The 40547-nt window shown below is 71.1% G+C and carries 40 protein-coding genes and 4 pseudogenes; 20 read left to right on the top strand and 24 right to left on the bottom strand.

Annotated features, from left to right (window positions below):
* Positions 1–199: 199 nt before the first annotated feature.
* Positions 200–2371, top strand: coding sequence for an RNA polymerase recycling motor ATPase HelR (gene helR, locus L942_RS06325; protein WP_200862717.1), 2172 nt, complete (start codon positions 200–202; stop codon positions 2369–2371).
* 3 nt (positions 2372–2374) lie between these two features.
* On the opposite strand, the gene L942_RS06320 is transcribed toward helR, so the two are convergent.
* Positions 2375–3340 carry an Lrp/AsnC family transcriptional regulator gene (locus tag L942_RS06320; RefSeq protein WP_037356044.1) on the bottom strand — a complete coding sequence of 322 codons (966 nt, stop codon included), beginning with the start codon at positions 3338–3340 and terminating at the stop codon, positions 2375–2377.
* Positions 3341–3451: 111 nt separating this feature from the next.
* On the opposite strand from L942_RS06320, the gene L942_RS06315 reads away from it, so the two are divergent.
* Positions 3452–4864 carry an amidase gene (locus tag L942_RS06315; protein WP_037356041.1) on the top strand — a complete coding sequence of 471 codons (1413 nt, stop codon included), beginning with the start codon at positions 3452–3454 and terminating at the stop codon, positions 4862–4864.
* Here the strand turns inward: L942_RS06315 and L942_RS06310 are convergent.
* Positions 4793–7951 (bottom strand): BTAD domain-containing putative transcriptional regulator, encoded by a 3159-nt coding sequence (locus L942_RS06310; RefSeq protein WP_037356037.1) that lies wholly within the window; start codon positions 7949–7951, stop codon positions 4793–4795. The genes L942_RS06315 and L942_RS06310 overlap by 72 nt on opposite strands.
* Positions 7952–8046: 95 nt before the next feature.
* Between L942_RS06310 and L942_RS06305 the strand changes: the two genes are divergently transcribed.
* Entirely contained in the window at positions 8047–8913 is an 867-nt protein-coding gene (locus L942_RS06305) for an NAD(P)-dependent oxidoreductase (protein ID WP_037356034.1), read from the top strand.
* A 22-nt stretch (positions 8914–8935) separates the two neighbouring features.
* Positions 8936–9784 (top strand): NAD(P)-binding domain-containing protein, encoded by an 849-nt coding sequence (locus L942_RS06300; protein ID WP_037356032.1) that lies wholly within the window; start codon positions 8936–8938, stop codon positions 9782–9784.
* A 98-nt stretch (positions 9785–9882) separates the two neighbouring features.
* On the opposite strand, the gene L942_RS06295 is transcribed toward L942_RS06300, so the two are convergent.
* The gene (locus L942_RS06295) at positions 9883–10479 is read right to left on the bottom strand and encodes a gamma carbonic anhydrase family protein (RefSeq protein WP_037356030.1); all 597 of its coding nucleotides are present in this window, start codon (positions 10477–10479) and stop codon (positions 9883–9885) included.
* A 79-nt stretch (positions 10480–10558) separates the two neighbouring features.
* On the opposite strand from L942_RS06295, the gene L942_RS06290 reads away from it, so the two are divergent.
* Together L942_RS06290 and L942_RS06285 are read left to right on the top strand one after the other, a co-directional pair.
* The gene (locus L942_RS06290) at positions 10559–11209 is read left to right on the top strand and encodes a dienelactone hydrolase family protein (protein ID WP_037356028.1); all 651 of its coding nucleotides are present in this window, start codon (positions 10559–10561) and stop codon (positions 11207–11209) included.
* A gap of 31 nt (positions 11210–11240) precedes the next feature.
* Positions 11241–11647 (top strand): annotated as a pseudogene (locus L942_RS06285) (DUF2267 domain-containing protein).
* 29 nt (positions 11648–11676) lie between these two features.
* Here L942_RS06285 and L942_RS06280 read toward each other — a convergent pair.
* The 14 genes from L942_RS06280 to L942_RS06215 all read right to left on the bottom strand — a co-directional run bounded on the left by L942_RS06280 (position 11677) and on the right by L942_RS06215 (position 21993).
* The gene (locus L942_RS06280) at positions 11677–13770 is read right to left on the bottom strand and encodes a xanthine dehydrogenase family protein molybdopterin-binding subunit (protein WP_037356026.1); all 2094 of its coding nucleotides are present in this window, start codon (positions 13768–13770) and stop codon (positions 11677–11679) included.
* A complete protein-coding gene (locus tag L942_RS06275) occupies positions 13767–14771 on the bottom strand; it encodes an FAD binding domain-containing protein (RefSeq protein ID WP_037356024.1) in 1005 nt (334 codons plus the stop codon). The genes L942_RS06280 and L942_RS06275 overlap by 4 nt, the downstream gene beginning before the upstream one ends.
* Positions 14768–15319: a (2Fe-2S)-binding protein gene (locus L942_RS06270; RefSeq protein WP_051165758.1), complete on the bottom strand. Its 552-nt coding sequence runs from the start codon at positions 15317–15319 to the stop codon at positions 14768–14770. Before L942_RS06270 ends, L942_RS06275 begins: the two co-directional genes overlap by 4 nt.
* Positions 15320–15941: 622 nt before the next feature.
* Positions 15942–16250, bottom strand: a complete 309-nt coding sequence (locus L942_RS06265) for a gas vesicle protein K (protein ID WP_051165757.1) — start codon at positions 16248–16250, stop codon at positions 15942–15944.
* Positions 16251–16261: 11 nt separating this feature from the next.
* Positions 16262–16444, bottom strand: coding sequence for a gas vesicle protein GvpJ (gene gvpJ / locus L942_RS06260; RefSeq protein ID WP_037356022.1), 183 nt, complete (start codon positions 16442–16444; stop codon positions 16262–16264).
* Positions 16441–17187: a GvpL/GvpF family gas vesicle protein gene (locus L942_RS06255; RefSeq protein ID WP_037356021.1), complete on the bottom strand. Its 747-nt coding sequence runs from the start codon at positions 17185–17187 to the stop codon at positions 16441–16443. Before L942_RS06255 ends, gvpJ begins: the two co-directional genes overlap by 4 nt.
* Positions 17184–17522 carry a gas vesicle protein gene (locus L942_RS06250; protein WP_051165755.1) on the bottom strand — a complete coding sequence of 113 codons (339 nt, stop codon included), beginning with the start codon at positions 17520–17522 and terminating at the stop codon, positions 17184–17186. Before L942_RS06250 ends, L942_RS06255 begins: the two co-directional genes overlap by 4 nt.
* A gap of 15 nt (positions 17523–17537) precedes the next feature.
* Positions 17538–18557, bottom strand: a complete 1020-nt coding sequence (locus L942_RS06245; protein WP_037356019.1) for an SRPBCC family protein — start codon at positions 18555–18557, stop codon at positions 17538–17540.
* Positions 18550–19128: a hypothetical protein gene (locus tag L942_RS06240; RefSeq protein WP_037356017.1), complete on the bottom strand. Its 579-nt coding sequence runs from the start codon at positions 19126–19128 to the stop codon at positions 18550–18552. The genes L942_RS06245 and L942_RS06240 overlap by 8 nt, the downstream gene beginning before the upstream one ends.
* A gap of 13 nt (positions 19129–19141) precedes the next feature.
* Positions 19142–19378 carry a gas vesicle protein GvpG gene (locus L942_RS06235; protein WP_037356015.1) on the bottom strand — a complete coding sequence of 79 codons (237 nt, stop codon included), beginning with the start codon at positions 19376–19378 and terminating at the stop codon, positions 19142–19144.
* Positions 19378–20106, bottom strand: a complete 729-nt coding sequence (locus tag L942_RS06230) for a GvpL/GvpF family gas vesicle protein (RefSeq protein ID WP_081654956.1) — start codon at positions 20104–20106, stop codon at positions 19378–19380. The genes L942_RS06235 and L942_RS06230 overlap by 1 nt, the downstream gene beginning before the upstream one ends.
* Complete coding sequence (locus L942_RS06225) at positions 20103–20540, bottom strand: gas vesicle structural protein GvpA (protein ID WP_051165753.1); 438 nt, start codon at positions 20538–20540, stop codon at positions 20103–20105. Before L942_RS06225 ends, L942_RS06230 begins: the two co-directional genes overlap by 4 nt.
* A gap of 19 nt (positions 20541–20559) precedes the next feature.
* Entirely contained in the window at positions 20560–20826 is a 267-nt protein-coding gene (locus tag L942_RS06220; RefSeq protein ID WP_037356062.1) for a gas vesicle protein, read from the bottom strand.
* Between the two features lie 252 nt (positions 20827–21078).
* Complete coding sequence (locus tag L942_RS06215; protein ID WP_037356013.1) at positions 21079–21993, bottom strand: hypothetical protein; 915 nt, start codon at positions 21991–21993, stop codon at positions 21079–21081.
* Between the two features lie 187 nt (positions 21994–22180).
* Here L942_RS06215 and L942_RS06210 point away from each other — a divergent pair, with 187 nt between their 5' ends.
* Positions 22181–22924, top strand: a complete 744-nt coding sequence (locus L942_RS06210; protein WP_037356011.1) for a S1 family peptidase — start codon at positions 22181–22183, stop codon at positions 22922–22924.
* A 200-nt stretch (positions 22925–23124) separates the two neighbouring features.
* On the opposite strand, the gene ligD (L942_RS06205) is transcribed toward L942_RS06210, so the two are convergent.
* From ligD (L942_RS06205) to L942_RS06195, 3 genes are read right to left on the bottom strand one after another with little or no spacing between them, the layout of a single operon-like run.
* Complete coding sequence (ligD, locus tag L942_RS06205) at positions 23125–23988, bottom strand: non-homologous end-joining DNA ligase (protein WP_037356009.1); 864 nt, start codon at positions 23986–23988, stop codon at positions 23125–23127.
* On the bottom strand, positions 23985–24929 hold the full coding sequence (gene ligD, locus L942_RS06200; RefSeq protein WP_037356007.1) for a non-homologous end-joining DNA ligase: 945 nt from the start codon (positions 24927–24929) through the stop codon (positions 23985–23987). The genes ligD (L942_RS06205) and ligD (L942_RS06200) overlap by 4 nt, the downstream gene beginning before the upstream one ends.
* Positions 24926–25486: a DNA polymerase ligase N-terminal domain-containing protein gene (locus L942_RS06195; RefSeq protein ID WP_037356005.1), complete on the bottom strand. Its 561-nt coding sequence runs from the start codon at positions 25484–25486 to the stop codon at positions 24926–24928. The genes ligD (L942_RS06200) and L942_RS06195 overlap by 4 nt, the downstream gene beginning before the upstream one ends.
* 107 nt (positions 25487–25593) lie before the next feature.
* On the opposite strand from L942_RS06195, the gene L942_RS06190 reads away from it, so the two are divergent.
* The 4 genes and pseudogenes from L942_RS06190 to L942_RS45825 all read left to right on the top strand — a co-directional run.
* The gene (locus tag L942_RS06190) at positions 25594–25992 is read left to right on the top strand and encodes a hypothetical protein (protein WP_051165752.1); all 399 of its coding nucleotides are present in this window, start codon (positions 25594–25596) and stop codon (positions 25990–25992) included.
* Between the two features lie 215 nt (positions 25993–26207).
* Positions 26208–28701: pseudogene (locus L942_RS06185) on the top strand (ATP-dependent Clp protease ATP-binding subunit).
* Positions 28625–29062: pseudogene (locus L942_RS45830) on the top strand (hypothetical protein); the annotation flags it as partial. The pseudogenes L942_RS06185 and L942_RS45830, both read left to right, overlap by 77 nt.
* 164 nt (positions 29063–29226) lie before the next feature.
* A pseudogene (locus L942_RS45825) lies at positions 29227–29841 on the top strand (cation:proton antiporter domain-containing protein); the annotation flags it as partial.
* 614 nt (positions 29842–30455) lie between these two features.
* Here L942_RS45825 and L942_RS42715 read toward each other — a convergent pair.
* On the bottom strand, positions 30456–31052 hold the full coding sequence (locus L942_RS42715) for a bifunctional DNA primase/polymerase (RefSeq protein ID WP_235078918.1): 597 nt from the start codon (positions 31050–31052) through the stop codon (positions 30456–30458).
* Positions 31053–31431: 379 nt separating this feature from the next.
* A complete protein-coding gene (locus tag L942_RS06175; RefSeq protein ID WP_235078916.1) occupies positions 31432–32037 on the bottom strand; it encodes a DUF3558 domain-containing protein in 606 nt (201 codons plus the stop codon).
* A 142-nt stretch (positions 32038–32179) separates the two neighbouring features.
* On the opposite strand from L942_RS06175, the gene L942_RS06170 reads away from it, so the two are divergent.
* Positions 32180–32680 (top strand): ATP-binding protein, encoded by a 501-nt coding sequence (locus L942_RS06170; RefSeq protein WP_235078915.1) that lies wholly within the window; start codon positions 32180–32182, stop codon positions 32678–32680.
* Between the two features lie 18 nt (positions 32681–32698).
* Here the strand turns inward: L942_RS06170 and L942_RS06165 are convergent, their stop codons facing one another.
* Positions 32699–33889: a PP2C family protein-serine/threonine phosphatase gene (locus L942_RS06165; protein ID WP_037356002.1), complete on the bottom strand. Its 1191-nt coding sequence runs from the start codon at positions 33887–33889 to the stop codon at positions 32699–32701.
* A gap of 218 nt (positions 33890–34107) precedes the next feature.
* On the opposite strand from L942_RS06165, the gene L942_RS06160 reads away from it, so the two are divergent.
* From L942_RS06160 to L942_RS06130, 7 genes are all read left to right on the top strand, one after another.
* Positions 34108–34488, top strand: a complete 381-nt coding sequence (locus L942_RS06160) for a MarR family transcriptional regulator (RefSeq protein ID WP_051165751.1) — start codon at positions 34108–34110, stop codon at positions 34486–34488.
* A gap of 89 nt (positions 34489–34577) precedes the next feature.
* Positions 34578–35447 (top strand): STAS domain-containing protein, encoded by an 870-nt coding sequence (locus L942_RS06155; RefSeq protein WP_037355999.1) that lies wholly within the window; start codon positions 34578–34580, stop codon positions 35445–35447.
* Positions 35444–35836, top strand: coding sequence for an STAS domain-containing protein (locus tag L942_RS06150; RefSeq protein ID WP_037355996.1), 393 nt, complete (start codon positions 35444–35446; stop codon positions 35834–35836). The genes L942_RS06155 and L942_RS06150 overlap by 4 nt, the downstream gene beginning before the upstream one ends.
* Complete coding sequence (locus L942_RS06145) at positions 35826–36263, top strand: anti-sigma regulatory factor (RefSeq protein ID WP_037355993.1); 438 nt, start codon at positions 35826–35828, stop codon at positions 36261–36263. The genes L942_RS06150 and L942_RS06145 overlap by 11 nt, the downstream gene beginning before the upstream one ends.
* Positions 36260–37279, top strand: a complete 1020-nt coding sequence (locus L942_RS06140; protein WP_037355990.1) for a SpoIIE family protein phosphatase — start codon at positions 36260–36262, stop codon at positions 37277–37279. The genes L942_RS06145 and L942_RS06140 overlap by 4 nt, the downstream gene beginning before the upstream one ends.
* Positions 37279–38469, top strand: a complete 1191-nt coding sequence (locus L942_RS06135) for a PP2C family protein-serine/threonine phosphatase (protein WP_037355987.1) — start codon at positions 37279–37281, stop codon at positions 38467–38469. Before L942_RS06140 ends, L942_RS06135 begins: the two co-directional genes overlap by 1 nt.
* A gap of 66 nt (positions 38470–38535) precedes the next feature.
* Complete coding sequence (locus L942_RS06130; RefSeq protein WP_037355984.1) at positions 38536–38865, top strand: hypothetical protein; 330 nt, start codon at positions 38536–38538, stop codon at positions 38863–38865.
* A gap of 140 nt (positions 38866–39005) precedes the next feature.
* Here the strand turns inward: L942_RS06130 and L942_RS06125 are convergent, their stop codons facing one another.
* Positions 39006–39503 carry a MarR family transcriptional regulator gene (locus L942_RS06125; protein ID WP_106964809.1) on the bottom strand — a complete coding sequence of 166 codons (498 nt, stop codon included), beginning with the start codon at positions 39501–39503 and terminating at the stop codon, positions 39006–39008.
* A 145-nt stretch (positions 39504–39648) separates the two neighbouring features.
* Between L942_RS06125 and L942_RS06120 the strand changes: the two genes are divergently transcribed.
* Positions 39649–40413, top strand: coding sequence for a GAF and ANTAR domain-containing protein (locus L942_RS06120; RefSeq protein WP_051165749.1), 765 nt, complete (start codon positions 39649–39651; stop codon positions 40411–40413).
* Positions 40414–40547: the final 134 nt, after the last annotated feature.

The raw sequence follows: 40547 nt of genomic DNA, 5'->3' as shown, positions 1-40547 counted from the left end.
AACCCGCCGACCCACGCAACCCGCCGACCCACGCAACCCGCCGACCCACGCAACCCGCCGACCGGAGAAAACCGCACCAAAACGACCAGCCCACCAGCGCCCTTGACAAAGGGTGGACAATAAAAAATCGACGCGTCTTCACCAGGAAATCAGAAGTTCACGCCGAATCTGAGTTCAGAATAACAGCAGCGAGGGGCACTTGTCAACTCAGGGGTACGAAGAAGAACTGCGGTCCGAACAGGACTACGTCGCCGGGCTGTACCGGCGGCTCGACCGGGAGCGCGAGCGGGCCAAGGAGCGCTACACCGCTGCCCTCAAACGAAACGACGAGAGGCCGGGCGAGCGCGATGTCGAGGTGCGCGCGCTCACTCGCGAAACGCGGCGGTTGTCGGTGGCTGACTCCGGGTTGTGTTTCGGGCGGCTCGATCCGCTCGAAGGCGAGCATTTCTACCTCGGCCGGATCGGGCTTTTCGACGAGGACGACGAGTACAAACCCGTTCTTCTCGATTGGCGCGCGCCGGCCGCGAGCGCGTTTTACACCGCGACCGCGGCCACGCCCGAGGGCATGCGGCGACGGCGGCAATTCCACTCGCGCGGACGGCAGCTCACCTCGTTCACCGACGAGGTCTTGGGGCGGCCAGCCAGCGGCGAGCAGAACGACGCCCTGCTCGCCGCGGTCAACGCGCCTCGCGGCGAGGGCATGCGGGACATCGTCGCGACGATCCAGGCCGAGCAGGACCGCATCATCCGGCTCGACCACCCGGGCGTCCTGGTCATTGAGGGAGGGCCGGGAACCGGGAAAACCGTCGTGGCGCTCCACCGCGTCGCATATCTGCTCTACACGCAGCGCGAGCGGATGGAGCGCCACGGCGTGCTCGTCCTCGGGCCGAATCCGTCGTTCCTGAACCACATCGGGCGCGTCCTGCCGTCGCTCGGCGAGTCCGACGTGGTGTTCACCACCCCGGGCGGGCTGCTGCCGGGGCTGCGGGCGCACGTCGAGGACGAGCCGGAAGTCGCGCGGTTCAAGGGATCTCTGCGGATGCTCGACGTCCTCGGCGCGGCGGTCGCGGACCGGCAGGAGCTGCCCAAGGAACCGATCCTGATCGAGCTGCGCGACACCACCGTCCGGATCGACGCGGCGACCGCCGAGTGGGCTCGCGACGAGGCACGCCAGAGCGGGCGGCCGCACAACGAAGCGCGGGCCGTCTTCGTCGAAATCGTCACCTACGTGCTCACCGAACGCGCCATGTCCCGCATCGGGCGCGGTTGGCTCACCCGCGACGACAAGGAGGAATGGGAGGACCTCCGGTCCACGCTGGTCAGCGAACTCCTCGCCGACCCGGCCTTCGCCAAGGCGATCGACCGGCTTTGGCCGGTCCTCACCCCGGAAAGCCTGCTGACCACGCTGTACTCCTCCCCCGCGCGGCTCAACGCGGCCGGTGCCAGCCAGGCGCTGCGGCGCGAACCGGGTGCGCCCTGGACGGTGTCGGACGTCCCGCTGCTCGACGAGCTGATCGACCTCCTCGGCAAGGCGCCGGACCGGGCGAAACAGCGGGAGGAGGCGGCCGAACGCGAGGCGGAGGCCGAGTACGCGGCCGGCGTGCTGGACATCATGCGGCTCGACCGCGAGGAGATGGACGAGGACATCGGCCTGTCCGCGGAGCATCTGCTCTACGACACCGACCTGGCCGAGCGGTTCGTCGAACACGACACCCGCGACCTCGCCGAACGCGCCGCGGCGGACCGCGACTGGACCTATCGGCACGTCGTGGTCGACGAGGCCCAGGAACTGTCCGAAATGGACTGGCGGGTGCTGATGCGGCGGTGCCCGAGCCGGTCGTTCACCGTGGTCGGCGACCTGGCGCAGCGGCGGTCGGCGGCGGGGGCGAGCGACTGGGGCACGATGCTGGATCCGTACGTCCCGGGCCGGTGGGCCTACCGTTCGCTCACCGTCAACTACCGCACCCCGGCGGAAATCATGGCGGTCGCGGCGACCGTGCTGGCCGAGTTCGCGCCGGGGACCGAGCCGCCGGAATCGGTGCGCGCGTGCGGGGTCCGGCCGTGGTCGCGGAAGGTCGCCGAGGACGAATTGCCCGCCGCGGTCGAGGAATTCGTCCGCGAGGAGGCCGGTCGCGAAGGGACCAGCGTCGTGATCGGGCCGCCGGACGTGCCGGGCGCGGTGCCGGCTTCGGCAACCAAAGGGCTGGAGTACGACGCCGTGCTTCTCGTGGACCCGGACTGGATTCTCGCGGACGGACCGCGCGGCGCGGCCGAACTGTACGTCGCGCTGACCCGCGCGACGCAACGGCTCGGCGTGCTGCACCGCGGCCCGTTGCCGGCGGTGCTGAACGGGCTGGAGGAGCGCGGCTAACCGTCAGGAGCGCAGCTCGGGCGCGAGGACGCTGCTGCGCTTCAACGCTTTCAGCACCACCCCGGTATGCACCGAATCCGCCTGCCGGGACCAGCCGGAGCTGCCGACGAACTCGTGCAAGGCGGCGATGTCGGGCAAGGTCACGTCAGCGAGCAGCTGATACTCGCCCGTCATCGCCGCCGCGTACCGCACGTACGGCGAACCGAGCAGGGCGCGCCCGATGCCGTCCACGTCGTGCGGGCGGCACCGGATCCACAGCAACGCCTCGACCGGCAGCCCGAGCACGGCCGGCTCCACCACCGCCCGGATGAACACCTTTTCCTCTCGGCGCAACGCGTCCAGCCGGCGGCGGACGGTCGATTCCGAGATCCCGGCGGCGCGGGCGAGTTCCTCGTGGGTCCGCCGGCCGTCCTCGCGCAGCGCGCGCACGATGGCGCGTTCGTCGCCGCTGAAGGCGACCCCGTCCGGCTGCCGGGGCTGCGGGGTCGGCTGCGGCAGCGACGAGATCGCCTCCGTCTCGGCCGGGCCGAGCAGGCCCGGCTGCCATTCGTGGACGGTGCGGTAGTACCGCGTGACGGTATCGGCCGTCAGGTCGAGCAGACCGGGGATTGCCGCCATCTCGTCGAACATGAAGGTCGGCAGCCGGTTGCGGTCGCAGAAGACCTCGGCGACCAGTTCGCCCTGTCCGGTGATCAGGTAGCAGAAGCTCGTCTCCGGCCGTCCGGCGAGCGCGGTGCCCGCGGGGCGGCCGAGCCCGGCCCGGCAGCGCCCGCGCACCAGCAGCGGGACGCCGTGCGGGGAAACGGCGACAATCGTCACGACACCGGTGCGCAGCAGGTGCGTCCCCCGGCGGGCCACGGTGCGCTCCGGCGCGTCCAGCACCTCGGCGATCCGCCGCCAGGACGCCCGGCCGTCGACCTGCAGCGCGCCGGCGATACGACGGTCGAGCGGGTCCAGCTGTGCGGTCATCAGCCAATCTTGTGGCTGATTCCGTCAGTTGTCGAGTAGGTCTTGTCGAACACCAGCACCACGGGCCAAGCTGACGTCTCCAACGGACACCGGGGTCAGGAAGGGAAGCCAGTGAGCGCTGAGGAGATCTGCTACCTGCCCGCCCGCGAGCTGGCCCGCCGGCTGCGCGATCGCGAGCTGTCCGCCCGCGAGGTGCTGCAGGCCCATCTCGAGCGGATCGAGCAGGTCAACCCCCGGATCAACGCCATCGTCACGCTCACCGCCGAGCGCGCGACGAGCGAGGCCGCGGCCGCCGACGAACGGCTCGCGCACGGCGAGGAGGTCGGCCCGCTGCACGGGATCCCGGTGGCGCACAAGGACACGCACGACGTCGCCGGGGTCCGCACCACGTACGGCTCCCCCATTTTCGCCGACCACGTGCCAGACAGCGACACGCTCGTCGTCGAGCGCATCCGGAACGCGGGCGCGATCACGCTCGGCAAGACGAACGCGCCGGAGTTCGGGGCCGGTTCGCACACGATGAACCCGGTCTTCGGGGCCACGCGCAACCCGTACCGGCGGGAGCTGTCCGCGGGCGGCAGCAGCGGCGGTGCGGCGGCCGCACTGGCCGCGGGCCTGCAGCCGCTCGCCGAGGGCAGCGACATGGGCGGTTCGCTGCGCAATCCGGCGTCGTTCTGCAACGTCGTCGGCCTGCGCCCGTCCCCCGGTCGCGTGCCGACCTGGCCGGCCACGCTGCCGTGGGAGGCGCTGGGCGTGCAGGGGCCGATGGGCCGGACGGTCGCCGACGTCGCGCTGCTGCTGTCGGTGATCGCCGGGTACGACGAGCGCAACCCGATCGCGCTCGACCAGCCCGCCGAGCCCTTCGCCGGATGTCTCGAAGCAGACCTGACCGGCCTGCGCGTGGCGTGGTCGCCGGACCTGGGCGGCCTGCCGGTCGACCCGGCGGTCAGCGCGGTGCTGGAACCGGCGGTGAAGGTGTTCGCCGAACTCGGCTGCCGCGTCGAACCGGCCTGCCCGGACCTCGCCGCGGCCGACGAGGTGTTCCGCACCCTGCGCGGGTGGCTTTTCCACGCCGGACTGGGCACTCTGCTCGAAGAACATCCGGACCGGATTAAGCAGACACTCGCCGGCAACATCGCTTTCGGCGCCACGCTTTCCGGTGCCGACATCGCGCGCGCACAGACGCGGCAGCTGCAGCTCATCACGGGCATGCGCGAGTTCTTCACGCAGTACGACCTGCTGCTCGCGCCGGTGAGCCAGGTGCCGCCGTTCCCGGTGGAATGGGAGTATCCGGAAACCGTTGCCGGGCAGCCGATGCACGATTACCTGGAGTGGATGCGCTCGGCGTACTCGATCTCCGCGACCGGCTGCCCGGCGCTGTCGGTGCCCGCCGGGTTCACCGGCGACGGTCGTCCGGTCGGGTTGCAGATCATCGCGCCGCTGCGAGGCGAGCTAGGGCTGCTGCGCGCCGCGCACGCTTTCGAGCAGGCGACCGGGTACGGGAACCAGCGGCCGGTCTTCTGAGGACCCCAACTCGCCGCCCGCGCGGAACTCGGCCGCGAACTCCGCCGCGCCGAGCGCCTCAGTCGCGCGGGCGGTGATCCGGTCCACGTCCCCGCGTTCCGCCGCGGGGAGCGGGGCGCCGACGCCCGCGCGGGAGGCCGCGGCCGCGCCCAGCAACCGAGCGGCTTCGCGAGCCGCACCGGCCGCTCCCGCCAACCCTTCCAGCGCCAACGCGATCGCCCGCGGATCCCCGGTGCGGCAAGCGATTTCGTAGCCTTCCTGCTGCCGCCGCAACGCGATCTCCGGGTCGCCGCGCAATTCGGCGACGAAACCGAGTTCGGCGAGGATCAACGTGTTGCCCGGCTCGAAATCGACCTGCTTGTTCCATTCGAGCAGGGTGTGCAATTGCCGTTCGGCGAGATCGAGGTCGCCTTCGCGCCGGGTGCCGAGGGCAAGTCCGGTCAGCGCATACATCTCCCCTGGCGTGAAACCGTGCTCGGCGGCGACCTCGCGGGCCCGGTCGTGCAGTTCGCGGGCCGCCGCGTACTCCTTGCGCAGCAAGGCGACCCGGCCCAGCCACGACAGCTGGTAGGAAGCTTCCGGCCACAGACCCAGTTCCTCGGCGATCCGCAATCCTTCGGTGTAGCCGGCCTCGGCTCGCGCGTAATCGCCGGACAGCGTGCCTAACGTGCCCTGCGCGAAAATGGCCTGCAGCTGACCCCATTTGTCGCCGAGTTCGGCGAACAGTTCCGCGCAACGATCGGCGTAACGCCGCGCGCCGGCGATATCGCCCCTCGCCAGCGCTTGGCTCGCGCGGTCGCCGCAGGCGGCAGCGATCCCCCACCGGTCGTCGACGGCTTCGAAGGCGGCGAGCGCGTCCAGAGTCAACGGTTCCGCGCCGGGCAGATCGGCCACTGTGGACAGTGCGTAGCCGAGGAACCACTTGACCCGGGCACTGATCGGCAGTTCGGCCACGGGACGCCAGTCCGGCCGATCGCCGGCGAGGATGCCGAGGGCGGTGAGCGTGGCCTGTGCTTCGGTGCGCAGGTCCGCGTCGCCGCCGGGCAGGCTGAGGGCGGCGCGCAGGGAGCGCATCGCCTCCGCCATCCGGCCGCGCAGGAAGCGGTACCAGGCCAGCCGGTTCGCCAGCCGCAAACCGTCGTCGGCGCTGGACCACCCGGCCAGATTCTCCGCCGCGGCACGAAGGTTCGGCAGGTCCGCGTCGAGTCGCCGCAGCCAGCGTCGTTGGTCGCGACCACGCAGACCGGCGTCCGCCGCCCCGGCGAGCTGAAGGTAGTGCTCCGCGTGCCGCCGCCGGGTCTTTTCGACTTCGCTGGCTTCCCGCAGCCGCTCCAGGCCGTACACCGCGACCGATTCGAGCAGGCGATACCGCGGCACGCCGGTGTTCGAGGGCACGACCAGCGAGCGGTCGACGAGCTTCGCCAGCAGACCCAGCACCTCGCCTTCCTCGACGCCATCGCCCGCGCACACCGCCTCGGCCGCTTCCAGCGCGCAATCCTCGGTGTGCACCGACAATCGTTGCAGCACAAGGCGTTCCGGTTCGCTCAGAAGTTCCCAGCTCCAGTCGATCATCGCGCGCAGGGTCTGCTGCCGGGCGGGCACGCCGCGGCGCGTGGTGTCCAGCAAGCGGAACCGGTCGTCCAGACGGCGCAGCAGCTCCGGGACGCCCAACGCGCGCACGCGGGTCGCGGCGAGTTCGAGCGCGAGCGGCAATCCGTCCAGTTTCCGGCAAATCTCGGCGACCGCGTCCGCCTCGGCACTGTCCACAGCGTACCCAGTGTCGGCGACCCGTGCGGTGAACAGCCGGGCGGCGCTGTCGTGGTCCAGCGGCGGCACCGGGAACTGCGTTTCCCCGGCGAGCCCTAGTGGTTCGCGGCTGGTGGCGAGAATCCGCAGCCCGGGCACGGCCGCGAGCAGCCGTCCGGCAGTCTCGGCGACCGGCTCGATCAGCTGTTCGCAGTTGTCCAGTACGAGCAGGATTTCCTTGCCGCGCAACGATTCGGCCAGCCGTGCGGCGGGGTCCGCCGGAGCGGGCGCCGCCGCGTCCCGGATGCCCAGCGTCGCGGCGATCGCCTCCACCACCCATTCGACCGGCGGGCACTGGCTCAGCGCGCATTCGTGCCGGTCCATGCCGGTCAGTTCGACGAGCCACGCTCCCGCCGCGAAGTCGCCGCCGAGCCGGTGCGCGGTCTCGAGCGCGAGCCGGGTCTTGCCGACGCCGCCCGGCCCGGTGAGCGTCACCAGCCGGGATTCGCGGACGAGGCTGCGGACCGCCTGGACCGCGGCGGTCCGGCCGACCAGTTCGGTCAGCGGCACCGGAAGCTGCGGAGCGGCGGCGGTCAGCGCCGGGTCCTGCGCCAGGATCGACCGGTGGAGCGCGGTCAGTTCGGGGCCGGGATCGAGGCCTAGCTCGTCGGCGAGACGGCGGCGGAGTTCGTCGTAGGACGCCAGGGCTTCGCTCTGCCGTCCGGCCGCGTACAACGCCCGCAGCTGGAGAGCGCGCAGGCGTTCCCGCAGCGGATGCTGCCGGACGAGGTCGGCGAGTTCGGCGGTCAGCGCGGCATGTTCGCCCAACGCGAGCCGCGCGTCGGCGAGGTTTTCCTGCGCGGCTAGGCGATCCTCTTCGAGTCGCTGGATCATCGGCTGCCCGAAGGCTTCATCGGCGAACTCGGTCAGCACGGAACCTCGCCACAACGCCAGTGCTTCGGTGAGCAGCTCGGCCTTCGACCGCGGGTCTTCCGCGGTGTTCGCCGCTGCGGTCAACGCACGGAAGCGTCCGGCATCCACCGCCTCCGGTTCGACGCGCAGGACGTAACCGGGAGCTTGATGCACCAACGCGCTGCCGTACCCGGGTTCGGCGCGTTCAAGTGCCCGGCGCAACTGCGAAACCTTCGTCTGCAGCGTGTTGACCGGGTTGCCGGGCAGCTGGTCGCCCCACAGGTCGTCGGCCAGCCGGTCCGCCGACACCGGGCGGCCCTCGTGCACGAGCAGGACCGCGAGCAGGGTCCGGACCTTGGCCTCGGGCACCCGCACCGGCCGGCCGTCGTCGCTGCTCACGGCCAAGGGCCCGAGGATGCCGAATCGCACGATTCCACCGTAGCCGCTTCCGTGCGCGGACCCCCAGCGAACCGTGCGCGGCGCTCGGCACCGTGGTCGGCGGATCAACGAACTGGAGGGACGACATGTCCGGGAACACGACCGCGGCGACCGTGCTGGGGCTCGGGGCGATGGGCAGCGCACTGGCCGGTGCGCTGCTGGACGCGGGACGACCGGTGACGGTCTGGAACCGCTCGGCGGACAAGACGAAACCGCTGGTCACGCGGGGAGCGGTGGCGGCGGGTTCGGCCGCCGAGGCGGTCGCGGCGAGCGAGCTGGCGATCGTCTGCCTGCTGGACGACGCGTCGGTGCGGGAGGTGCTCGAGCCGGCTTCGCTGGCGGGCCGGACGGTGGTGAACCTGACCAACGGCACCCCACGGCAGGCTCGCGAGCTGGCCGACTGGGTCTCGGAGCGGGGCGCGAAGTTCCTCGACGGCGGCATCATGGCGACTCCGCCGATGATCGGGCAGCCGGGCGCGTTCGTCTTCTACAGCGGGCCCCGGGACGTCTTCGACGCGCACCGCGAGGCACTCGACACGTTCGGCGGCAGCAACTACGTCGGCGAGGACCCGGGACTCGCGGCGCTGCACGATCTCGCGCTGCTGTCCGGAATGTACGGCCAGTTCATCGGCATCTTGCAGGCCTACGCGCTGATCCGCGGCGCAGGGCTCTCGGCGGTCGAATTCGCGCCGCTGCTGAGCGGATGGCTGACCGCGATGGGCGGCTTCGCCGAACAAGCCGCGGCCGAGATCGACCGCGGCGACTACACCCAGAACGTCGTGTCGAACCTGGGAATGCAGGCCGCCGCGTTCGAAAACCTGCCCCTCGCGGCCGCCGACCAGGGCGTCAGCGCCGAGCTGCTCGCGCCGCTGCACCAGCTGCTCCTGCGCCGGGCCGCCGACGGGCACGGTGCGGAAAACCTCACAAGCGTCATCGAACTGCTGAAGAACTAAGGAGAATCGCGTGAACGTGACAATGCTCGGCCTCGGTCCGATGGGCCAGGCCATGGTGCGCGCCTACCTCGCCGCGGGACACGAGGTGACAGTGTGGAACCGCACGGCGAGCCGGGCCGACGGCTTGGCGGCCGAAGGCGCGAAGCGGGCGGCGACCGTGTCCGAGGCGCTGGCCGCGAACGAGCTGGTGCTCCTGAGCCTCACTGATTATCAGGCGATGTACGACATTCTCGCGCCGGCCGAGGACGCGCTGCGGGGCAAGATCGTGGTGAACCTCAGCTCGGACACGCCCGAGCGGACCCGGGTGGCCGCGGAATGGCTGGCCGCGCGCGGCGCGGAGATGATCGCCGGCGGGATCATGGTGCCCGCGCCGGTCGTCGGCACCGCGGGCTCGTTCGTGTTCTACAGCGGCGCGCAGCCGGCGTTCGAGCGGATCGAACCGGCCCTGCGCGTGATCGGACGGCCGGACTACCGGGGCGCGGACCCGGGCCTGGCGCAGCTGTACTACCAGTCGTTGCTGGACATGTTCCTCACCACGCTCTCGGCTTTCCTGCATTCCGCCGCGCTCGCCGGCACCGCCGGGGTTTCCGCCGCGACGCTGGTGCCGTACGCGACGGAACTGCTGACGCTGGTGCAGACGTCGCTGGACGAGGCGGCGCGAAACGTCGACAGCGGCAGCCACCCCGGCGACCAGGCGAACGCCAGGATGATGGGCGCGACCGCCGACCACGTCCTCGCCGCGAGCCGGGACGCGGGCATCGACGTGGCGCTGCCCGCCGCGGTGAAGGAGCACTACGACCGCGCCGTCGCCGCCGGGCGCGGCCGGGACAGCTGGACCAGCCTGTTCGAGGTGGTCCGAAGCAAGGCGTGACCCCTTCGCGGTCTGGGAACCCGCCGCTGGCCGGCGCTTCCCAGACCGCGGCTGCGAGGCACCCGGCCGAGGTGACTGCGGAACGATCGCCGCCGCAGTCATCCGTCCAGAAGGCGATCGTCCTGGTGGGCACCGTAAAACTGGGCTTGGCGCAGCATGAGCTCGCGCATCGAAGCGCCTCTCGGCATGCCGTACACGGTGCCCGGGAAGTCCAGGGTGCGCTGGAGCTCCCACAGTTCGTCGTGCCGGTCCGGGGAGAAGAGCTCGGCCGGGTTCCCCGCGGCGATCCAGCCGATCGGCAGCACCGCGCCGGGTTCGAGGCGGGAGTTCACGTGCAGCACGCTGTTGATCCGCAGTTCGGCCCCGGCGCCGGCGACCGCGCCCGGGAACAGGGAGGCTCCGGTCGCCACGAATGTTTCGTCCTCGACGGCGGCTCCGTTGACGTGCGCGTGCGGCCCGATCAGGACCGCGTCCCCGAGGGTCACCGGATGCGAGGCCCGGCCGCGGATCAGCGCGTTTTCCATGACGACGACGTCCTCCCCGGTGCGGATTTCGCCGTCTTCCGCGGTGAGCACCGCGCCGTGCAGGATCCGGGCTCGCTCGCCGAGGACGACCGCCCCGCACAGCACCGCGGACGGTGCGACGTACGCCGACTCCGGGACCACTGGCCGTTTCCCTCGATGTTCGAGCAACATCGGCCCACGCTAACCCCGCTGTCCGTTTGGCCGCCGCTCTCGCCGGATATCCGGGTGCGAACAGAGGCAGGAGGAAGCCATGACGGAACCGTTCGCGGTCGGCACCGGGACGTCGTCGGCCGAGGGTGCGCTGACGGTGCCGGCCGATGCTGCCGGAGTGGTCGTTTTCGCGCACGGTTCGGGCAGTTCGCGGCACAGCCCGCGCAACCAGGCGGTCGCCCGGACCTTGCAGGACCACCGCTTCGCGACCTTGCTCTTCGATCTGCTGAGCCCAGACGAGGACCGTGGTCAGGCGCGCTTCGACATCGGCCTGCTGCGGGACCGGTTGCTGCGCGCAGTGGACGAGCTCGGCCGTCATCCCGGGGTGGCCGGGCTGCCGGTAGGCCTGTTCGGGGCCAGCACGGGAGCCGCCGCGGCGCTGAGTGCGGCGGCGGCCCGCCCGGACGTCGTGCGGGCGGTGGTCTCGCGGGGCGGACGGCCGGACATGACCGAGGATTTGGCGGCGGTGCGGTGCCCGGTGCTGCTGATCGTCGGGGGAAACGACGACACCGTGCGCCGGCTGAACAAGGCCGCCGCGGCCGAGCTGCCGAGCGATCGCGAGCTGATGGTGGTGCCGGGAGCCGGGCACCTCTTCGAGGAACCCGGCGCGCTGGAGCAGGTCGCCGACGCGGCCGCCAAGTGGTTCGACCGGCACCTCCCGGACGGCGGCGGCCAGGCCTTCGCCCTGTGACCCCGAAGGCCCCAGCAGGGGGAAGGAGCTCATGCAGCACGACGAGCTGATCAGCAAAGTCCAGGACCGCGCGCACCTGCCGAGCCGCGGTGCCGCCGAGCGGGTGACGCGATCGGTGCTGGAGACACTGGGCGAACGATCCCGGAGCAGACGGCGGAGCATCTCGCCGCGCAGCTGCCGCTGGAGATCGCCGAGCATCTGCGGCGCACGATGACCATGGCCGGCGCCGGGACCGGGGAACGGTTCGGGCTGGACGAATTCGCCAGCCGGGTCGCCTCCCGAGGACGGATGCCCGAACCGGACGCGGTGTACAGGTCCCGGGCCGTGCTGGAAGTGGTCGGCGAAGCGACGCACGGCGCGCTGGGCAAGGTCCGGAAGACTCTGCCCGGCGAACTGCGCGACCTCATCGACGCGGGCAGCAGCGGCCCCCTGCACTAGCGGTCGGCGGCGCGTCGGGCAGGCCGCCGCTACCGAGAAGCACCGGGCAGGCCCGGCAGCAGCTTGTCCAGCGTGATCGGCAACTCCCGCACCCGAACCCCGGTCGCGTGCCAGACCGCGTTGGCAATGGCCGCCGCGGTCCCGACGATGCCGATCTCCCCGATTCCCTTGCTGCCCATGGGATTGAGGTGCGGATCGGTCTCGTCGAGCCAGTCCGCGCGCAGGTCTTCGACGTCGGCATTGGTCGCGATGTGGTACTCGGCGAGGTCGTGGTTGACGACGTGCCCGGTCCGCGGATCGAGGACGCTGTTCTCGTGCAACGCCATCGACAGGCCCATGGTCATGCCGCCGAGCAGCTGCGAACGCGCGGTGACCGGGTTGACGATCCGGCCGACGCCGAACGTGCCGTGCAGCCGCGAAACCCGGACCTCGCCCGTGTCGGCATCGACGCGCACCTCGGCGAACTGCGCTCCGAAGCCATACATCGAGTACTGCTTCTCGTCGGGGTTTTTCGGGGTGTCCGCCTGCGCCTCGTCGCCGTCGCCCGGGTCGGAGCCGTACTTGTCCCGGAACGCCTCGGCAGCCGCCACCACGGCTGAGCCCCAAGACGCGGTACCCGTCGAGCCGCCCGCCACGGTGGCGTTCGGGAGGGCGGTGTCGCCGATCCGGATGTCGATCGAATCGACGGGCACCCCCAGCGCGTCTGCCGCGATCTGCGGCAGGATCGTCCATGCGCCCGTCCCCAGGTCGGCCGCGCCGATTTCTACGGCGTAGCGGCCCTTTCCGTAGCGGATCGTCGCGCTCGACCCGGGCATCCGTTTCGCCGGATACACCGAGGCCGCGACGCCGCTGCCGACCAGCCACGGCGCGGCGCGGCGCACGCCCGGCCGCGGATCGCGCTTGTTCCAGCCGAAACGTTCGGCTCCGGTGCGCAGGCATTCGACCAGGTTCCGGCTCGAAAACGGAAGGCCCGTCTCGGGATCCCGTTCCGGCTCGTTGCGGACCCGCAGGTCGATCGGATCGATACCGAGCGCTTCGGCGAGCTCGTCCATCGCTACTTCCGGGCCGAACATTCCCGGGCACTCCCCCGGCGCGCGCATCCACGACGGCACCGGCACGTCGAGACGGGCGAGCCGGTGACTGGTGGTGCGGTTCCGCGCGGCGTACATCATCCGGGCCGGCGCGGCGGTCTGCTCGGCGAACTCCTTGATCCGCGAGGTCTGCTCGACGACCTCCATGCGCAGCGACTCCAGCCGTCCGTCGCGGCCGGCGCCGAGCCGGACCCGCTGAATCGTCGGCGTGCGGTAGCCGGCCAGGCTGAACATCTGCTGCCGGGTCAGCGCGAGCTTCACCGGACGGCCCGGCACGGCCCGGGCCGCCAGCGCGGCGAGCACGACGTTGGCGTGCGGCATGCCTTTCGAGCCGAACCCGCCGCCGAGATAGGGGCAGATCACCCGGACCCGGTCAGCGGGCAGGCCGAAGATCTTCGCCACGGTGGACCGCACCGAATGCACGCTCTGCGTGGAATCCCACAGGGTCAGCACGCCGTCGTCCCACCGGGCCGTCGTCGTGTGCGGTTCCAGCGGATTGTTGTGGTACATCGCCGTGCGATAGGTCTGGTCCACAGTCACCGCGGACGCGGCCTCGGCGTCGCCGTCGCTCGTGTCGGTGGGGAAGCTCGGGTTGACCTTGTCCGGCCGGTAGAGGTCGGGATCGTCGGCGGTGAGCCGGGCCGTGAAGGGATCGGTCTCGTACTCGACGTCGACGAGTTCCGCTGCGTGCCGCGCGGTCTCGGAAGATTCGGCCAGGACCAGCCCGAGCACCCGGCCGCGGAACGGGATTTCGCAGTCCTGCAGGACCGCGAGTTCCGCGTCGTCGGTGTCGGCGAGTCGCTCGGCGGTGAACGGAGTGATCAGGGCTTGCACGCCGTCGAGGGCTTCGGCTTCGACCGCGCTGATCCGCAGACAGCGCCCGCGCGCGATCGTCGCCTGGATCGGATGGCAGTACAGCGGTGCTTCGACGGGATGTTCGTAGGCGTACGGCGCGGTTCCGGTGACTTTCGCCGGGCCGTCGCGGCGGGTGAGCCCGCGGCCGATCGCGCGGGGCTCCAGCAGTCCGGTCATCGGTCGCGCTCCTCGGCGGTCAGGTCGCGCAGCACCGCGACCAGGGTGCGCGCGGCGAGCGGGATCTTGAACGCGTTCCCTCCGTCGATACCGTCCAGCGCGGTGGCGTCCGCGAGTTCAGCGTCGGCAGCCGCGCGAAAGACCTCCTCGCTGGGCCGGGTGCCGCGCAGGACCTCCTCAGCACGCTGGGCCCGCCAGGGTTTGTGCGCCACACCCCCGAAAGCGAGCCGGACGTCTTCGAGCACACCGTCCTCAATGGACAGTCCAACCGCGACAGAGAGGAGCGCGAAAGCGTAGGAGGCGCGGTCTCGCACCTTGCGGTAAGTCGACCGGCGCGACCACGAGGTGGCGGGCAGCGTGATGTCGGTGATCAGCTCGCCGTGCTCCAGCACCGTGTCCCGCTCCGGATGCTCGCCGGGAAGGCGATGCAGTTCCGGGAAGGGCACGACTCGCTCCCCAGACGGGCCGATGACGTGGACGCGCGCGTCGAGCATCGTCATGGCCACCGCCATATCCGAGGGATGCGTCGCGACACACTGTTCGGACGCGCCGAGAATCGCGTGGTGCCGGGTGTAACCGCCGAGCGCCGAACAGCCGGACCCGGGCGAACGCTTGTTGCACGGGGTCGTGACGTCTTGGAAGTAGACGCAGCGGGTTCTTTGCAACGGGTTTCCGCCGACGGTGGCCATATTCCGCAACTGCGGCGACGCTCCCGCCAGCAACGCTTCGGCCAGCACCGGATACCGCTCCCGGACACGCTGGTCGGCGGCCAGGTCGCTGTTGCGGACACCCGCGCCGATCACGAGCTCCCCGTTTTCTTCGCGGATCTCGGTGGACAGCAAGCCGGTCACGTCGACCAGGCGATCGGGCCGGGCCACGCCCAGTTTCAGATGGTCGACGAGATTGGTTCCGCCGCCGAGGAACATCGCGGACGGCTCGGCCGCCACGGCCAGCACCGCTTCGGCGGTCGTCGCCGGTTTGCCGTAGGCGAACGGTTTCATCGCTGCTCTCCTGCCTCGCGGACCGCCGCGACGATCCCCGCATAGGCCCCGCAACGGCAGAGGTTCCCGCTCATCCGCTCGGCGATCTCCGCGTCGGTCCACTGCGGAGCGTCGGCGACCGGCTTGGTGACGTGGCTGGGCGCGCCGTCGCCGAACTCCGCCAGCAACCCGGCGGCCGAACAGATCTGGCCCGGCGTGCAGTAGCCGCATTGGAATCCGTCGTGGTCCAGGAACGACTGCTGCAGCGAATGCAGCTCACCGTTCTCCGCCAGGCCCGCCGCCGTCGTCACCTCGGCACCTTCGCAGGTCAGCGCGAGCGTCAAGCAGGACAGCACTCTGCGGCCGTCGAGCAGGACCGTGCACGCGCCGCACTGGCCGTGGTCGCAGCCCTTCTTGGCGCTGTAGTCGCCGATTTGCTCCCTCAGCAGGTCCAGCAGCGTGCGGCGCGGATCGACGGTCAGCCGGTGCTCGGTCCCGTCGACGCGCAGCGCGATCGTCCGGACCGCACCGGCGGTTTCCGGCAGGATTTCCGTCTCGCCCGGTCGCATAGGCCCGCCATACCCGCTCGCCCCGGCCCCAAACCTCCGCCTGGTCAGCGCCCCCCCAGCGCAGGATCTCCTCGGCGGTCCGGGCCGGGGACTCCCGCGGCGGGAAGTGCCCGACGTCGCCGAACACGACCCGGCGGTACTCGGCGACGAACAGGCTGTCCTTGCCTTCGCTGGTCGAGGGCAGATTGTCGGCGTCCTGGCCGCCGTGGAGAACCAAGGTCGGCACCCGCACCCGGGGCGGCTTCGCCAGCTCCCGCTCCTCCACAGATACCGGCTGAACGCCCACCGGTCGCGACGCATCGCCTCCTGGCCGCGTTTCGCCGCGACGAACCACCGCTCGCCCGTGCCCGGCCGATATCGCGACCAGCCGGGAGACGTGCTCCGGAAACAGCGCCCCGGATTGTCCACTACGCGGGACCTCGTCGAACTTGGCTCCGCGGCACCGCCCGCCGCGCCCCTGCTGCGGGATGCGCTCGCCTCACCGCATCGCTACCTCGTGGAGAGCGTCGGCGCCGAGGACGCGCTGGACAACAACATCGACCTCACCGGAGACGAAGCCCTCCAGCGCGATTGCTTGCCTCCGCCGACCTCAGCTGACCTCCGGACCAGAGCGGCGGAGCAGTCACAGCAAAGTCCCCAACGGACCGAGGTCCAGGTTCAGCTCCTCCGCGGACAGCCCGTACCGTTCGCGAAGTTCGGTCAGCCGTTCCTCGAGCAGCATCAGGGTCAGGCCGAGCCGCTCCTCCTGGGTCTCGGTCAGCCCGCCTTCCTCGACGCGGCGCAACGCCTGGCGTTCCATCAACTGCCGCAGCAGTTCGACGACGGTCAGGACCAGCTTCATCAGGTCGCGTTCCACCGTGTCCGCGTCCGTTTCCAGGCGGGTCGGCAGTACTCCGGCCGCTGTGGCAAGCAGCTGTTCGGTCTCGTCCATCGTCGCTCCTTTCACCACGGTGCCGACCGGTCTTCGCGGACCGCGGTGATCAGGGCGCGCAAGGAAATGCGCACCAGGTCGACCTCGGCGACCGACAGCACCAGGTCGCCGGTCAGCACCACGCCGCCGGCGAGGAGGCGGTCCAGCAGGTCGACCAAGACGAGCCGCTCGGTTGCCTCCGCGGCGGCCGTCACGGGATTCCCGCGAAGGAGTACGGGGCCCACGGGCCGGTGACCTCGACCTCGATTCCGGCCGCGTCCGCTCGCCGCAGTTCGGCGAGCCGTGCCAGGAACAGCTCACGACCGGTATCGGGCACCAGGCAGGCCAGGTTGAGGATGTTGGTGTCGGTGCGGCCGGTGAGGGCGGGGTCCTGGTTGCAGTGCCGGTGGAGGTCCGCGGACAGCGGTGCGAGTTCCCGTTCAATGCGCTCGGCGACCTCGGCCGCTTCGTTGGTGCGAGCGTTCCGCGCCTGCCGTTGACGGAGTCGTTGCCGCAAATAGGAACGGCCGTCGGCGGGCGCTTCGGCGGGCGTCTGTTGGACATCGCGCAGCGAAGCGAAGACTTTGACGCCCCATTCGGCATGACCCCGGACCCGTTGCAACGCCTCGGAAAACTGCGCGGAATGTTCGGCGAGCATTTCTCGCACTCGCTGTTCGTCGCGGTAGATCGTCGCCATCCGCAGCGGCAGCACTCCGGTCCGCCGGCTCGCCTCGGCCACCACGGTGTTGTGCACCCGGGCGATTTCTTCCAGCCAGGCAAGGTTTTCCAGGTTCTCCTCGAGGCTGGCCTCGGTGAACTCCGCGTCCGGTACCGGGCTGGCCAATGCGGTCAGCCCGGCCCCGGAAACGGCGGAGACGGGAGAGCCGCGCAGCCCGGCGAGGCCTTCCACCGGGTTCTCCGCGGCGAATTCGGTGACCCCGTAGCAATACCAGCTCACTGTTCCGCTCGCTCTCCCCGCGCGAGTTCGAGTTGCGCGCGCAGTCTTTCGTTCTCCTCCAGCAGTCCTTTCCGCCGCGAGCCCGACGACAGGGACGGATCGTGCTCCCACCAGTCGATGCCCATTTCCTTGGCGCGCTCGACCGACGCGACCAGCAACCGGACCTTGATGGTCAGCAGCTCGATGTCGAGCAGGTTGACCTGGATGTCCCCGGCGATCACGATGCCCTTGTCCAGCACCCGTTCCAGGATGTCGGCGAGGTTCGCGCCCCCGCCGGAACCGGCCGCGCGGGACACCCCGCCCGGTCTCCCGGCGGTCAGGCTGGACTCGCTCATCTGCTTGCCTCCTCGTCACCGCGCCGCGGCGGCCCGGCGGCCCCGGGGACGTTCGTCCTCGGGTTCGTCGTCTTCCTCGTCGTCTTCCTCGTCGAAGTCCTCGTCCTCGTCGAAGTCCTCGTCTTCTTCGGGAAACTCCTCGTCCTCGGACTCGTCGCCGCGGACGTCTTCGTCCTCGCCCGGTCCGTCGTCGGTTTCGTCCTCGCGCACCTCCTCCGGGGAGCGCACGACCTCGCCGTCGCGGATTTCGCCGCGCCAGCCGTCCCCGGAAGCCTCTCCGGCCATCGTGACGAACCGGCGGAAATGCTTCAGGTCCAGCCGCGCCCGGCGGCCCTGCGCCCGCCAGATGTTGCCGGTCTTCTCGAACAACCCGGCCGGGTAGTACTCGATGACCAGCAGGATCTTCGTCAGGTTCGGGGCGAGTTCGTGGAATGTCACCACGCCTTTGATCGTGCCCTTGGCCCCGTCCGTGGTCCACGCGATCCGCTCGTCGGGGATCTGTTCGGTGATCGTGGCCTTCATCGACCGGTTCGACCAGAAGATCTTGAACCGCCACTGCGAAGTGGTCTCGTCAGTCCGCTCCGCGCTCGTCACCCCCTTGGCGAAGGTGCTGAACTTCTGGAATTCGGTCCACTGGTCGTACGCCTCGCGGACCGGGACTCCGACGTCGATGTCCTCCACGATGTTGATGATCTTCTTGCCGCCCGAACCGCGTTTGCCGAACAGGCCGGACACCGAATTCTTGAGCGCTTTTCCGCCGGCCTCGACCGCCGCCTTGACCGGCGATTTCCCTTCGGCGATCTTTTCGCCCGCGCTGAACAATCCCTTCAACGAGCCGCTGCCGCCCGCGTCGGCCAGCCGCCGGGACGCCTCCCCCAGTTTGGAGCCCGCCGAGGACATCACCTGTTCGGCCTTCGCCTGCGCGTACTCCTCCCCGGCGTGCAGCAGTTGCTCCGTCGCGGGATTGCGCGAGGCCAGTTCCCGAAGCTTCGCCAAGGGACCGAGTTCTTCGTTGCCAGAACTGGATTCAGCCACGGTTCACCCCCGCGGCGCCCGAGGAACGTTTCTGCGCACGGCCTCCGGAGGAGGCCCGCTTCCGCGTCGTCGAACTCGACGAACTGCCGGACGTCTTGCGCGCAGGCTTGCGCTCCCTTTGCGGAGCGCTGCGCGGCTTCTTGCGCGCACGAGGCGGGGTGTCGTTTTCTTCCGCACCGCTGTCCTCGGCGTCATCGGCTTCTTCCGGTTCCCGATCGTCCGCGCCGTCCCGGCCGGTGACCGCCGCCGGAAGACCGGCGGCCTTGTCCCGCAGGCTGTCGGTGCGCTCCTGCAGCGAACCGGCCAGCCGTCCCGCCTGGTGCGTCAGGATGTCCGCGGCCAGCGTCTTGCCCGCCCCCAGCACCTCGTCCCGCACCTGGTCCCGGACCCCGGCCAGTTCGGGCGACGAAGCCAGCTCGCGCGTGACGTCCGACAGCAGCTTCTTCGGGTCGAGATTCAGTTTCTTCCCGACGAGCCAGGCGCCCATGGTGACGGCGAGTTTGGCTTTCTTCCGTCTCCCGAGCACGTAACCGCCGACCACGGCGGCCGCGATCTTCATTCCCGGTGTCATCTGTTCGCTCCGTTCATCCGGCAACCCCCCGGTCGACTTCTTCGAGCAGATCGAGTATTTCGTCCTCCCTGCGGTCGAACTCCTCCTCGCTCACGGTGCCGGTCACCAGTTCCCGTTCCAGGGCAACGAGTTCCCTCCGCAGCTGCGCGATCCGTTCCTGCTCGGCCGCATCGATGACCTTCTCGGCCACCCAGGCGACGCCGCGCACCGGCGCCAGCGGCAGCAGGAGAATCTCACCAAGCAGTCCCACTACTGGTCCTCGGTGAAGCTGTAGGGCGGCAACGGCCCCTGTGCGCGGACCTCCGCCACCTCCTCGACAAGCGCCGTCAACCGCTGCACCGTGTCCTGGAATTCCGCCAATTTCTCCCGCGGCACCAGGAAGGAGCAGTTGAAGAAACATCCGTCCACCCGCGGCCCCGGAGAATGTTCGGACGCCAGCGGACGCAGAAACCCGAGAATCGCGTCGGCGTCCTCGCCCTCGCGCTCCTCCAGCCGGCCGGCGACCAGCTCGCCGAACCGGACTTGTTCCGGTTGCCCGCGACCGGCGTCTTCCCGCAGACTCGCGGCCAGGTTCCGGATTTCGTCGTCTCCGGCGAGAATCTGCCCCAACACGGCGTCTTCCTTGTGCGCCACCTTGACGTTCATCTCGACGTGCCCGCGAACGCGTTGCAGAGCGGCCGCGTACACGTCGGCCTTGGCCGCGATCTCTTCCTTCACCGCGGTGTCGTCATCCGCGACGACACCGAAGCGCATCGGCAATGTCGGTCCCTGCTCGCACAATGCCTGCAATATCTCTTGGTGCGCAAGAAGATCCCGGCGCTTGGCCCGAAGTTCGCCATCGACGTCGCTGACCACCGCGCAGAGCTGGTCGCCGGCCGGCACGACACGAGCAGGCGACGGCGACGGTCCGACGCCACGCAGATCGCCCACCTCGACGGGATGATCGGCGAAGGTGATGCCGTACAGGTAGGTGCTCATTCGCTCGACCTCGCGGTGCTGCGCCGGCTGCGGCTGCGGGGACGTTCCTCAGCCTCCTGGTTGTCCTTGTCGCTGGACTTCTGGAACTGCTCGGCGAACGTCTCGACCGCTCCGGTCAGCGCGCCTTTGGACTTTCCTTTCGCGCCTTTCTCGGACACGTCGCCCAGCAGATCGGGCAGCGTCGTGCCGCTCGACGCGCGAGTGAGGTCCAGGCGGTTGCACGCTTCGGCGAACCGCAGGTAAGTGTCCACACTGGCCACCACGATCCGGGCGTCCACAGTGAGCAGTTCGATGCCCACCAGCGAAACCCGCACGAACGCGTCGATCACCAGACCCTTGTCCAGGATCAGTTCGAGGATGTCGTACAGGTTCCCGCTGCCCGGCCCGCGTTGCGCCGGGCTGTTCGAGCCGGAACGTCCAGTCGCCATGGTCATGAAATCGCCTTCCCTTTCCTCACGCGTCGATCTGGCCGCGCGCGTACCTCCGCACCTGCTCGTAGCCGAGGAAGCCGCCCTGCCCGTCGACCCGCACGCGATACGTGGCCATCAGGCTGGTGGTGTCCGGAACCTTTTCCAGCTCAAGCACTTCCACCAGCAATTGCCATCCGTCACCGTCCTTCGTGAACGCCGAGACGGATTCGATGTCCTTTCCGGTCAGTTCCTCGAACACCGCACGGGCGTCGCGCATGAGCCCGGCGGGCGACCGGCTCTCCTCAGCCATCGCGCCTCCGGCCGTCGTCGCGTCCGCTTTCGTCAGGCCGATGAAACATGTGAAGTCGGCTACCCGGACCGCCCCGGCCAAAACTGGCTACTCGTCAGGAAAACCGAAATTGGGCCGAACAGCGCAGCACTGCCCGCCAGTCAGCGCAGATGCCGAACCCTCAGTAGCCGCGCGGGTGCGAAGCGCCGCGCCCAAAGGGAAATCCGCGGCCATCCACAAAGGACCAACGGAGTCCGCAATGGAGGCGGCGAATCACCACCGCCACCGCATCCCGTGAATTCCCGGCCCCTGCCCGGTCCGGATCACGTGGGCCGGCACGCCGGGCCGCACCCGCGCCTCGGCGGTCTCCAGCTCCGGCCCGGCCGGCGAATCCTGCCGGTACGCGACGCATTCCGCGGGCAGCGCCGCCGGATCGAAATGCACTTCCAGCAGGTGTTCCGCGATCGGCAGCCGGAACCGCCGGTCGTAGCGCGAATCCGGCTCCTCGTCCCGGAACGCGAACCGGTACTCGACGATTCCCGTCTCGCCCGGGGCCAGCGGATGGTCCAGCACCAGCTCGGTCACCGAGAACGCCTGCTCCGGCGCCGCCCGCACGCAACCGGGGCGGCAATACCGCGCCGACACCAGCTCCGGCGACCGTCCGGGGGTGAACCCGCGCAGCGCCACGATCCGCACGAACGCCGGTTCCTCCAGCGCTCGCAGCACTTCCCGCACGTGCAGGCTGCGCATCCGTCCCGCGGCGTCGACGTGCAGCGTCTCGTGCACGCTGACCGATTCGGGCGAAGAGTCCTCGAACGAGTTCAGCACCATCGGAAGCAGGCTGCGGTTCTCCCACAACCGGTCCCACCGCGCCGCACGCGGGACCGGAGCGCCGGTGCGCGGCCGGTCCAGCAGCGCGCGCAGCGCACCCGGCGGCACGTCCAGCACCGGCTCCAGCAAAGCCAGTGCCCGCAACGATTCCGGTCGTTCCGGACGGCTGCGTCCGGTGCGCCACGAGCTGAGCGTGGTCGTGCTGACCGGGGCTCCGGACGCCGCGAGCCGTTCGCGCAGCCGGGCCAGGCCGAGGCCGCTGCGCTCGATCGCCAGCGTCAGGGCGCGCTCGAAGGGCCCCTCGGCCAGCGCGTGGGCCAGCCGCTCCCGGCTCGCAGCCGGGGCGAACAACCGCATTTCGCCTCTCCTGGAAAAACGGACCGCTCCGCTCGGATTCTCGGCATCCGTTCACCGGTTGGCAACCCGCCGAAAGTCGCGTCGCCGCCGCTTGCCCGCTACGGGCGGTTCGGCGGATTCCGCCGCCCGGCCGCGCTGCTTACGTTCGGAAACGTCCCCATCGGAAACGCCTTCCCCAAGGAGCGACATGCGCGCACTCACCCGGGCCCTCGCCGTGCTGACCGGTTCCTGCGCGGCGCTCGGCGCGTTCGCCGTGACCCCCGCGTCCGCGAGCCCCGCAGCGCCCGGCGCCCAGCCGTCGATCATCGGCGGCAGCACCGCGCAGAACCCCGGATACATCACGCGGTTCAACGGCCACGCCAACGGTTACACGTTCTTCTGCACCAGCACGCTGATCGGCAGCCGCTGGGTCCTCACCGCGAAGCACTGCATGTACGACAACAACGGGCAGCGCCTCACCGACATCGACCTGTACATCGGCTCCAACAGCGCCAGCGGCGGCGTGCACGCCAAGGCCGCGTCCACCTACGTGTACTCCGGCGGCGACCTCGCGCTGATCAAGCTGAACACCGACGGCGGCAGCACGTTCGCCCGCCTCGCCAGCAGTTCCAACGACGCGCAAGAGGGCGACAGCGCCACCGTGTACGGCTGGGGCGCGACGCAGAGCACCGACGAGGGCCACCACCAGTCGAGCGTGCTGAAGAAGGCCGAGGTCACCATCACGAACACCCAGGACAGCGACAACGCCGGCGGCCCCGCGATCACGGCGAGCACCCCGAACGGCGCGGTGGCCGGCGGCGACTCGGGCGGCCCGATGGTCGACGACGGCGTCCAGGTCGGCGTGTGCTCGACGAGCGACCGGTCCAGCGTCACGACCTACGGCAGCGTCGCCGCCGGGCGGGACTGGATTCAGCAGGTCTCCGGGGTCTGAACGGCGGTAAGGCGCGCCGGAGGGGCAGTGCGCACCCTCCGGCGCGCCTCACCTAATGCGCTCCACGGCTTCTCCGCCGACCCAGCCTCCTTCGCCCGCGCCACGTGCTTGCGCGCCAACCGCGGGTGCAGTTTCTCCGTGTCCCACCCGTTCGGCTCAGCCAATCCAACGGCCTCGCCGGAAGCGCAGCACACCCCGCCTCAGCCGAGCCGCTCCAACGCCTTCTCCGCCGACCCAGCCTCCTTTGCCATCTCGCGCCACGGATCGTCCTTGCGCGCCAACCGCCGATGCAGCTTCTCCACGCCCCAGCCGTTCGGCTCCGCTTTGCCCAGTTCCGACCAGTCCAGCGGCGTCGCCGAAGCCGCGCCGGGGCGGGCGCGCAGGGAGTACGGGGCCACGAACGTCTGGGCGTAGCCGTTGCGGTTCGCGTCGACAAACACGCGGTCGCCGCGCCGGTCCTTGCGCTGGGCGGTGGTCAAGTGGTCCGGGTCGGCGGACGCGACCCGGTCCGCCAAGGCTCGCGAGAGTTCCAGGACCACGTCCGTGGCGGCCGTGGCGTCGAGGGGCGCCGCGACGTGGAAGCCGCGCCCGCCGGTGGCCTGCAGATACGCGGCGAGGCCGACGTCGGCGTACTGGTCGCGGATGCGGCGGGCCGCGGCGCGCAGATCCGCGACGTCGGTGCCGTCCGGCGGGTCCAGGTCGAGCACCAGCAGGTCCGGTTTCTCCGGGGCGTCCACAGTGGACAGCCAGACGTGGAACTCCACGGTGCCCTGGTCGGCCAGGTACAGCAAGGAATCCTCGTCGTCGCACACGACGTACTCGTCGGTGCCGCCGCCCCGCCGCGGCACGCGCTCGGTGCGCAGCCACGACGGGAAATGCTCGCCCGGATGCTTCTGGAACCAGCCCTCGGATTCGATCCCGTCCGGATACCGCCGCAGCGTGAGCGGACGGCCGCGCAGGTGCGGCAGCATCACGGACGCGACCGTGCGGTAATGCTCGACGACGTCGCCCTTGGTGAGCCCGTCGCCGGGGTAGAAAACCTTGTCCGGATGGGAAATCTTCACGGGCGCTCCCGGATCACGTCGGAGGGCGGCTTGTCCTCGCGCAGGCCGGTGAACCGGGGATGGCGCAACCGGCCGTCGCGGGTCCACTCGGAGAAGCCGATCTGGGCGACCAGCTCGGGCCGCACCCAGCGCGCACCCGGCTCGCGCACCGGATCGGCGAACGGCGAGCGGTCGGTTTCCCGCCGGGTCAGCTCGGCGTGCAGCGAGGTCAGCACCTTGCGGTCGAAGCCGGTGCCGACCTTGCCCGCGTACCGCAGCCTCCCCTTTTCGTGGTAGCCCAGCAGCAACGCGCCGAAACCGACGCGGCTGCCCCGCGGCGCGGTGAATCCGCCGATCACCATTTCCTGCCCCTGCTGGCACTTGAACTTCAGCCAGTCCGGCGAGCGGCCGTGGCGGTACGGCGCGTCCGCGCGTTTCGCGATCACGCCCTCCCAGCCGCGCCGGCACGCCTCCTCGAAGAACTTCTTCCCCTCGGTATTGCGGTGTGCCGACAGGCGGAGCGGGTCTTCGAAGGCGAATGCGTCGCGCAGGATGGCCTTGCGCTCGCGCAGCGGAAGCGCCGTGGTGTCCTGCTCGTCGTAGTACAGCAGGTCGAAGAGGTAGTAGTACACGCGCACGCCGGTCGCCCGGGCGCGCTCCGGATCGGTGAGGTGGATACGTGGCTGGAGCGCGGCGAAACTGGTCTGGTCGCCGTCGAACGCCACGATCTCCCCGTCCGCGACGAACCGTGGTCCGCCTTGCCCGGCAAGGGCTTCCACGATCTCCGGATACGCGCTGTCCATCACCTTGTGGTTGCGCGAGTACAACGTGGCCGCGCCGCCGTCGCGTACGCAGATCGCGCGCACGCCGTCGAGCTTGCGCTCGTAGATCCAGCCTTCGGCGGAGAAGCGGCGGTCGGTGAGCGTGGCGAGGGTCGGCTCGCGCCAGCCGGGACCGGTCATTCGAGATCCTGGTTGGTACGGCCGGTGAGGACGGATTCGAGCTGCGTCTTCGCGGGCTTGCGGCGGCGGTCGGCGCCCTCGTCGTCCTTTTTTATCAGCAGCCACTGCTCCTGGCCGGACGAGCTGCGGCGGATCAGGGAGAAGGCGCCACGCAGCTTTTCGCCGTGCAAACACACCTTGAGGTGGCCGTCTTCGAGGGCTTTCTCGGCGGAATCGCCGGTGCGCATGTCGAACGTGCCGGTGTCCCACACGATCACGGTGCCGCCGCCGTACTCGTCGGCCGGGATGGCACCCTCGAAGCGCGCGTAGTCGAGCGGGTGGTCCTCGGTGCGGATGGCGAGCCGCCGGTCCCGGGGATCGAGCGACGGGCCCTTCGGCACCGACCACGAGACGAGGACGCCGCCGATCTCCAACCGGAAGTCGAAGTGCAGGCTGCTCGCGTCGTGCCGCTGGACGACGAACACCGGTTCGGCGTTCCGGCGGCCCCCGCTCGGTTCCGGCGTCCGCCGCCGGTCGCGCTTGGCGCGGTACTCGGCCAGCCGGTCCTTCGAGGACATCCCACCACCTCCGCTCGTCCGGGTGCCCCCGCACCCGGGGCGCGAAACGTGATTGACCGCTCGCCACCCGGGTAAGCGAACGGTTCCCGGCAGGCAAGGAGCGACCCATGGCCCCCGATCCGACGGCCTCCCTCGCGGACGACCTCGTCCTCGCGACCCGCACCGGCGACCTCGACGAGGTGGTCCGGCTGCTCGGCGGACTCGACACCCCGCCCGCCCGGCTGCGCGTGCTGCGCGGCCTGGTGCACCGCTGTTGCGAGGCGGTCGCCGACCGGTTCGGGCCGCAGCCGCGGGACGCGGTGTTCACCGCGGTGGCGGTGGGCGAGGACGCGGTGGCCGCCGACGTGGACGAGCTCGGCCCCGGGGTGCGCGCCGCGCTGCGGGCGGTGCTGGCGGAGCTGAACGGCGACCCCGAAGCGCTCGAGGTCCAGCTCGGCCTGGCCGCGCGGGAAGCGGGGCTCACCGGGGTGGTGCACTGCCTGCTCTGGGCCGCCGGCCTCCGGTGAGCCCGCGGCCTCAGCGCACGGTGAAACCGCCGTTTTCGCCGACGACCAGGACGCGGCCGCCGAGTTCGTCGGAGCTGGCCTGGTCGGCAGACACCCGGGCGCCGGTCTCGTCGTCGGTCCGCACCGGGTCTGCCCGGGCGCCCGTTTACCGCCCGGGACAGCGGGTAAGCGCCCTTCCGACCCCGATTTCGAGCCGTTGAGATGTGAGCGCTCCGATGACCGGATTTTTCCCGCCCGGGCAGGGAAACAGCCCGTTCGACCAGTTCCTGTCGCAGTTCTTCGGCCAGGCCGCGCCCGGCCGCCGCGGCTACTCGGTCGACGTGTCGCGGCTGCTCACCGACCAGGCCCGCGGGCTCGTCGCGGAGGCGGCGGACCGCGCGGGCGCGTGGGGCGGACGGCATGTCGACACCCAGCACCTGCTGTGGGCCGCGACCCAGCTGCCGGCCACCGCGCAGGCGCTCGCCCGCGCCGGGGTCGACCCGGCCAAGGTCGCCGAACGCATCGAACGCGACCACGCGGCGAGCGGCGAGACCACGGCGTCCGCGCTGGCCCCGGGCGCGAAACGCACGCTGATCGACGCCCACCAGCTCGCCCGCGGCCTCGGCTCCCCCTTCATCGGCCCGGAACACCTGCTGGCCGCGCTGGCCGCCAACGAGGAGTCCGAAGCGGGCCGCATCCTCCGGGAAGAGGGCGTCACCATCGACCGTCTCCGGCAGGATTCCCCCGCGGACGGGCCGGGGGCGACCCCGCTCCAGGACACCCCGACCCTCGCGCACTACGGCGAGGACCTCACCGCCCGCGCCCGCGAAGGCCGCATCGACCCGGTGATCGGCCGGGACGACGAGATCGAGCAGACCCGTCGAGGTGCTTTCGCGGCGCACCAAGAACAATCCCGTGCTGATCGGCGAGGCCGGCGTCGGCAAGACCGCGATCGTGGAGGGCCTTGCCCAGCGGCTCGCCGACGACGACGTGCCGGACCTCCTCAGCGGCCGGCACGTCGTCCAGCTCGACCTCACCGCGATGGTCGCCGGAACGCGGTACCGCGGCGATTTCGAGGAGCGGATGTCCGCGCTGCTCAAGCAGATCCGCGAGCACCGAGACCAGCTGATCGTCTTCGTCGACGAGCTGCACACCATCGTCGGCGCCGGAGCGAGCGAGGGCAGCGGCGGCCAAGGCGCCGGGAACATGCTGAAACCAGCGCTCGCGCGCGGCGAACTGCACATCGTCGGGGCGACCACGCTCGACGAGTACCGCACCGGCATCGAACGGGATCCAGCGCTCGAACGCCGCTTCCAGCCGATCCTGGTGCCCGAGCCGACCGTCGAGGACGCCGTGTCGATCCTGCACGGCCTGCGCGACCGCTACGAGGCGCACCACCAGGTCCACTACACCGACGACGCGCTGCGGGCGGCCGTCGACCTGTCCGACCGCTGTCTCACCGAACGCTTCCTGCCGGACAAGGCGATCGACCTGATCGACCAGGCCGGGGCTCGCGTGCGGCTGCGCGCGCGGACCAAGCCGGACGGCCAGCGCGAGCTGCAGAGCAGGCTCGACCAGCTGCGGCTCGAGAAGGACCAAGCCGTCGCCGAAGAGAACTTCGAACGCGCGTCCTCGCTCCGCGACGAGATCGCCGACCTGCGGAAACGCCTCGACCAACCGGTCGAGCGCCCCGGCGGCCCGGTGGAGGTCACCGACGCGGACATCGCCGAGGTCGTCTCCCGGCTGACCGGCGTGCCGGCCGCGCGGCTGACCGAGACCGAACGGGAACGCCTGCTGGGCCTGGAAGAGCACCTGCACGACCGCGTGATCGGCCAGGACGACGCCGTGCGCGCGGTCGCCGAGGCGGTGCGGCGGTCCCGCGCCGGGCTCGCCGAGCCGGACCGGCCGTTCGGCAGCTTCCTGTTCCTCGGTCCCACCGGCGTCGGCAAGACGGAGCTCGCGCGGGCGCTGGCCGAGGCGCTGTTCGGCGACCAGGACAGCATGGTGCGCATCGACATGAGCGAGTACTCCGAGCGGCACACCGTCAGCAGGCTGATCGGTTCGCCGCCCGGGTACGTCGGGTACGAGGACGCCGGCCAGCTCACCGAGGCCGTGCGGCGCCGCCCGTACTCGGTGGTGCTGCTGGACGAGATCGAGAAGGCGCATCCGGATCTGTTCAACGTGCTGCTGCAGGTCCTCGACGACGGCCGGCTCACCGACGGGCGCGGCCGCACGGTCAACTTCGCCAACACCGTGCTCATCATGACCAGCAACCTGGGCTCGGACCTGGTCGGCAGCTCGACCCACGGCGCGCTCGGCTTCGTCCAGCCCGCCGACGGCGACGGCGACCAGCTGCGCGAACGGCTCATGCGGCGGCTGCGCGAAGCGTTCCGGCCGGAGTTCCTCAACCGGATCGACGAGATCGTGGTCTTCCTGCGGCTGGAGGCCGACCAGCTCGACCGGATCACCGAACTGCTGCTGGAGCGCACGAAACGGCGGGCCCACGCCCAGGGCTTGACCGTCGAATTCACCCCGGAGGCGGTGCGCCGGATCAGCGAGCTGGGCTACGAACCGCAGTTCGGCGCGCGGCCGCTGCGGCGGGCGATCCAGCGGTACGTGGACAACCCGCTGTCGAGCAAGCTGCTGTCCGGCGATGTCGCGCCCGGCACTGTGGTGCGGGTGGACGCGGGCGACGAAGGACTTCGCTTCGACCCCTCGGCGACCGCCTGAGGTGCCCAACCTCCCGGTCGTGTTCGGCGTCGCCGGACTGCTCGCGCTCGCCGCGGCCGTGCTGCCGAAACTGGTTGCCGACCGCCCGTTCTCCACGCCGCTGGTGATGCTGCTCGCCGGGCTCCTGCTCGGTCTGCTGCCGTTGCCGTACCTCGGCGACTGGGCCTCCCCCGCCCGGCACCCGGACGTCGTGGAGTCGTTCACCCAGCTCGGCATCGTGCTCGCGCTCGCGGGCGCCGGCCTGTCCGTGGACCGGCCGTTCGGGGTGCGCAAGTGGATGTCGCCGTGGCGGCTGCTGTTCGTCGCCATGCCGCTTTCGATCGCGGCGGTCGCGGTGCTCGGCTGGTGGTGGCTCGGCCTCGCGCCCGCCGCCGCGGTGCTGCTGGGTTCCGCGCTCTCCCCGACCGACCCGGTGCTGGCCGGGGATGTCGGGTTCCGGCACCCGGCGCGGACCCGGATCTCGCGCGGGACAACGAGATCCGCTTCACGCTCACCACGGAGGCGGGCCTCAACGACGGTCTCGCCATGCCGTTCGTCCTCGTCGCGCTGCTGCTGGCCGGCACGCACGTGTCGATCGGCACGGACGTGCTGGCACCGCTGCCGATCGGCGTGGCGGTCGGGCTCGTCGTCGGACGGCTGCTGGCGTGGGCGTTCTTCCGCATCCCGTCGTCGCGCTTCCGGCTGGCCGAATACTCCGACGGGCTGGTCCTGCTGGCACTGGCCTTCCTGCCGTTCGCGGTGGCGGAACTGCTGCACGGCAACGGTTTCCTCGCCGTGTTCACCGCCGCGGTGTGCGTGCGGACCAGCGAACGCTCGCACGGCTACCACGAGGTCCTGCACACCTTCGGCCGCCAGCTCGAACGGCTTTTCGTCGCGATCACCCTGCTGGGACTGGGCTTCGCGCTCGGCGATGGTCTGCTCCGCGGAGTCACCGTGCGCGAAATCCTCTTCGCGGCCGTCGCGGTCTTCGTCGTCCGGCCGCTGACCGGGATCGGTTCGCTCCTCCGGTCCCCCGCCCGCGGACGGGCCGCGCTGGCGATCGCGTTCTTCGGCGTGCGCGGCATCGGCACCCTCTACTACCTGGCCTACGGACTCCACCAGGCCGACCTGCCCGGCGCGGACCAGCTGTGGCGGGCGGGCGCGCTGGCGGTGGCGCTTTCCGTGCTGATCCACGGGATTCTGGCCGCACCGGTGATGCGCCGGGTCGAGGAGCAGGGGGCGCGTGCCGCGGCGGCTCCCGGACGAGACGGGCAGTTAGCCCCCGGAAAATGCTCGCGTTTCCCGGGTGCGCGGGCCGGAAAGCGACCGCCCGGGCTCAGCACGGACGCGAGCGCCCACCCGCCCCGCGCAGCGAGCATGTTCCCTCGATTACCCTTGTCCGCCAACGAAATCACCCGCCCACGTGGCGGGGCAATCCAGTGCGGTCACCGTAAGGTCACGGCTCTTGCGGAGGACTCTCTTGCGGCCCAAGGCTTTCCCTTGCTCGCTCCGCCACAGACGGGGAACCACGCTCGCCGGGCCGAGATCCCCGCACCGCAACGGGCTGGTCCGCTGGCGCCTCCTTCGGCACCCCGAGCCGACGCAGCCGCCCCGCGGACGGCGGCGCTTGCGGCCGGATCCCCGCGGGTGCTTCCGCCAGTTCCCACCAGACAGTCATGGCGCTCCTTTCTTCCCTCGCGGCCCAGCGGTCCGCACTCGGATAACCGATCAAGCGCGCGGACAACCGCGAGACCACCTGGACGTGTGATGCCCTGTTACGACGATTCACGCGAAAGTTCGGCCAGCTTGCGCAGAATCTCCGCGCCGTCGCCCAACGTGTCGCGCTCCAGCGGTGAAATGCGCCACCAGACGACGCCCGCGACGACCCGGCTCGGCGGAAGGACCACGAGTTCTCCCGGCGAAACGACCTCGACCCCGGGCGCGAGTTCGCAGTTCCCGCAACGGCCGGGCGTCACGAAGAAGAACGCCCCGTGCGGCGACAACGCCATCGGACCGAGCGGCCGCCCGCCGTCGAACGCGGCGAGCGACCGCCAGCCAAGGTGCGTCGGCGCGCGCAAGACGTCGAAGTGCTCCCCCACCGGCGCGAGAATCGCCTGCCGATGCACCGACCACCACCCCGCGACCACGCGCCGGTCGACGGTCGCCGAGGACCGGGGAACCGTCGCCTCCCGGCCGCCGAGCAGCTCGAAACTGACCGGATGCCAGGTCGTCAGCCCGTCGCACACCGGCCCCGGCAGCACCGGCCACCCCAGCGCGGCGTAGTGCTCGGCCGCCGTGCGCAGCGAACGCAACGCGACCCCGTGGTCGGCGGCCAAGCACCGGGAACGGCTTCCGCGCGCAACAGCGGTCATCGCAAGAGTCCCTTCCGAGAACCAGCCCCGCCCGCTTCGGCAGCCGAGGCCCCGCCCGCCCACCATGCGGCGACGCCGAGCCGCGGACCAGCCAGCGAACCGGGCGCAAACCGGGAGCCCGGCGGTGCCGAGTTCGTCGAGCCACGGCACGCCCGCGACCGGCGATGCGGCCGTCACTTGGTACGGAAGACCGCTTCGCCCTGAAGGGTTTCTCCCCGCCGTCAGCGCGACGGGACTGATCGGCGCACGCGTCCTGTCGAAGTGCTCACGCCAGGCCGTGCGCGGGATTGCCCATCAGCAGTAACCGTGAGCACGATCGGAGTACCCGCCGGCCGGAACCGGATCCGTTCCGCATCGCGCGCCCCAGGATCGCGGCGTCTCAGCCAGCACCCTGCATTGTCGACAAAACCGCCCTGGTCACGTTCGTGACCGCTCGGGTGGCGTCGCTGCCCGGCGTCCCCTGAATCAGCACCAGCATTTCGGTCTGGTCCGACACTCCGACCAGCATCGACGCCTGTCCCTGGCTCCGGCGGTCCGCGGTATTGGCCAGCACAGCCGGAAAACCGCTCACGACCGTCGGCTCGAAGTAGCCGTTTTCGTAATAGCCGGACGCATTTTGCCGATAGGCGTTGGTCAGGCCGTTTTTCACGGTGGTCAGAAATGTCGCGCTGACCGCCGTGTATCCGTCGCTGAACCGCCAGCCGCAACCGGCGCCGCTGGCCGCTTTGTCCGCCTTCGGCTGGCTCAGCTGCAACGCGGACAGCTGCGCCGGCGTCAGCATGCCGCACGGATCCGCGAGGAACTTGTCCACGTTGACCGGAGCGGAAACCTTCGGCGCCACCGCAATCTGGCTCCCCGGCGGGGACGACGGACCGCTCTGCTCAGCACGAGAAGGCGCCGCCACCCCCTGGACCGATGCGGAGCACCCGCTGACCGCGACCGCCACCACGATCGCCAGCGCGAGGCGAAACCGAGCAAAAGTCACCGCCCTACTTTAATCTTGCCCGCTCCACCAGCGGCGGAGACCCGCGGACGCAGATCACGAATGAGAAACGAACCTCCCGGGTACCCCACAGTTTCAACGCCCGCGGCCGCAAGTCGCGGGCGGCGGCAGGAAGGAGTAGATCGTGTACCGGAATACTCCCGACCCGAGCGTGGAAAGGAGCGAGGCCGAACCGGCGGCACCGCCCGTCGTCAGTGCACCCATTGACGCTTCGGTCAAGTCGCGTTTCGAAGAACTCGCACCGGCACAGCCGCGCGAGGCGGCGATCCTGCGGCAGAAACTCGCGCACTGGCTGAAGGAACTGCCGCTGGACGCGCGCAGCGAATTCGACATCACGCTGGCCGCCTACGAGGCCTTGGCCAACGTCGCGGCGCACGCCTATCCCGGCGGCACCGGGTGGACCCGGCTGTACGCGGACTGGGCAGGCGACACCGTGACGGTGACGGTGAGCGACACCGGCTGCGGCATCGCTCCCGAACGGAAGGCCGCGCCGTCCTCAGGCGGCCGGGGCTTGCCGTTGATCGACGAGGTCACCGACCGGATGAGCATTGACACCGGCGAGCACGGCACGACCGTGACGATGGTCTGGCGGCCCGCTGCGCTGCGCCAGGACACTGCGGCCTGAGGCCCGGGCCGGCACCGCTCACCGCGCCACCGCGATGGTGCCGCCCGCCAGCGGTGTCGGCCCGAACCAGTCCAGGCAGACCACCATCGCGTCGTCCTCGGCTTCGGCGCCGTCCCGGCGGACGGCGAGTTCGCGCAGCATCCGGCCCGGCACGTGCGCCGCGGGCAGGTCGGCGGTCGTCACCACCGCTTCGGCCAGCTCGCGGTCTCCGTAGTGTTCGTCGAGGAGCCCGGCCGCGTTGTACACGCCGTCGCTGACGAACACGAACCGGTCTCCGTCGACGGCCTGGAACCGGTGCGTGGCGTAGACCGTGTCCTCGAACATGCCCAGCGGCAGCTGTTCCTCGAAATGGATCCGCTCGGCCTTGCCGTCGCGCAGCACCCACAGCCGCGGCGACCCGGCGTCGACGACATCGACCATGCCGGTGGCGAGATCGAACTCCAGCAGCAGCGCGGCCACCTGCGCGCCGCCGCGGTAGTGCGCGTAGACCGCCTGGTCGGCCAGTTCGGCCTGCGCGTCCAGCTCGACGCCGGCCCGGCGGGCGTTGCGCAGTGCGTTGACCGCGAGGTTGGTCAGCAACGCGGCTTCGCTGCCTTCGCCCATGCCGTTGATCAGGGTGACGGCGAGCTTCTGGGCCGAGGCGGACCAGTCGAAGCAGTCGCCGTAGATCGCGTAGGCCGGTTCGAGCTGGCCGCCGAGGGCGAACTCGGCGCGAGTGCAAGCCCGGCCGGGCAGCAGCTGCCACTGCATCTCGGCCGCCAGCGTCAACCGGGACGAACGGCGGGCCTGGAGATAGAGATCGGTGTCGCGGTCGGCGACGAACAGTTCGTGGGCCAGCGCCTCGGCGAACCTTTCCAGCTCGGCCCAGACCTGCGGTTCCGGTTCCTCCGGCAGGGTCACCGCCAGGATGCCGAGCCGGTCGCCGCGGACGCTCACTGGCAGGTAGCCGGTCACGCCGTCGCGGTCGTGGTCGAACGTGGCGGCCTGGGCGACGAAGGCCGTCCCCGCCGTGGTGCCCTCGACCGGGATCGGTTCGGTCGTGTAAGGCAGCGTCTTCACCTGGCACAGTTCGGTCAGCGCGTAGTCGGCCATCCAGATTTCGACCGCTTTCGCGCCGAAATGCTCGGCCAGCGCGGAGCGCAGCGCGGCCGGGAGGTCGTGGGGCGGCACATCGCGCAGCAATCGCTCGACCGCCAGGGATCTGTCCAACGCCGCCTCCTGCTCACGCCGCCGGGCGCCGGGGCGGCACGCGGTCAGTCTTGCGAGTCTGCTCCGCTCCGCCGTGCCGGTCTATGGCCAATCGCGTGAGCTGTCCTGCCGGATCAGCATATGGATGCCACAGTGGAGGCCGTGCATCGGTCCCGCGAACAGCCCGGCCTCGACGGGCGGCCGAACTCCCCGATCTGCTCGAAGCGGTCGTCGAGCGGATGCGGGAGGTGCCGGCGCATCCGCTGTCGCACGCCCAGCTGCGCGCGGTCGTCGCGCTCGACCGCCACGACGGGCTCAACCTGCGGACGCTGGCCGAACTGCTCGGCTCGACGCCTCCGCTGGCGAGCCGGTTGTGCGACCGGCTCGAGGCGGTCGGCTTCCTCGAACGGCTGCCGAGTTCGCGCGATCGCCGGGAGCTGGTCCTGCGGTTGAGCGAACGCGGCCGCGGATACCTGCGGGAACTGCGCGCCCGCCGCCGGGAGAGCGTCCGCGCGGTGCTGGCCCGGATGACACCCGCCGGACGGGCCGCACTGGCCCGCGGGCTGCGGGAATACCAGGCGGTCGCCGCCGTCCGGGAGCGCGGCGACAGGCCGGGGTGAGCCCCCGGTGTTGCACCACTACCCTCCACTGTTGTTACATGACAACAATGGATCGGCGGCGCAGCACGCCCTGACCGCAGGAGGATACGGTGCCGGGCACGGACAAGGGCGACGTCCGGGGTCTGCTGACGCGGACTCTGGACGAGGACCACGCCGCCCTGGTGGACGACTGGGTCCGGCAGCAGCTGGAGGTCCCGGACGCGCCGCACGACGAACGCGAGCTGCGCCGCGAGGCCGCGGAACTGCTCGAAACGCTGCGGGACGCACTCGGCGCCGAACTGCCGGCGGCCCGCATCGTGGAGCGGGACCCGGGCGTGCGCGACGCGCTGACCGCGCTGTCGCAACGGCGGGCACGGGCGGGTGCGGCGCCGTCGGCCACCGCGATGGCGATCCTGGCGCTGAAGCGGACGCTGCTGGACGCGATCGAGCGCCACACCGCCGATCCGGCGGTGCGCTACCGGGCCGCCCTCCTGGTCAGCGAACTGCTCGACCGCGCGGGCGTGCTGTCGTTCGCCGTGTACGTCTCCGGGCGCGAGCAGATCATCCGCGACCAGCACCACCAGATGCTCGAGCTGTCGACCCCGGTCGTGCAGCTGTGGCGGCACATCCTCGCGGTCCCCCTGATCGGCACGCTGGACAGCGCCCGCACCCAGGTCGTGATGAACAACCTCCTGGAGGCCATCCAGACGCACGAGGCCCGCGTCGCGATCATCGACATCACCGGAGTGCCCACAGTGGACACCGCGGTCGCGCAGCATCTGCTGCAGACCGTTTCCGCGGTGCGGCTCATGGGCGCCGACTGCGTCATCAGCGGCATCCGGCCCCCGATCGCGCGGACCATCACCCAGCTGGGCATCGACCTGTCGCACATCGTGACCCGGGGGTCTCTCGCCGACGCGCTGGCCACCGCGATGCAGCTGCTGGGCGAGCGGCCCCGCGCCGGCGCGGTGAACGGGTGAACCCCGGGCTGCCGATCCTGCGGCTGGGCGACGTCCTGCTCAGCGGTTTGCTCAACGACCTCGACGACGCCACCGCGCTGGCGTTCACCGACGAACTCGCCAACCGCATCGCCGACGAGGGGATCCGCGGCGTCGTCATCGACATCTCCCGGCTGGAGCTGATCGACTCGTTCGTGGCGCGGGTGCTGATGCAGCTGGCCGACACCGGACGGCTGCTCGGCACCCGGATGATCGTCGCGGGCATGCGCCCGGCCGTCGCGATCACCCTGTCCGAGCTGGGGCTGCAGCTCACCGGCGTCCAGACCGCGCTCACCGCCGAGCAGGCGATGGAGCTGCTGGGCTGGCGCCGGCCCGCCGAGGCCGCCGAAGAGGCGCCTCATGCTCCCTGACGGACTCACCGATCCCGGAAACGACACCCCGCCCGGCGAACACGTCGTGCGGGCCGAGGAGGACCTGCTCGCCGCCCGGCACGCGGTGCGCGCCAGCGCGGTCGCGGCGGGCTTCTCGATCGTCGACCAGACCAAGATCGTCACCGCGGCCAGCGAGCTGGTCCGCAACGCCTACATCCACGGCGGGGGCGGCACGCTGACGATCGAGGTCGTGCGCGGCGACACCGGCCGGGTCGGCCTGCGCCTGCGGGTCCGCGACGAAGGACCGGGCATCGCCGACGTCGCGCAGGCGATGACCGACGGATTCAGCACCGGAGCCGGGCTCGGGCACGGGCTGGGCGGCACCCGGCGGCTGGCCGACGAGTTCCGTCTCGACACCGCGCCCGGCAAGGGCACCACGGTCACGATCGTGCGCTGGAAACCGTGAGCGCCGCGGCTCTCCCGCCCTCGCGGCACGTGCGCGTCGACCACGCCAGCGCCGTGTACGCCGCCACGCGCACGACCCGCGAGACCGGCCGGGCCGCCGGGCTGCCCGACGTGCTCACCGAGCGCGCGGCCGTGGTCACGTCGGAGCTGGCCAGCAACCTCAACAAGCACGCGGTCAACGGATCGGTCGTGGTGCAGCGGTCGGCGATCGGGCACGGCGTCGACGTCCTGGCCGCCGACGACGGGCCGGGGATGGCCGACGTCGGGCACTGGCTGCTCGACGGCAACTCGACCACCGCCACCCTCGGCACCGGTCTCGGCGCGGTCAGCCGGATGGCCACCGTGTTCCGGATCCGCTCGGCGCCCGGCGGAGGGACGGTCGCCGGCGCGCGGCTGCTCGCCCCCGGCACGCCCGCCGGCCGGGCCGCCGCGATCGGGCATTTCTGCCTGCCTCGCGACGGGGAAGAGCAGTGCGGGGACGCGGTGGCGGTCGCGCAGGCGCACGACGGCTGGACCGCCGTCGTCGTCGACGGGCTCGGCCACGGCCCGGACGCCGCCGAAGCCGCCGATCTCGCCGTCCGCGTCTTCGGCCAGAACCCCGACCGGCCGCTGACCCAGCAGCTCGCGAGCATGCACCGGGCGCTGCGGGCCACCCGCGGCGCCGCCGTCGCCCTCGCCCGGATCGCCCCGCACCGGCTCGATTTCTGCGGCGTCGGCAACGTCAGCGGAACCGCGGTCGGCCCGGGCCGCGAACCCCGGCTGCTGCTGAGCGTCCCGGGCATCGTCGGATTCAGCCTGCCCGCCGTCCAGGTCCGCCAGGCCCCGCTGTCGGACGGGGACCTCGTCCTGCTGCAGACCGACGGCGTCGGCCACGGATGGCGGACCCCGCCGCCCGGCGGCAAAGCCCTGCCCCTGACCGCCAACGCGTTGCTGCTGGCGGCCGAACTCGCCCACCGCCACCGCAATCCGCGCGACGACGCCGCGATGATCGCCCTGCACCCCCATTGGCTCGCCTGATGCACCCTGCCCTCGCCCGGTTCCGCCGCCGCCTGCGCGTCGCCTGCGCCGACGCGGGCGTGCCCGCCGACGACCGCGCGCGCCTCGTCCTGTCCGCGACCCTGCTCGCCGAAGCCTCCCTCGGCGCGGGCCGGCGCGTCGTCCTCGAAACGGCCGCCGCCGAGCACCGGCTCGCCGTCACCCTCCGCCTGCCCGAACCGGTGGAACAGGCCCGGCGCAACGCTCTCCCGCTGCTGCCCGACGCCGGCGACGACGCCACCCCGACCTGGTATCTCCCCGCCGGCGAAGGCCCGGTGCCCGCTCCGGCCGACGACGAAGCGGCCACTCGCGAGGAGATGCTCGCGCTGATCGCCCGGGCCGACGGCCTCGCCCAGCAGCAACGCGAGCTCAAGCACGAACTCGCGGAGACGAACAGCGGCGTGCTGGCGATGTACGTCGAACTCGAAGAGCGCGACGAGCAGCTGCGCACCGCGCACGCGTTCATCTTCCGCGAACTCGAGGACGCGCTGCGGCCCCCGCCGCCGGACGCGCCCGGGCTCGGGCTCGCCGTCCACTATTCGCCGACCGACCCGGACTCCCCGACCGGCGGCGATCTCTACGACTGGTTCGTCCTGCCGGACGGCTCGCTGCACGTGACGCTCGTCGACGCGGTGGGGCACGGCGTCACCTCCACCCGGCACGCGCTCACCGCCACCCACGCCATCCGGACCCTGGCCCTGCAGGGGCACCCGTTCCACAACCTCATCGCCCGTACGGCGGAAACGCTGGCGCGGATCGAACCGGACCTGATGGCCACCGTGCTGCTGGCCCGCGTCGACCCAGCGACCGGCGAGACGACGCTGGCCAACGGCGGGCATCCGCCTCCGGTGCTGGTGACCGAGGCCGGGGCCGCGGAACTGCTGCCTCCGCCGGTCGTCGGCCGCGGCGTCGGATTCCCCGACCCGGGCAGCCCCGCGCTCACCCGCCGCACGCTGCGGCCCGGCGACACCTTGCTGCTCTACACCGACGGCCTGATCGAAAGCCGCCGCGACCTCGACGAGGGCCTCGTCCGGCTGCTCGACCACGCGCCCGCGCACGCCCGCCACCCGATCGACGCGCTCCCCCGCGACCTCGTGACCCGGATGCACGACGTCGTGCTGCACACCGACGACACCGTCCTGCTGGCCCTGCGGCGAACTGAGCACCTCTGACTGGAGAACGACGATGACGCGATCCCCCCGTCCCGCCCTGGGCACCGCACGGAGCGGAATCCACCGGTGACCGCCGCGGCCGATCACGAAGCCCTCACTGCTTCTTTCGCCCGGGCAAAAGAAGCAGTCGAAGAAGCCCGGCAACGGCTGACCGCGCCGGCGCCAGCCGACCTGCACGCGGCGGTCCACGGCATCGTCGCCACCACGGCCGCATTGGCGAACGCCGCGACGGCGTTGATCGACCGGACGCCTTCGGCTTTCTGCCGGGACCACGCCGGAGAGGTGCGCGAACTCGTCGCGGACCTCCTCGCCATCCGCGGCTGCTTCACCACCGCCCTCCGGCTCGCCGAACCGGCTCTGCAAGACCTGGAGCAGTTCCGGGCCACCGCTCCGTGACTGGTCTGCTCGTCAGCCGCGGCAGACCTGGCAGCCGCTGGGCAGCACCGCCGTCCAGGCCGCGGACAGCACGGACCCGCCGCACGAGCGAGGCCGCGTCCAGCACCCGCGCAAGGGAAACTCTCGCCGCAGCGCAGGGGTCAGGACCGCTTCGCCGACGGCGTAATGCGTCCCCCGGGCAATTCCGGCGCGGCGGCCGCGTCGAACGCGCGCAACCCGGTCACCAGGGCGTCCCGCTCCTCCTCGCTCAGCCCGGCGAGAACCTGGTGCAGGCTCGCCCGGCGCCGCGCCCGCAGATCCTGCAGGTAAGCCCGCCCGGCGTCGCTGAGCCGGAGCGTCAGTTCCCGCCGGTTCCGCGCGTTCGGCAGCCGCACCAGGAACCCGACCGCCTCCAGCCGGTCGCACAGCCGGCTCACCAGCGGCGGCGTCGAACCCAGAAGCTCGGCCAGGGTCCGCAGGTTCAGCCCGTCGTAGCGGTCCAGCGCGACCACCGCACGCACCTGCGACAACGACAACGGCCTCGGCGACGCGTCCCGTGCCCGCTCGAAGAAAATCTCGAGCAGCTCGGCCGCGTCCGCCACGGCAGCCGCGGCCTGCTTGGCCGCCCGTGTCCCGCCGGTCCGGTTCGCTGCGTTCACTGTGGCATCCCTGGGTCTCGCCGTCACCGCAGTTTACCGCCGGTCTCCCGGCCCCCGGACCGCGCCGGCTTCGCCGGACCATCATTGTCATAGAGCAACTGTTGCCGTACGGTAACAGCTTATCGCTTTTCGCAAGGACTAAGGAATGTCGCTGAACGACGAAACATCCGACCACGTCGACGACCCGCGCGTGGTGCGCCGGGTCGACGAGGTCACCGGAGCGCTGGAGCGCCTGTCCGACACGCTCGACCAGGAAGAAGGACTGCCGGCCATCCTGCACCGGCTCTGCCAGCAGGTCGTTCCGGCCATCCCGGGCGCCGACCACGCCAGCGTGTCGGTGGTGAGCGACGGCGTTCCCCGCACGGTGGCCGCGACCGCGGACGAGGCCGGAACCATCGCCGCGGCGCAGTACGACGCCGGTTCCGGTCCCGCGCTGGAGGCGGCCCGCACCGGCAAAGTCGTCCGCGTCACCGTGTCCGACGAAGCCACCGGACGCTGGCCCGGCTTCGTCAGCGCAGCCCGCGACGCGTCCGTCGGCAGCTACCTGTCCGCGCCGCTGTACCTCGACGAAGAGTTCTCCGGTTCGCTGACTCTCTACGGCGCGGGCGACCACGGCTTCAGCGACCTCGACGCCGCCCTGCTCGAGCTCTACACCACCGCCGCCGAAGCCGCCCTGCGGCAAGCCCAACGGCACCGCACCGCCCGGACCACGGTCGACGAACTCCGGACCGCGCTCAGCTCCCGCGCGGTCATCGACCAGGCGAAAGGCATCCTGATGGCCGTCCGCCGCGTCACCGCCGACGAAGCCTTCGAGATCCTCGTCGGCCAATCCCAGCGCACGAACGTCAAACTCCGCACCCTGGCACAGCAATTCGTCGACGAGGTGTGCCGCCCCGGCACGGACGGCTAGGGCGTGTCTGACAAATATCCCGGTTGATTATTGGGATGCTGCTGCTCGTGTCGCGGTTTCAGTTGCTCTCAGACGATCAGTGGGCGTTGATCGAGGACCTGCTGCCGGTCCGGACTGGTAAGCGCGGGCGTCCG

Origin of the sequence: Amycolatopsis orientalis DSM 43388 (assembly GCF_000411975.1) — a bacterium.
Taxonomy (GTDB): Bacteria; Actinomycetota; Actinomycetes; order Mycobacteriales; family Pseudonocardiaceae; genus Amycolatopsis; species Amycolatopsis orientalis_D.
Note: the sequence above shows the minus strand (reverse complement) of the source record. Positions and strands in the feature narration are given on the sequence as shown.

Excerpts from the sequence above, each read along its gene's own strand:
- L942_RS06320 (WP_037356044.1), bottom strand. The coding sequence starts at position 3,340 with ATGACCGCACAGCTGGACCCGCTCGACCGTCGTATCGCCGGCGCGCTG.
- L942_RS06305 (WP_037356034.1), top strand. The coding sequence starts at position 8,047 with ATGTCCGGGAACACGACCGCGGCGACCGTGCTGGGGCTCGGGGCGATG.
- L942_RS06300 (WP_037356032.1), top strand. The coding sequence starts at position 8,936 with ATGCTCGGCCTCGGTCCGATGGGCCAGGCCATGGTGCGCGCCTACCTC.
- L942_RS06295 (WP_037356030.1), bottom strand. The coding sequence starts at position 10,479 with ATGTTGCTCGAACATCGAGGGAAACGGCCAGTGGTCCCGGAGTCGGCG.
- L942_RS06290 (WP_037356028.1), top strand. The coding sequence starts at position 10,559 with ATGACGGAACCGTTCGCGGTCGGCACCGGGACGTCGTCGGCCGAGGGT.
- L942_RS06280 (WP_037356026.1), bottom strand. The coding sequence starts at position 13,770 with ATGACCGGACTGCTGGAGCCCCGCGCGATCGGCCGCGGGCTCACCCGC.
- L942_RS06275 (WP_037356024.1), bottom strand. The coding sequence starts at position 14,771 with ATGAAACCGTTCGCCTACGGCAAACCGGCGACGACCGCCGAAGCGGTG.
- L942_RS06270 (WP_051165758.1), bottom strand. The coding sequence starts at position 15,319 with ATGCGACCGGGCGAGACGGAAATCCTGCCGGAAACCGCCGGTGCGGTC.
- L942_RS06265 (WP_051165757.1), bottom strand. The coding sequence starts at position 16,250 with ATGGACGAGACCGAACAGCTGCTTGCCACAGCGGCCGGAGTACTGCCG.
- L942_RS06250 (WP_051165755.1), bottom strand. The coding sequence starts at position 17,522 with ATGAGCGAGTCCAGCCTGACCGCCGGGAGACCGGGCGGGGTGTCCCGC.
- L942_RS06240 (WP_037356017.1), bottom strand. The coding sequence starts at position 19,128 with ATGACACCGGGAATGAAGATCGCGGCCGCCGTGGTCGGCGGTTACGTG.
- L942_RS06230 (WP_081654956.1), bottom strand. The coding sequence starts at position 20,106 with ATGAGCACCTACCTGTACGGCATCACCTTCGCCGATCATCCCGTCGAG.
- L942_RS06225 (WP_051165753.1), bottom strand. The coding sequence starts at position 20,540 with ATGACCATGGCGACTGGACGTTCCGGCTCGAACAGCCCGGCGCAACGC.
- L942_RS06220 (WP_037356062.1), bottom strand. The coding sequence starts at position 20,826 with ATGGCTGAGGAGAGCCGGTCGCCCGCCGGGCTCATGCGCGACGCCCGT.
- L942_RS06215 (WP_037356013.1), bottom strand. The coding sequence starts at position 21,993 with ATGCGGTTGTTCGCCCCGGCTGCGAGCCGGGAGCGGCTGGCCCACGCG.
- L942_RS06210 (WP_037356011.1), top strand. The coding sequence starts at position 22,181 with ATGCGCGCACTCACCCGGGCCCTCGCCGTGCTGACCGGTTCCTGCGCG.
- ligD (WP_037356007.1), bottom strand. The coding sequence starts at position 24,929 with ATGACCGGTCCCGGCTGGCGCGAGCCGACCCTCGCCACGCTCACCGAC.
- L942_RS06195 (WP_037356005.1), bottom strand. The coding sequence starts at position 25,486 with ATGTCCTCGAAGGACCGGCTGGCCGAGTACCGCGCCAAGCGCGACCGG.
- L942_RS06190 (WP_051165752.1), top strand. The coding sequence starts at position 25,594 with ATGGCCCCCGATCCGACGGCCTCCCTCGCGGACGACCTCGTCCTCGCG.
- L942_RS42715 (WP_235078918.1), bottom strand. The coding sequence starts at position 31,052 with ATGACCGCTGTTGCGCGCGGAAGCCGTTCCCGGTGCTTGGCCGCCGAC.
- L942_RS06160 (WP_051165751.1), top strand. The coding sequence starts at position 34,108 with ATGCGGGAGGTGCCGGCGCATCCGCTGTCGCACGCCCAGCTGCGCGCG.
- L942_RS06145 (WP_037355993.1), top strand. The coding sequence starts at position 35,826 with ATGCTCCCTGACGGACTCACCGATCCCGGAAACGACACCCCGCCCGGC.
- L942_RS06135 (WP_037355987.1), top strand. The coding sequence starts at position 37,279 with ATGCACCCTGCCCTCGCCCGGTTCCGCCGCCGCCTGCGCGTCGCCTGC.
- L942_RS06120 (WP_051165749.1), top strand. The coding sequence starts at position 39,649 with ATGTCGCTGAACGACGAAACATCCGACCACGTCGACGACCCGCGCGTG.